General features: G+C 44.6%; 63 protein-coding genes, 1 other RNA gene, 1 pseudogene and 2 riboswitches (2 of these 67 cut by a window edge). Of the genes and pseudogenes, 15 read left to right on the top strand and 50 right to left on the bottom strand.

Translation table 11 applies throughout. The annotated features are described in order from the left end of the window. The 7 genes in view from GJB59_RS05395 to mnhG are tightly spaced (at most 7 nt apart) and all read left to right on the top strand, a layout consistent with a single transcriptional unit that may run on beyond the window. On the top strand, positions 1 to 1,435 hold the 3' portion of the coding sequence (locus tag GJB59_RS05395; RefSeq protein WP_142828962.1) for a Na+/H+ antiporter subunit A. 980 nt of this gene lie to the left of the window's left edge; the window shows 1,435 of its 2,415 coding nt (coding positions 981-2,415); its start codon lies beyond the left edge, outside the window; it ends in the stop codon at positions 1,433 to 1,435. Then, positions 1,422 to 1,844 (top strand): Na(+)/H(+) antiporter subunit B, encoded by a 423-nt coding sequence (locus tag GJB59_RS05390; protein ID WP_142828961.1) that lies wholly within the window; start codon positions 1,422 to 1,424, stop codon positions 1,842 to 1,844. Before GJB59_RS05395 ends, GJB59_RS05390 begins: the two co-directional genes overlap by 14 nt. Beyond that, positions 1,844 to 2,191, top strand: a complete 348-nt coding sequence (locus GJB59_RS05385; protein ID WP_142828960.1) for a Na(+)/H(+) antiporter subunit C — start codon at positions 1,844 to 1,846, stop codon at positions 2,189 to 2,191. The genes GJB59_RS05390 and GJB59_RS05385 overlap by 1 nt, the downstream gene beginning before the upstream one ends. After that, complete coding sequence (locus GJB59_RS05380; protein ID WP_142828959.1) at positions 2,184 to 3,665, top strand: Na+/H+ antiporter subunit D; 1,482 nt, start codon at positions 2,184 to 2,186, stop codon at positions 3,663 to 3,665. Before GJB59_RS05385 ends, GJB59_RS05380 begins: the two co-directional genes overlap by 8 nt. A gap of 7 nt (positions 3,666 to 3,672) precedes the next feature. Beyond that, positions 3,673 to 4,152, top strand: coding sequence for a Na+/H+ antiporter subunit E (locus GJB59_RS05375; protein WP_142828958.1), 480 nt, complete (start codon positions 3,673 to 3,675; stop codon positions 4,150 to 4,152). Beyond that, complete coding sequence (locus GJB59_RS05370) at positions 4,149 to 4,430, top strand: Na(+)/H(+) antiporter subunit F1 (protein ID WP_142828957.1); 282 nt, start codon at positions 4,149 to 4,151, stop codon at positions 4,428 to 4,430. The genes GJB59_RS05375 and GJB59_RS05370 overlap by 4 nt, the downstream gene beginning before the upstream one ends. After that, positions 4,378 to 4,797 carry a monovalent cation/H(+) antiporter subunit G gene (mnhG, locus tag GJB59_RS05365; RefSeq protein ID WP_328822961.1) on the top strand — a complete coding sequence of 140 codons (420 nt, stop codon included), beginning with the start codon at positions 4,378 to 4,380 and terminating at the stop codon, positions 4,795 to 4,797. Before GJB59_RS05370 ends, mnhG begins: the two co-directional genes overlap by 53 nt. A gap of 40 nt (positions 4,798 to 4,837) precedes the next feature. Here the strand turns inward: mnhG and GJB59_RS05360 are convergent, their stop codons facing one another. Beyond that, positions 4,838 to 6,331: a leucyl aminopeptidase gene (locus GJB59_RS05360; RefSeq protein WP_142828956.1), complete on the bottom strand. Its 1,494-nt coding sequence runs from the start codon at positions 6,329 to 6,331 to the stop codon at positions 4,838 to 4,840. Positions 6,332 to 6,480: 149 nt separating this feature from the next. Between GJB59_RS05360 and GJB59_RS05355 the strand changes: the two genes are divergently transcribed. After that, a complete protein-coding gene (locus GJB59_RS05355) occupies positions 6,481 to 6,957 on the top strand; it encodes a divergent PAP2 family protein (protein WP_142828955.1) in 477 nt (158 codons plus the stop codon). Between the two features lie 53 nt (positions 6,958 to 7,010). Here the strand turns inward: GJB59_RS05355 and GJB59_RS05350 are convergent, their stop codons facing one another. From GJB59_RS05350 to GJB59_RS05325, 6 genes and pseudogenes are all read right to left on the bottom strand, one after another. Then, complete coding sequence (locus tag GJB59_RS05350; RefSeq protein WP_142828954.1) at positions 7,011 to 7,340, bottom strand: YuiB family protein; 330 nt, start codon at positions 7,338 to 7,340, stop codon at positions 7,011 to 7,013. A 417-nt stretch (positions 7,341 to 7,757) separates the two neighbouring features. After that, positions 7,758 to 7,883: a YuiA family protein gene (locus GJB59_RS05345; protein WP_185960087.1), complete on the bottom strand. Its 126-nt coding sequence runs from the start codon at positions 7,881 to 7,883 to the stop codon at positions 7,758 to 7,760. A gap of 222 nt (positions 7,884 to 8,105) precedes the next feature. Beyond that, positions 8,106 to 8,595: pseudogene (locus GJB59_RS05340) on the bottom strand (NUDIX domain-containing protein). Positions 8,596 to 8,701: 106 nt separating this feature from the next. Further along, the gene (locus GJB59_RS05335) at positions 8,702 to 9,916 is read right to left on the bottom strand and encodes an NAD(P)/FAD-dependent oxidoreductase (protein WP_142828986.1); all 1,215 of its coding nucleotides are present in this window, start codon (positions 9,914 to 9,916) and stop codon (positions 8,702 to 8,704) included. Positions 9,917 to 10,092: 176 nt separating this feature from the next. Then, positions 10,093 to 10,455, bottom strand: a complete 363-nt coding sequence (locus tag GJB59_RS05330) for a HesB/IscA family protein (RefSeq protein WP_142828953.1) — start codon at positions 10,453 to 10,455, stop codon at positions 10,093 to 10,095. A 283-nt stretch (positions 10,456 to 10,738) separates the two neighbouring features. Next, the gene (locus GJB59_RS05325; RefSeq protein ID WP_142828952.1) at positions 10,739 to 10,975 is read right to left on the bottom strand and encodes a NifU family protein; all 237 of its coding nucleotides are present in this window, start codon (positions 10,973 to 10,975) and stop codon (positions 10,739 to 10,741) included. 82 nt (positions 10,976 to 11,057) lie between these two features. Here GJB59_RS05325 and GJB59_RS05320 point away from each other — a divergent pair, with 82 nt between their 5' ends. Then, positions 11,058 to 11,384, top strand: a complete 327-nt coding sequence (locus GJB59_RS05320) for a YuzD family protein (RefSeq protein WP_142828951.1) — start codon at positions 11,058 to 11,060, stop codon at positions 11,382 to 11,384. A 30-nt stretch (positions 11,385 to 11,414) separates the two neighbouring features. Here the strand turns inward: GJB59_RS05320 and GJB59_RS05315 are convergent, their stop codons facing one another. Further along, positions 11,415 to 12,482: an NAD(P)/FAD-dependent oxidoreductase gene (locus GJB59_RS05315; protein WP_142828950.1), complete on the bottom strand. Its 1,068-nt coding sequence runs from the start codon at positions 12,480 to 12,482 to the stop codon at positions 11,415 to 11,417. 152 nt (positions 12,483 to 12,634) lie between these two features. On the opposite strand from GJB59_RS05315, the gene GJB59_RS05310 reads away from it, so the two are divergent. Beyond that, a complete protein-coding gene (locus GJB59_RS05310) occupies positions 12,635 to 12,871 on the top strand; it encodes a YuzB family protein (protein WP_142828949.1) in 237 nt (78 codons plus the stop codon). A gap of 68 nt (positions 12,872 to 12,939) precedes the next feature. On the opposite strand, the gene GJB59_RS05305 is transcribed toward GJB59_RS05310, so the two are convergent. From GJB59_RS05305 to GJB59_RS05260, 10 genes are all read right to left on the bottom strand, one after another. After that, a complete protein-coding gene (locus GJB59_RS05305) occupies positions 12,940 to 13,713 on the bottom strand; it encodes a TIGR01457 family HAD-type hydrolase (protein WP_142828948.1) in 774 nt (257 codons plus the stop codon). Then, entirely contained in the window at positions 13,703 to 14,158 is a 456-nt protein-coding gene (locus GJB59_RS05300) for a DUF86 domain-containing protein (RefSeq protein ID WP_142828947.1), read from the bottom strand. The genes GJB59_RS05305 and GJB59_RS05300 overlap by 11 nt, the downstream gene beginning before the upstream one ends. Positions 14,159 to 14,240: 82 nt before the next feature. Further along, positions 14,241 to 14,567, bottom strand: a complete 327-nt coding sequence (locus GJB59_RS05295; RefSeq protein ID WP_236015428.1) for a YutD family protein — start codon at positions 14,565 to 14,567, stop codon at positions 14,241 to 14,243. Positions 14,568 to 14,582: 15 nt separating this feature from the next. Beyond that, complete coding sequence (gene lipA, locus GJB59_RS05290) at positions 14,583 to 15,506, bottom strand: lipoyl synthase (protein ID WP_142828945.1); 924 nt, start codon at positions 15,504 to 15,506, stop codon at positions 14,583 to 14,585. A 143-nt stretch (positions 15,507 to 15,649) separates the two neighbouring features. Beyond that, on the bottom strand, positions 15,650 to 15,781 hold the full coding sequence (locus GJB59_RS05285; RefSeq protein WP_142828944.1) for a methionine/alanine import family NSS transporter small subunit: 132 nt from the start codon (positions 15,779 to 15,781) through the stop codon (positions 15,650 to 15,652). A gap of 15 nt (positions 15,782 to 15,796) precedes the next feature. Continuing rightward, complete coding sequence (locus tag GJB59_RS05280) at positions 15,797 to 17,317, bottom strand: sodium-dependent transporter (RefSeq protein ID WP_142828943.1); 1,521 nt, start codon at positions 17,315 to 17,317, stop codon at positions 15,797 to 15,799. A 196-nt stretch (positions 17,318 to 17,513) separates the two neighbouring features. Continuing rightward, a complete protein-coding gene (locus GJB59_RS05275; RefSeq protein ID WP_142828942.1) occupies positions 17,514 to 19,088 on the bottom strand; it encodes a Na+/H+ antiporter NhaC family protein in 1,575 nt (524 codons plus the stop codon). Positions 19,089 to 19,196: 108 nt separating this feature from the next. Next, positions 19,197 to 19,377: riboswitch (Lysine riboswitch) on the bottom strand. Between the two features lie 71 nt (positions 19,378 to 19,448). Further along, a complete protein-coding gene (locus GJB59_RS05270) occupies positions 19,449 to 20,792 on the bottom strand; it encodes a bifunctional metallophosphatase/5'-nucleotidase (RefSeq protein ID WP_142828941.1) in 1,344 nt (447 codons plus the stop codon). Between the two features lie 12 nt (positions 20,793 to 20,804). Continuing rightward, positions 20,805 to 21,632 (bottom strand): sulfite exporter TauE/SafE family protein, encoded by an 828-nt coding sequence (locus tag GJB59_RS05265; RefSeq protein WP_142828940.1) that lies wholly within the window; start codon positions 21,630 to 21,632, stop codon positions 20,805 to 20,807. Then, positions 21,632 to 22,492 carry a DUF72 domain-containing protein gene (locus GJB59_RS05260; protein ID WP_142828939.1) on the bottom strand — a complete coding sequence of 287 codons (861 nt, stop codon included), beginning with the start codon at positions 22,490 to 22,492 and terminating at the stop codon, positions 21,632 to 21,634. Before GJB59_RS05260 ends, GJB59_RS05265 begins: the two co-directional genes overlap by 1 nt. A gap of 187 nt (positions 22,493 to 22,679) precedes the next feature. Here GJB59_RS05260 and GJB59_RS05255 point away from each other — a divergent pair, with 187 nt between their 5' ends. Then, positions 22,680 to 23,114 (top strand): DNA alkylation repair protein, encoded by a 435-nt coding sequence (locus GJB59_RS05255; protein ID WP_236015424.1) that lies wholly within the window; start codon positions 22,680 to 22,682, stop codon positions 23,112 to 23,114. Between the two features lie 67 nt (positions 23,115 to 23,181). Here the strand turns inward: GJB59_RS05255 and GJB59_RS05250 are convergent, their stop codons facing one another. From GJB59_RS05250 to GJB59_RS05160, 19 genes are all read right to left on the bottom strand, one after another. After that, positions 23,182 to 23,370: a hypothetical protein gene (locus tag GJB59_RS05250; RefSeq protein ID WP_142828938.1), complete on the bottom strand. Its 189-nt coding sequence runs from the start codon at positions 23,368 to 23,370 to the stop codon at positions 23,182 to 23,184. Between the two features lie 189 nt (positions 23,371 to 23,559). Then, positions 23,560 to 24,957 (bottom strand): Fe-S cluster assembly protein SufB, encoded by a 1,398-nt coding sequence (sufB, locus tag GJB59_RS05245; protein WP_142828937.1) that lies wholly within the window; start codon positions 24,955 to 24,957, stop codon positions 23,560 to 23,562. Positions 24,958 to 24,977: 20 nt separating this feature from the next. Beyond that, positions 24,978 to 25,418, bottom strand: coding sequence for a Fe-S cluster assembly sulfur transfer protein SufU (sufU, locus tag GJB59_RS05240; protein ID WP_142828936.1), 441 nt, complete (start codon positions 25,416 to 25,418; stop codon positions 24,978 to 24,980). Continuing rightward, positions 25,408 to 26,637, bottom strand: coding sequence for a cysteine desulfurase (locus GJB59_RS05235; RefSeq protein WP_142828935.1), 1,230 nt, complete (start codon positions 26,635 to 26,637; stop codon positions 25,408 to 25,410). Before GJB59_RS05235 ends, sufU begins: the two co-directional genes overlap by 11 nt. Then, positions 26,637 to 27,941, bottom strand: a complete 1,305-nt coding sequence (gene sufD, locus GJB59_RS05230; RefSeq protein WP_142828933.1) for a Fe-S cluster assembly protein SufD — start codon at positions 27,939 to 27,941, stop codon at positions 26,637 to 26,639. Before sufD ends, GJB59_RS05235 begins: the two co-directional genes overlap by 1 nt. An 18-nt stretch (positions 27,942 to 27,959) precedes the next feature. Continuing rightward, entirely contained in the window at positions 27,960 to 28,742 is a 783-nt protein-coding gene (sufC, locus tag GJB59_RS05225; protein WP_185960089.1) for a Fe-S cluster assembly ATPase SufC, read from the bottom strand. Between the two features lie 261 nt (positions 28,743 to 29,003). After that, on the bottom strand, positions 29,004 to 29,159 hold the full coding sequence (locus GJB59_RS05220; protein WP_185960086.1) for a YuzK family famiily protein: 156 nt from the start codon (positions 29,157 to 29,159) through the stop codon (positions 29,004 to 29,006). Between the two features lie 339 nt (positions 29,160 to 29,498). Then, the gene (locus GJB59_RS05215; RefSeq protein WP_142828929.1) at positions 29,499 to 30,023 is read right to left on the bottom strand and encodes a hypothetical protein; all 525 of its coding nucleotides are present in this window, start codon (positions 30,021 to 30,023) and stop codon (positions 29,499 to 29,501) included. Between the two features lie 99 nt (positions 30,024 to 30,122). Then, complete coding sequence (locus GJB59_RS05210; protein ID WP_142828927.1) at positions 30,123 to 31,295, bottom strand: dicarboxylate/amino acid:cation symporter; 1,173 nt, start codon at positions 31,293 to 31,295, stop codon at positions 30,123 to 30,125. 157 nt (positions 31,296 to 31,452) lie between these two features. Further along, positions 31,453 to 32,265: a MetQ/NlpA family ABC transporter substrate-binding protein gene (locus GJB59_RS05205; protein ID WP_142828925.1), complete on the bottom strand. Its 813-nt coding sequence runs from the start codon at positions 32,263 to 32,265 to the stop codon at positions 31,453 to 31,455. 48 nt (positions 32,266 to 32,313) lie between these two features. Continuing rightward, on the bottom strand, positions 32,314 to 32,982 hold the full coding sequence (locus tag GJB59_RS05200) for a methionine ABC transporter permease (RefSeq protein WP_142828923.1): 669 nt from the start codon (positions 32,980 to 32,982) through the stop codon (positions 32,314 to 32,316). Continuing rightward, positions 32,975 to 34,000 carry a methionine ABC transporter ATP-binding protein gene (locus GJB59_RS05195; RefSeq protein WP_142828921.1) on the bottom strand — a complete coding sequence of 342 codons (1,026 nt, stop codon included), beginning with the start codon at positions 33,998 to 34,000 and terminating at the stop codon, positions 32,975 to 32,977. The genes GJB59_RS05200 and GJB59_RS05195 overlap by 8 nt, the downstream gene beginning before the upstream one ends. A gap of 87 nt (positions 34,001 to 34,087) precedes the next feature. Beyond that, positions 34,088 to 34,192, bottom strand: a riboswitch (SAM riboswitch). Positions 34,193 to 34,225: 33 nt separating this feature from the next. Beyond that, positions 34,226 to 34,552, bottom strand: a complete 327-nt coding sequence (locus tag GJB59_RS05190) for a thioredoxin family protein (protein WP_142828919.1) — start codon at positions 34,550 to 34,552, stop codon at positions 34,226 to 34,228. Positions 34,553 to 34,557: 5 nt separating this feature from the next. After that, positions 34,558 to 34,896, bottom strand: coding sequence for a ribonuclease M5 (locus tag GJB59_RS05185; protein WP_142828917.1), 339 nt, complete (start codon positions 34,894 to 34,896; stop codon positions 34,558 to 34,560). A 249-nt stretch (positions 34,897 to 35,145) separates the two neighbouring features. Continuing rightward, positions 35,146 to 35,526, bottom strand: a complete 381-nt coding sequence (gene gcvH / locus GJB59_RS05180; RefSeq protein ID WP_142828915.1) for a glycine cleavage system protein GcvH — start codon at positions 35,524 to 35,526, stop codon at positions 35,146 to 35,148. Between the two features lie 79 nt (positions 35,527 to 35,605). Continuing rightward, complete coding sequence (locus GJB59_RS05175) at positions 35,606 to 35,959, bottom strand: arsenate reductase family protein (RefSeq protein WP_142828913.1); 354 nt, start codon at positions 35,957 to 35,959, stop codon at positions 35,606 to 35,608. 106 nt (positions 35,960 to 36,065) lie between these two features. Further along, the gene (locus tag GJB59_RS05170) at positions 36,066 to 37,847 is read right to left on the bottom strand and encodes an acyl-CoA dehydrogenase FadE (protein WP_142828911.1); all 1,782 of its coding nucleotides are present in this window, start codon (positions 37,845 to 37,847) and stop codon (positions 36,066 to 36,068) included. 366 nt (positions 37,848 to 38,213) lie between these two features. Then, complete coding sequence (locus tag GJB59_RS05165) at positions 38,214 to 39,389, bottom strand: acetyl-CoA C-acetyltransferase (RefSeq protein ID WP_142828909.1); 1,176 nt, start codon at positions 39,387 to 39,389, stop codon at positions 38,214 to 38,216. A gap of 28 nt (positions 39,390 to 39,417) precedes the next feature. Then, positions 39,418 to 41,802 (bottom strand): 3-hydroxyacyl-CoA dehydrogenase/enoyl-CoA hydratase family protein, encoded by a 2,385-nt coding sequence (locus GJB59_RS05160; RefSeq protein WP_142828907.1) that lies wholly within the window; start codon positions 41,800 to 41,802, stop codon positions 39,418 to 39,420. Positions 41,803 to 42,012: 210 nt separating this feature from the next. Here GJB59_RS05160 and GJB59_RS05155 point away from each other — a divergent pair, with 210 nt between their 5' ends. The 3 genes from GJB59_RS05155 to GJB59_RS05145 all read left to right on the top strand — a co-directional run bounded on the left by GJB59_RS05155 (position 42,013) and on the right by GJB59_RS05145 (position 43,493). Beyond that, positions 42,013 to 42,333, top strand: a complete 321-nt coding sequence (locus GJB59_RS05155) for a thioredoxin family protein (protein ID WP_142828905.1) — start codon at positions 42,013 to 42,015, stop codon at positions 42,331 to 42,333. A gap of 151 nt (positions 42,334 to 42,484) precedes the next feature. After that, on the top strand, positions 42,485 to 42,949 hold the full coding sequence (locus GJB59_RS05150) for an STAS domain-containing protein (RefSeq protein ID WP_142828903.1): 465 nt from the start codon (positions 42,485 to 42,487) through the stop codon (positions 42,947 to 42,949). 28 nt (positions 42,950 to 42,977) lie between these two features. Beyond that, complete coding sequence (locus GJB59_RS05145; protein ID WP_142828901.1) at positions 42,978 to 43,493, top strand: C39 family peptidase; 516 nt, start codon at positions 42,978 to 42,980, stop codon at positions 43,491 to 43,493. Here the strand turns inward: GJB59_RS05145 and GJB59_RS05140 are convergent. Together GJB59_RS05140 and GJB59_RS05135 are read right to left on the bottom strand one after the other, a co-directional pair. Then, on the bottom strand, positions 43,471 to 44,370 hold the full coding sequence (locus GJB59_RS05140) for a 5'-3' exonuclease (protein WP_142828899.1): 900 nt from the start codon (positions 44,368 to 44,370) through the stop codon (positions 43,471 to 43,473). The genes GJB59_RS05145 and GJB59_RS05140 overlap by 23 nt on opposite strands. Before the next feature lie 79 nt (positions 44,371 to 44,449). Next, positions 44,450 to 45,946, bottom strand: coding sequence for a glycine betaine uptake BCCT transporter (locus GJB59_RS05135; protein WP_142828897.1), 1,497 nt, complete (start codon positions 45,944 to 45,946; stop codon positions 44,450 to 44,452). A 599-nt stretch (positions 45,947 to 46,545) separates the two neighbouring features. On the opposite strand from GJB59_RS05135, the gene GJB59_RS05130 reads away from it, so the two are divergent. Further along, positions 46,546 to 47,010 carry a hypothetical protein gene (locus GJB59_RS05130; protein WP_142828895.1) on the top strand — a complete coding sequence of 155 codons (465 nt, stop codon included), beginning with the start codon at positions 46,546 to 46,548 and terminating at the stop codon, positions 47,008 to 47,010. Between the two features lie 46 nt (positions 47,011 to 47,056). On the opposite strand, the gene GJB59_RS05125 is transcribed toward GJB59_RS05130, so the two are convergent. The 11 genes from GJB59_RS05125 to eno all read right to left on the bottom strand — a co-directional run. Beyond that, entirely contained in the window at positions 47,057 to 47,824 is a 768-nt protein-coding gene (locus GJB59_RS05125) for a SurA N-terminal domain-containing protein (RefSeq protein ID WP_142828893.1), read from the bottom strand. A gap of 476 nt (positions 47,825 to 48,300) precedes the next feature. Continuing rightward, a complete protein-coding gene (locus tag GJB59_RS05120; RefSeq protein WP_142828891.1) occupies positions 48,301 to 48,777 on the bottom strand; it encodes a GNAT family N-acetyltransferase in 477 nt (158 codons plus the stop codon). Then, on the bottom strand, positions 48,749 to 49,270 hold the full coding sequence (locus tag GJB59_RS05115; RefSeq protein ID WP_142828889.1) for a GNAT family N-acetyltransferase: 522 nt from the start codon (positions 49,268 to 49,270) through the stop codon (positions 48,749 to 48,751). The genes GJB59_RS05120 and GJB59_RS05115 overlap by 29 nt, the downstream gene beginning before the upstream one ends. A gap of 152 nt (positions 49,271 to 49,422) precedes the next feature. After that, positions 49,423 to 49,599: a sporulation protein Cse60 gene (locus tag GJB59_RS05110; RefSeq protein ID WP_142828887.1), complete on the bottom strand. Its 177-nt coding sequence runs from the start codon at positions 49,597 to 49,599 to the stop codon at positions 49,423 to 49,425. Between the two features lie 586 nt (positions 49,600 to 50,185). Next, positions 50,186 to 50,335 (bottom strand): hypothetical protein, encoded by a 150-nt coding sequence (locus tag GJB59_RS05105; protein WP_185960085.1) that lies wholly within the window; start codon positions 50,333 to 50,335, stop codon positions 50,186 to 50,188. A 355-nt stretch (positions 50,336 to 50,690) separates the two neighbouring features. Continuing rightward, positions 50,691 to 51,044, bottom strand: a transfer-messenger RNA (tmRNA) gene (ssrA, locus tag GJB59_RS05100). 85 nt (positions 51,045 to 51,129) lie between these two features. Continuing rightward, positions 51,130 to 51,594, bottom strand: coding sequence for an SsrA-binding protein SmpB (gene smpB, locus GJB59_RS05095; protein WP_142828885.1), 465 nt, complete (start codon positions 51,592 to 51,594; stop codon positions 51,130 to 51,132). Positions 51,595 to 51,643: 49 nt separating this feature from the next. Continuing rightward, positions 51,644 to 53,968, bottom strand: a complete 2,325-nt coding sequence (gene rnr / locus GJB59_RS05090; RefSeq protein WP_142828883.1) for a ribonuclease R — start codon at positions 53,966 to 53,968, stop codon at positions 51,644 to 51,646. Between the two features lie 24 nt (positions 53,969 to 53,992). Next, complete coding sequence (locus GJB59_RS05085) at positions 53,993 to 54,739, bottom strand: alpha/beta hydrolase (RefSeq protein WP_142828881.1); 747 nt, start codon at positions 54,737 to 54,739, stop codon at positions 53,993 to 53,995. A gap of 71 nt (positions 54,740 to 54,810) precedes the next feature. Further along, a complete protein-coding gene (gene secG, locus GJB59_RS05080) occupies positions 54,811 to 55,038 on the bottom strand; it encodes a preprotein translocase subunit SecG (RefSeq protein WP_049694326.1) in 228 nt (75 codons plus the stop codon). Between the two features lie 493 nt (positions 55,039 to 55,531). Beyond that, positions 55,532 to 56,185, bottom strand: partial view of a phosphopyruvate hydratase gene (gene eno, locus GJB59_RS05075; protein WP_142828879.1) — the 3' portion only. The gene runs 642 nt beyond the window's last position; 654 of the gene's 1,296 nt are visible here — the last part of the coding sequence; the start codon falls outside the window, past its right edge; its stop codon occupies positions 55,532 to 55,534.

The following is a 56,185-nucleotide window of genomic DNA, read 5'->3' as shown; positions in this document are numbered from 1 at the left end:
TATTGCAGAAACCTCGTTTATGTATGCTGGATTCGCTGCGATTTTCCATTTGATCAACCATGCTGTATTTAAAGGGAGCCTGTTCATGATTGCCGGCATTGTCGACCATGAAACCGGCACACGTGACATCCGTAAACTTGGTGGGTTGATGAGCTTGATGCCAATCAGCTTCACCGTAGCAATGATCGGCGCCTTCTCTATGGCCGGTTTGCCACCATTCGGCGGATTCCTGAGCAAAGAGATGTTCCTGACGGCGATGCTTTCACTGACAGAATTCGACTTGTTCTCTATGGATGTCTGGGGCATCCTGTTCCCTGTCGTCGCCTGGCTCGGATCGGTTTTCACATTCATCTACAGTTTCTATTTTGTGTTCCATACGTTTGCCGGCAAGCACAAGCCGGAGCAACTGCCGAAGCCGGCCCACGAAGCGCCAATTGGCATGCTGATTTCACCGGTGTTTCTTGCCATTCTGGTTATCGTAATTTTCTTCATCCCAAATCGAGTTGGCGATTGGCTCGTAAAACCAGCGGTCATGGCTATTCAGCCTTTCCTATACAATTCACCATCAGAAGTGGATGTCCATGTATCCGCTTGGCACGGCTTTAATACCGAGCTCTTTATGACTCTTGGCATTTTCGCTGTCGGCGGATTGATGTTCTGGACCCTCCATAAGTGGCAAAAGAGCTACGATCGCTTCCCGGATGCCATCTCGTTAAACGCTCTTTATGACAACTTGATGTTCCTGAGCGATGATGGTGCGAACCGCTTTTCCATGCTGTACATGACTGGCTTTATCCGCTCTTACTTGGTATACATGTTCAGTTTCGTGATTTTCATCCTTCTCGGCACTCTGTACCTGACCGAGGCGTTTGCAATCGACTTTACCAACTTGGCACCAGTCGGCTTTTATGAAATTGTCATCCTGATCGCCTTGGTTGGTTCAACAATGACCATTCTTGTTTCAAAGTCGAGGCTTACAGCGATTATCGCTTTGGGGGCTGTCGGCTATTCTGTCGCCTTGTTCTTCGTTATTTTCCGGGCACCGGATTTGGCGTTGACCCAGTTGGTGATCGAGACCATATCTGTTGCATTGTTCCTGTTGGCGTTTTACCACTTGCCGCAGATCAGCCGGAAAGAAGAACGCATGCGCTTCCGTTTTGGCAATGCAGTGATTGCGGTGGGGGTCGGCATCACCATGACGCTAATTGCCCTGTCATCCCATTCACAGAAAGCTATGCCTTCCATTTCTGAGTTTTACAAAGAAACGGTCTATACTGAAGCAGGCGGCGGAAATATCGTCAACGTTATCTTGGTTGATTACCGTGGATTTGATACATTGTTCGAAATTGCAGTGCTGGGCATTGCCAGTATCGGCATCATCACCATGATCAAATTGCGCTTGTCCAAAAAGGAGGGTCAGCATGAGAACAAATGATGTCATGCTTCAAACGGCCACAAAAGTAGTGACCTTCATCATTTTGATGTTTGCTGTCCACATATTCTTTGCAGGGCATTACACTCCTGGCGGTGGATTTGTCGGCGGGCTATTGACTGCCAGTGCAATTGTTCTGTTAATGCTTTCATTTGATATTGAAACAGTCAATAAAATACTGCCGTTCAATTATGTGACGATGACAGCAATTGGATTATTGTTGGCAATTGCCACAGCTGCTGCATCCATCATCTTCGATGTCCCTTTTTTCACACATGCATATGATTACTTTGATTTACCGCTTTTCGGTGAAACTTCCCTGCATTCGGCTATGCTGTTCGATGCAGGCGTTTACCTGGTTGTTGTCGGTGTAACGATGACCATTATTCAAACGATTGGAGAGGATGAATAATGGAAATAATTATGTCCGTTGCCATTGGATTTCTCTTTATGGCAGCTGTTTACTTGATGCTTTCTAAAAGCCTGATACGCATCATTATCGGGACAGGGCTGCTGAGCCATGGCGCCCACCTTTTGCTTTTGACCATGGGCGGCCTTGGAGGCAATTCACCTCCCGTTGTAGCTGACGGGGTCAGTATCAGCGATTACGCAGATCCCCTGCCCCAGGCATTGATTTTGACTGCGATTGTAATTTCATTTGCCGTTACATCATTTTTCCTTGTGCTCGCGTACCGATCTTATCAGGAGCTCGGTACCGACAATATGGATTTGCTGAGAGGAACTGAAGATCATGAGTAATTTACTTCTATTTCCGATTATCATTCCGTTGTTTTTTGCTGTTATCCTGATGATTTTCCCGAAACGCTTGAAACTGCAACGCATTCTTGCCGCTATCGGAGCAGGAGTAACCTTAATTTCTGCAATCGTTCTGCTCGCAAAAGTTGATGCAGATGGCGTGCAGGCTGTAACACTTGGCAGCTGGCCAGCGCCTTTCGGCATTTCCATGGTCTCGGATCCGCTGTCGGCCCTGTTAGTTGTCACTTCTTCAATTATTACGTTGTTCGTCGTCTTCTACAGCTTTCCAACGATTGGCGTGAAGCGCGAACAGTCTTATTACTATCCGGCTGTGTTATTCCTGATGGTCGGCGTTAACGGTGCCTTTACGACTGGTGATATTTTCAACTTGTTCGTATTTGTCGAAGTGCTGCTGATGGCTTCGTATACCTTGATCGTCCATGGCGGAGAAAAGCCGCAACTTCGTGAATCAATCAAGTACCTGCTGGTGAACATCATTTCATCCGCTTTGTTTGTAGCAGCTGTCGCTTTTCTTTACTCGGTTACCGGAACGTTGAATATGGCCGATCTCGCAGTGAAGATTCCACAAATTGAAGAAACGGGCATCTTGACCGTCATTGCCGTGATGTTCCTGGTTGTCTTTGGTTTTAAAGCCGCAATCTTCCCTTTGTATTTCTGGCTGCCCGGCTCTTATTACTCACCGCCGATTCCGATATTGGCACTGTTCGGTGCATTGCTGACAAAAGTCGGGGTCTATGCGATCATGCGTACATACACATTGTTCTTTACGATGAATGTCGGCTTTACCCATGAATTGCTTGGAATTATAGCCATCCTGACTATTCTTGCCGGCTGCGTTGGCGCACTTGCTTATTTCGATGTCAAAAAAATTATCATTTATAACATTATTATTGCCGTCGGAGTTATTCTGTTCGGCATCGCCCAGTTGAACCAGCCGGGAGTTGATGGGTCCATTTTCTATCTGCTCCATGATATGCTGATCAAAGCTGCCCTGTTCTTCCTGGTTGGAATTGTTGCCGTATTGTTCGGCACAACCGACCTTCGGAAGATGGGTGGACTGATCAAGACTTATCCAGTTCTTGGATGGACTTACCTGGTTGCAGCATTTGGGCTGGCGGGAATTCCGCCGCTCAGCGGATTCCCAGGAAAACTGCTGATTGTCCAAGGTGGATTTGAAGGTCCGCAATTCTGGGGCAGTATTGTCATTCTCGCAACGAGCCTTATTGTGCTGCTGAGTGCGGTGCGCATTTTCATCTATGCCTTTTGGGGAGAACCGGTTGAAACCGTCCCATTGAAAGGATCAGTCTTTAATCAAATGTTCATACCGACAGTAATCCTTGTTGCCATTACCGTGGTATTCGGGGTCGGCGCGGAACTCTTCATGCCGTTCATTTCAGGCGCGGGTGAAGTGCTGCTGAATCCATCCATCTATATTGATGCGGTCCTAAAGGAGTAGCTGATACATGGCTTTACAAATCTTATTGAATTTCTTCCTGGCCGTTGTCTGGATGTTCATGACCGTTTCCTTCAGTCCCGCTGGATTCGCCATCGGCTTTATCATTGGCCTTGGCATTATTATCCTGATGCGCCGGTTCTTTTCATACCGGCTCTACACTTCAAGGGCATGGGCTATCATCTCGCTGTTCCTGCTGTTCCTTAAGGAACTCTTTCTGTCGAGCATCCAGGTGTTGCGGATTGTCATCAAACCGAACATGAACTTGAAACCGGCAATTTTCGAATTGGAAACCGAGCTCAAAGAGGATTGGGAAATTACTTTGCTGTCCGCTTTAATCACGCTAACGCCAGGAACACTGGTAGTCGGCATTTCAGACGATCAGAAAAGGCTCTATATCCATGCGCTCGACTTTGACGACATTGATGAAGCTGTCAGTTCAATAAAAGAAACATTTGAACGAGCCATTCTGGAGGTGAGCCGACCATGATGATGTTTTACTGGATTTCACTTATCGTTGTCAGCATAGGCTTCACAGGTCTCCTATTCCGGCTCGTTAAAGGCCCGACCATCGCCGACCGGGTAGTGGCACTGGATGCCATCGGGATATCCCTAGTCTCTATTGTCGCTTTGCTGTCTTTGATCACTGAAACGGAATACTTCCTGGAAATCATTCTACTGCTAAGTATCCTGTCCTTTATCGGAACCATTGCTTTTGCAAAATTCCTTGAGAGAGGAGAGATTTTCGATCGAAACAACAATCGTTAATATCCTGATTATCCTATTAATGAGCACAGGGGTCATTTTTAGCCTTGTTACCGCCTTGGGCCTTATCCGGCTGCCGGATGTCTATACGCGTACCCACGCTGCTTCTAAGAGCTCTACACTTGGTGTCCTATGTGTATTAACTGCGACCTTTATCCATTTCTGGCTGGTCGAAGGCATTTTCAACACTCAAATGATCATCGCCATTGCGTTCTTATTTATCACAGCACCTGTAGGTGGACACATGATTGGCCGGGCAGCTTACATGTCCGGCATCAAAGTCGCTGAAGAAACCGTGCGCGATGACATGGAGGGCGCTTTAAAAGAACGAAAGAAAAGATTGATGGACAATAAAACAACTGAACAATAAAAATAGCCTGCAGGCACATTGCCTGCAGGCTATTTTTATGTTATTGCTCGTCTGCCATCTTTTCAATCAGCATTGCCAAGGTTCTGACCATTGCGCCAGTGCCGCCTTTTGGTCCGAGATCATGAGGGCCTTCTGCGTCTGAAGTTCCGGCAATGTCCAAATGAATCCAAGGTGTGTCCCCTGCAAATTCCCCGACAAATCCACCGCCAAAAATCATATGGCCATCCCGTCCTGGTGAATTATTCAAGTCTGCGACATTACTTTTCCGGATCCTTTTTTTATCACTTTCTGTCAATGGCAAACGCCACACAAATTCGCCGCTTTCCATGGATGCTTCCAGGAAAGTTTCGAAAAACGCTTCGTCATTGGTCAATGCGCCGGTTTTGTCTTTGCCTAAAGCGACAATAACGCCTCCGGTCAACGTCGCCACATCTACAATACGGGTTGCGCCCAATTGCTTCGCGTAGCTGACGGAATCTGCCAATACGAGTCTGCCTTCCGCATCTGTATTAAGGATTTCGATGGTTTTACCGCTCATGGACGTAATGACATCATCCGGTTTAAAGGCATTGCCCGAAATCATATTGTCCGTTGCTGCAATAACTGCCAGCACATTTTTCTCCGGCTGCAATTCTCCGATGATTCTCATGGCACCCAGTACCGCGGCGGCACCGCCCATATCGCCTTTCATGCCCACAATGCCGTCTTTCGGCTTGATAGAGTAGCCGCCGGTGTCAAACGTTACCCCTTTGCCGACAAGCGCTAAGGGGTCTTCAAAGCCTTCTGTCGCCTTGTATTTCAAGACAATCACACGCGGTTCTTCGATAGAGCCCTGGTTGACTGCCAGAATAGCGCCCATTCCCAGCTCTTCAATTTCCGCTTTCCCTAAAATATCCGTTTCAAAGCCGTAAGTTTCACCGAGTTCCCGTGCATACTCGCCCATTGCACTGGCAGTCAGGATGTTCGCCGGCATATTGACCAGAGTTCGTGCTTCATTGACCGACTGTCCGAAAATAGAACCTACAATTGCCGCAGACTCCACATCTTCCAAAGCCTCTTCTGCCAAGAAGGTCAATGATTCCAAGTCGACCTGAGTTTCATTGGACGTGGTCTTGTAATCATCAAAGCTATAGCTGCCCATTGTGATGCCTTCAGCTGCCAAGAATGCAACATCTTCTGCTGTAATGCGTTCGTTCTCAAACGATTCCATATAAACAGCTGCATGCTTTATTTTTTTCTTCGCCAATTCTTTGCCAGCCAGCCCGAAGCAGGAGCGAAGATCTTCTTCGGTCAATTTTTTGCGGTCATTCAAGCCAACAAATAATACGCGCGGAATACTTCCAGACAGCGTTGGATAGGTGATTAAAGACTTTAGATCAAATGACAAGTCCTGCTTGATCCAGCTTTCCAATTTGCCATCAAAGCGCTCAGCGAATTCGCTCCACCCTTTGCTGTTTTCCGGATGTCGGCTTAAGCCGACAATGAGGATTTCGGCTCCGCAGTCCTGTGAATGCTGCTGTAATTTGATTTGCATAAAATTCCTCCTTTTTGTGTTCTCTTCAAGTGTAGCATGTAATCCGGATTCCGAGTAGTTCGTGTTACGAAGGAATTAACAGCCATCGTAATTTTTCCGTCTATGATATACTATGAGAACATATTTAGACAGAAAGGCTGTTGCTCCCTATGGAAATTTTCTCTAATCTCCCCCTTATGATCGCTTTGTTCGCCATCGTGTTTGCGCAGTTTGTTAAGATTCCCATTCAATATGCTGTAACGCGTGAACTTGACTGGAAGCTTTTTTCATCGACCGGCGGCATGCCGAGCTCCCATTCGGCTGCTGTCACATCATTAACTACTGCAGTAGCGTTTGAGCATGGCGTCTCCTCCACTATTTTTGCCGTGTCGACTATGTTTGCCGTCATCACCATGTACGATGCCACTGGCGTCCGCTTTCAAGCAGGACAGCAAGCCTTGACCATCAACAAAATGCGCCAGGATATCTACCTTTTCATGGACGAGACAAGAAAATGGCCGCAAAAAAAAGAAGAGGAAAAGATTCAGGAATTGAAGACATTGCTTGGCCACAAACCAAGTGAAGTCTTTATGGGTGCGCTAACAGGCATTGCGATTTCCTTCGTCTTTTATGGGATGCTCAGATAACTATAAAAAAGAAAAAATCGCCGATTCCGGATGACCGGATCGGCGATTTTTCATTAAAACATTTGGTATCCCATTTTGCGAAGGATTTTCATGACAAAACCTGATGTGATGGCGCCTGCCCAACCAGCAAGCAATACGGCAATATCACTGCCTGTCATAGAAGTGATGGTGTCTCCCAGCATTGAGAAAGATTCACCCGGATTCGTGAAATAATCGAAAAAGCCCACATCGTCCACGACCAGCAAGATGACGACCGGATACACAACAGCCATCAGCCACGTCATGCGAAGAAGCATATTCAAAAGAAAGCCGATTCCGAAAAACATAACATAAAAAAGCAGCATGGAAATAATCAATTGCACAATTGTAAATGAACTGTTCATGAACTCTAACCTCCGTTATTCCTTCCATCAGTTTACCCGAAAAAACAAAGGCTTTCAATCCAGCAGAACAGAGTTCATCGCTTTGTCACTTATGCTGGAAAAGCACCAACAATCCGACTCCAAGATTCTCTGCAAACAAAAAGGAAGCGAACGGCGGTGTTCCCCTCCGTTTGCTTCCTTTTGAATAAAATAAAAGAATCATCATTTAAAACCCGTTTATGGGGTATGTGTCTGAAGAGATCAATCCAGGGGATGACTCTAATCATTTCCACTCTTTTTCGCCAATTCCTTAACCATTAAACTATGTGGGTTGTGAACAGTGAGCTATGGCAGGTTGTCTGGAGTCTGTATGCGCACTTTCAACTGTGTATTAGGGGCTTCAGCTAAAAAAGTCCGTTTACTCAAAATACTGCCGTGTTATTTTTTGCCGGAACCTGAACAGCAGGAGCACGTTTCTGAACCGCCCAGCCGTAATTGGAAATAGCCTTGACCTGAGCAATATGGGCATTTATTGACGTTTTTTACTTTTTTAAAGATCGTCATCCGAAACACCTCCTTCTGTTCTTGTTTGTAATATTCTGATAATATAACACGCAAGGTTTTAAAGCGCAACTAAAAAGAATAAGTTAACGGCATCTATATATGTTGAACTAAAGAATCTAGCGTTTATCCAACGCTTCGGACGCTTTGGGCATAGCTCCCGCAAAAAGCCAGACAAAGATCATTAGTTCAACTTATATAATTTTCTCTTTTATAATTTGATCTCTACTTTTTAAAAAATAGTTTATAGTCCGAATAACCGAAAACTTCGCCCGGATCCACATCCTCGATCGGTTCGAATCCTTCCTCCAGTAAATAGGAAGCCATTTCACGCAGCATTACAGAAGCCTCTTTGTCATTTGACAACTCTGCTGGAGGCAGCCATTCCGCCTCGTACAGCTCAGACTGTTGTGCAATGATGGGCTGTTCTTCATTGTTCGCTGTTAACAGAAAAATTGCCATATTGTCGCTGATTTCCTCGCGAATAACGCCAGAGCGAAAACCGATCATTTCTATCAGCTCGCAATCGACTCCAGTTTCTTCTTTCACTTCCCTCAGCACAGCCTGATCGACAGTTTCATTTCCCAAATCCCGCGGGAAGCGACCATTTCCCATGCAAACCGCCATGCCTTTTTTTCACTACAAGCCATTGCCCTTTGGAATTCACCACAAGCCCGGCTGCACCGAGCCAAACATTCCCTCGTTTTGATGCCATAAAGTTTATCTCCTTTTGTAATGAGTCACAATTCTCCAATCGCTCATCTTAGAGTCTTTTCTCTACAAAAAAAGCTCCCCGCTAAGGGAGCTTTGGATCGTCCAGCTTACAGGACGTTGAATTTACCTTTTTTCAGTACCAACATTGGTCCACCAATCATGAACAATGCACGGTTATCGATCATTTTCTTCATGAATGACGCCCGTTTGCCTGTCACTTTTTTGCCGAATACAACGCCGATGGCATCGTCATCACCAAGTGAGCATACAGTTCCTTTAAGATCAGGAACAAACTCAACAGTTGTTTCACCGCTAATCAACGATTTCAAGTTCTTCGCTACGTTTTCACCCTGCTGCATAGCAATCTGTGCAGTTGGCGGATACGGACGGTTGGTTTCTTCGTTGATCATCAATGCACAGTCACCAATGATGAAAACATCATCGTATCCTGGCGCACGCAAATCTTTATCGACTTTAACGCGGGCACGCATGTTTTCGATTGGAGTCGCTTCAATCAAGCGGTTGCCGCGGACACCAGCAGCCCAAACAACTGTACCGGCTTTGATAAAGTCAAAATGATCATCGCCTTTTTTGATCTTAACGCCTTCAGGAGTTGCTTCTACAACCGGAGTGCCGATTGAGAATTCGATACCTTTGGACTCTAAATGGCTTACCGCATAGTTGACAAGCTCCGGATCGAAACCAGGCAATACCATAGGTGCAGCCTCTACACAGACAACGCGCACTTTTTCGCGTGGTACATCAAACTCTTTGCATAGCTCGGGTACACGGTTAGCCAGTTCCCCAAGAAATTCAATGCCAGTGAATCCAGCTCCGCCAACAATAATTGTCAAACGGCTATCGTCTTTTACAGGTTCTGCAGACCAAGTCGCAAATTGGAATTCGATATGTTCCCGGATATAACGGGCAGCTTTTACGTTAGCAATTGACAATGCGTATTTATCAAGGCCTTCAATGCCAAACGTTTCACCTTCAAAACCAAGTGCAATGACAATGTAATCATATGTAAATTCGCCATTGTCGGTTGAAACTTTTTTCCCTACTACATCAATTGCTTCTACAGTCGCCTGCACAAACTTAACTTTGACGCCGTCGATAACATCTTTGATATCGTAACGCACTTGCTCTGAAAGCAATGTGCCTGCAGCAGCCTCGTGAAGCCATGTGCTTTCGTAATGGTATTCGTTTTTATTGATCAATGTAATGTCCGCAGCATCTGTGCCAAGAACTTTTTGCAAGTTTACTACAGTAGTCAATCCACCGTAACCTGCTCCTAATACTAATATTGACGGTCTTTTCAACACAATCGCAACCACCTTCAAGTCATTTTTTAATCGAATATCGACAAAGCGGTCAAACCTTGGCGCACCGATAAACATCTACCTTCTATATTAGACCTAATACCACATGATTTCAACCGAGTAATGCGTTTAGCCGCATTTATCCACAACAAAAAAAGCCGGTTTGTGACCGACTGTTAACAATTTTCCGGCGTACCCGCTTTTTTTGCTGTACGGAATGAAGTTCCGCAGCCGCATGATGCGATGGCATTCGGATTTTCGATGGTAAATCCGCCACCCATAAGAGACTGTTTATAGTCAACAACTGTCCCTTGTAGAATCGGGGCATCTTCCTTGGCAATCAGAACCGGGATCCCGAATTGCTCATAAAGATCGTCCGCTTCGCCTTTGGCCTTTTCAAAACCCATGCCATATGTTAATCCGCTGCAGCCGCCGCCTTTAACAGCAACGCGCAAAAATGATCCTTCTTCTTCGTTATGGCGCATCATCTCTTTTACTTGAAATGAAGCAGCTTCTGTAATTTCAACAACTTCTGTCAATTAGATCACCTTCCTATAAGGATTATCATAGCAATTATTTCCACTATTATTCAAGCCGTCCACCTTCAAATACCCAGACAACTTTATCCCACTGCAAAATAGCTTCTTTATTTAGTTGAACTATTAATCTTTAACTGTTGACGTTTTGCAGAAATCTTTTGCGTTCTGCTCATCTTTTCTAATTGGAGAGGTGGACACATACGCTCTCTTTTGTTACTTTACTAGTTCAGTGCAGACGTTTATATTTTATACAGAAAAAGGGACCTAAAAAGGTCCCTTGGCATTAAAATACTTGTTCTACTTCTACGATGCCAGGAACTTCTTCCACTAACGCGCGTTCAATCCCTGCTTTTAATGTAATTGTCGAACTTGGGCAGCTTCCGCATGCACCGAGCAGACGAAGTTTTACGATCCCGTCTTCTACATCAACAAGTTCGCAGTCTCCCCCGTCACGCAAAAGGAATGGACGCAATTTATCTAAGACTTCCATTACTTGATCTTCAATCAAAGCTTCAGTCATTTATATCGACTCCTTTCATTATAATCATTATAATGTGATTAGAGAGAAAAAGCCACTAATGAATTTATAGGAGGACCAAATTATGCAGAAAGAATTATCCATTGAAGTCTACGGAACCGATGTAATCTGCGCAAGCTGCGTCAATGCTCCATCTTCCGTCGATACCTATGAATGGCTGGAAGCCGCCATCTCAAGGAAATACAAGGATCAGCCATTTTCAATTACCTATATCGATATTGAGAAACCTATGGCACTCGAGCACCAAAGGGAGTATGCACAGCGCATATTGGACGACGAATTCTTTTATCCGCTTGTTTTGATCGAAGGAGAAGTGGTCGGTGAAGGCTATGTCCAATTAAAGCCCGTGTACCGTGAACTTGAAAAACATGGATTTTCAGATTTGAAATAAAAAAAGCGCTCAATGATGAGCGCTTTTTTGTTATCCGTTATGCCATTTGTACATCCATAAGACGCCTGATTTCATTAAACGGGCGATGCGTCCTGTTACGGTACGATCTGCTAAATATGCGAAGCCCTGTTTTTTGCCGAGAGAGCCAAGGAAGCCTTTCAGCTTAATTTCCGGCATGGTTTCTGGCAATTCCTCGCCTTTCCATGTCGCTTTCAATACTTTGACAATCTGTTCTGCCTGTTCTTCCGCCAACTGTGCAGAAGGCGCCATCGGCAATGCCGCACAATCACCGACTACATAGACATGTTCGTCATTCGGCAGCTGGTGGTACTGGTTGATGACTACCCGTCCGCTGAGGTCGCTTTCGAGTCCCAGGTCGCGTACCGGCTTGACCGGCTGGATTCCCGCTGTCCACACAACAGCATCTACAGGAATCGTTTCTTCATGGTTGTGGAGCATCTTTGGTTCAACTTGCGTGATATTCGAATTGGATACCACATCAACGTTGTTGTTTTCAAACCATTTTCGGACAAAATTGCTCAAACGTTCTGGAAAATCACGCAAGATCCGGGGGCTGCGGTCAAACAGCTTGATATTCAAATCTTTCCGGCTTTCCCGCAGTTCACTGGCCAATTCAATCCCGCTGAGTCCCGCTCCGACTACACCCACGACCGCGCCTGCTGGCAAACCAAGCAATGCCTGGTATGTCGCGCGTGACTTGCCGATGGTTTGGATGCTGTAAGTGAATTCATCAGCCCCAGGCACACTGTGGTATTTGTCTTCGCAGCCTAAGCCAATAACAAGATCATCATAGGCAATGCGGTCGCCATTCTCCATAAAAATACATTTTTCCTGGAGCCCGATTTCCAGTATTTCACCGTTTACTACCTTCAAGCGCTCGTGTTCCGGGAATGGGACACGCACTTCATGATCTGACTCGGTGCCGGCAGCTAAGGCATAGAATTCCGTCTTCATGCTGTGGAAAGGGGTCCGGTCAATCAAAATTATTTCGGTATCCTGTGGAAGGTTGGCTGGCAATAAACGAAGCAAAATTCGCATGTTGCCGTAGCCGCCTCCAAGTAAGACTAATTTTCGCATAAAAATCTCCTTTAAATTTCGTCTGTCTCATCAATTTCTCACATATGAGTATAGCTGATTGTGATAACTTTCACAATGCTTTAGCCAGAAATCAATTAATTGACTCTGGCCGCGAAAAAAGGTAGGATTTCGTTGTAGTGAGGTGACTTAAAATGAAACCGATTGTTGAATTTTGTATCAGTAATATTGCCAATGGCGCACAAGATTCTTTTGAAAAACTCGAACGGGATCCCAATCTCGATGTTTTGGAATACGGCTGTTTAAGCTACTGCACAAAATGTTCCGAGTCTCTATATGCCCTGGTCAACGGGGAAATCGTCGAAGCAGAATCCACTGATGAATTGACAAAAAAAGTCTACAAATTCATAGAGGAAAACCCGTTATTTTAAGCCGTTGAAAACCGGCTTTTTTTTGTTTAATATTAATCGTAAAATGAAGATTCTCTGCTAAGCCTTGCTCATACTTCCAAAAACTTAAGATTTTCAATCGCTAAGCTCGGCGGCTGTTCTTTTTCCAGTACCGTCTCTATCCGGGTGACACCGGTGTTGACATGGATCGTATCGATTCCAAAGCGTATTCCTGCCTGGATATCGGTATCGTAATTATCCCCGATCATCACCATTTCGCTTTTTTCTAGACCCGATTCATATTGAATCGCTTCCAGCATATGGATTTCCGGTTTGCCGATATAAACTGGATCCACATCGGTCGAAGCCGCTACCAAGGCCGTAAAAGCGCCGTTTCCCGGCAAAAATCCTTTTTCTGAAGGAAAAGCCAGATCTTGATTGGTCGACAGGAAGACCGCCCCTTTTCGGATTTCCAGGCAAGCTGCGGCCAGTTTATCGTAAGTAATGTTGCGGTCGATTCCCATCAGCACAATGCCCGCATCTTCCTCTACCCGCTCGATCCCTTCCTGGCGCAAAGCCTGATCCAAACCGTCCGACCCAATCATGTAAACCGACCGTTCGGGATACCAGCGTTTGATGTATTTGGCAGCTGCAATGGCCGAAGACATGATGCGCTCTTTTTTTGCATCGATTCCGAAACCGGCCAGTTTGGCCTTTAATTGCTGCTGCGTCATGGATGCATTATTGGTGATGAAATATGGTTCAATTCCCTGCAGCTGGAGACGCTCTACAAAGCCCGCAGCCTCTTCAACCGGCTCTGTTCCACGGTAAATCGTTCCATCCAAATCCAGGCAATACGCTGCATATGTTTTGTTAGTTGTCATCGGTTGTCTCCGGAATAAATGCCGAAACCGGTCCCAGTTCGTGAATGAGGTAGTGTTCTACTTTTGGTCCGAACGCTTTCAAAGATTCCAGGTTGTTGTCGATTGCAGTTGTAATCGCCTGCTGATCCACTTTCATAAACTCACGAACCAGCATTTTCCGTAACGCAATTACTTGCTTTAATGGCTGATCCATCTCTTTTGTAATCACTTTTTCGTCCACTAGTATATCAATTATGTCGTCGTAGCTGCCGGGGTCCCGCATGATGAATCCGTCAATCATCGAGTTGCCGACATCAATGATCGACTCGATAATATTTGCACCTATACGCTCCAATGCCAACTGTTCGCCAAATGAAGTCCATTGCTGCTGGCCTTCATAATACTCCAATAAAGAATTCATGTACCCAATCGTTTCTGTAATGTTGCTGCGGTCAATAAAATACATAAAAATACCCTCCAATAGGCGTTTGAAAATCTTCGTTTTCTTTCTTTATCATATCATAATGCATGAAAAAACCCCCGGCGGATCAAATGTCCGCTTCGGGAGTCTGTTGTTCGGGTTCTTCAATCGGGGGAGCTGCTTTTCCAACTTTCTTTATAACAAAATAAGCACAGCCGAAATTGCAATACTCGTATAGATAGTCCTGCAGTGTGCTGATTTTGGTATCATACGTCGCCTTGTGGTTGGTGTCTTCAAAAAAGCCTTTTAACCGCAACTGCCCGTAGCCCCAGTCACCTAAAATATAATCGTATTTTGACAGGATTTCACTAAAACGGGCGGTAATCGCCTCTTCCTTAAATCCTTCGCGGTAATCGATTAATATGTCATAATTCCACTGATCCAATGTGATCAATTTTCTCACCATCCATTAGCTGTTAGTAGCAGCTGCTTGCACTTCTCCGAGGCGCTGACGCTCTTTGGCAGCTGCATTGACTTGCTCGTCCGCATGATAGCTGCTTCGGACCAGAGGGCCTGCCTGGCAATGCGAAAACCCTTTAGTCATCGCAATCTCCCAGAATTCCTTGAATTCTTTTGGCGAATAATATTTTTGTACATTCAAATGTTTTTTCGTAGGCTGGAGATATTGGCCGATTGTCATGATATCAACATCATTTGCGCGCAGATCATCCATGACTTCGATAATTTCCTCTTTTGTTTCGCCCAAGCCGATCATCAGCGATGATTTAGTCGGAATCTCGGGATGCAGTTCTTTTGAGCGCTTCAACAGTTCCAATGAGCGGTCATATTTAGCACGCGCTCTGACTCTTGGTGTCAAGCGGCGCACTGTCTCTATATTATGGTTCAAAATATCCGGTTTTGCATCCATCAGCCGTTCCAGATTTTCATATACTCCACCCATATCAGAAGGCAGGACCTCAATCGTCGTAAACGGATTGGCTCGCTTGATTGCCCGGATTGTTTCAGCAAATACAGCCGATCCTCCATCTTTCAAATCATCCCGTGCAACGGCAGTGATAACCGCATGCTTCAAGTTCATCATTTTCACAGAAGCTGCAACACGTTCCGGCTCCTGCAGATCTAATTCGTTCGGCAATCCCGTTTTCACTGCACAAAAACGGCAAGCTCTCGTACAGACAGCTCCAAGAATCATAAAGGTTGCGGTTCTTCGGGTACCCCAACACTCATGGATATTCGGACATCTCGCTTCTTCACAAACCGTATTCAGATTGTTTTCCCGCATCATTTTCTTTAAATCCGTATAGTTTTCATTGGTGTTCAGTTTAATCTTTAACCAATCGGGCTTTCTGAGATGTTCTTGTTTAGTTGACACGCACATCGTCCCCTATCTATCTGATTTATGTATGGAATCCAATTCTATTCCAAATGTATCACAAAGGCTTCTTCCTCACAAGTTCGCATCTCCCTTTAAAAGCATAGAAAAGCCCGGAAACTAAACGTTTCCGGGCTCGTAAATTATACGTTATTGGCAGCGTCTCTCGCTTTGTTCTTTTTGCTGCTGCTGACGGCATGTATGATGCTTGCAGCCAGGCCACCCCAAATGATGACCATACCGATAATCATGACGATAATTGAACTTACAGACATATGAAGCTCCCCCTTTTAGTTGCGTTCGTCATATTCTCCCTGTTCCTTATGCCATTTTCCAAGTGAGAACAGAATTCCGAAAATTATTGCCGCCCCAGCGACTGCCACACCGCCTGATAAGGTAAACATATCGGAATATCCTTCATAGTTGCCGGTCTCCGTCTCAAACTCTTGTAGAATATTCAGTTTCAATAAGCCGAACATCATGTAACCCAAAACGATTGGTGTGATAATGCCGAGACTGAATTTCCACCACGCACCCAAATGAATATCGGAGATTTCGTTCGCATGGCCTTTGAGCAGGTCCGCTTTGCGGAAGACCCAGACAACCAATAGAACTTCCACTAAACCGATTGCCGCAACACCGAATTGGTTGATGAAGTAATCTGCCAAATCCAGGAAGTACAAACCGCCTTGTGTGGCGAATAGGATTGAAATTAAAGCAGCCAGACCGCCGCCGAAGAGCACTGATTTATTGCGGGAAATTCCGAACTTCTCTGAGAAACCAGCAACATAAGTTTCAGTGATTGAAATCAATGAAGTTAATCCTGCCAATGTCAGCGACAAGAAGAACATTGCCCCGAAAAGGCCATTGAATCCCGGAAACTCGTTAATGATCTGCGGAAATACCACAAAAGCAAGTCCGACTCCGGCTGTAGCTACATCACTAACCGCGACACCTTGCTGAGCCGCCATAAATCCAAGTGCTGCAAATATTCCGATACCCGCCAATAACTCAAATGCCGAATTGGCAAAGCCTGTAATAAAGGCGTTGTTCGTGATATCCGATTTTTTTGGCAGATAACTTGAATACGTGATCATGATCGCAAATGCTACAGACAAACTGAAGAATATATGTCCATAGGCTGCAACCCATACCGATGGATCCATTATGGCATCAAAGTTCGGCTGGAAGAACGCTTCCAAACCTACCAATGCACCGTCTAATGTCACGGCACGAACAACAACTGCGAAGAAGATGATGACCAAAGTCGGGATGAAAATCCGATTGGCCATTTCAATTCCTTTTTTGACCCCTGCCAGCAGGATACCCAACGTGATGATCCATACTAACGCAAGTGGGATAAATACGCCCCATACAATCCCGCCAGTTTGTCCTGGTTGAACTGTCAGCTGCAAAAAGTCGTTGAATAGGAAGTCCTGTGTATCTGTACCCCATGCCTGATTGAAAGAAAATATAGTATAGCGCATTGCCCAGGCGATGATTACTGCATAGTACACAGATATGACAAAGGACACAAATACTGCCCACCAGCCAAGCCATTCCAATTTCTTGCCACCCATTCTGAAGAATGACAACGGTGCTGAACCACGGTACTTATGGCCAATTGTAAACTCCAAGATGAGAATCGGAATCCCTGCAGTCAATAATGCAAATAGATATGGTATGAAAAATGCACCCCCGCCATTTTCATACGCAACATATGGAAAACGCCAAATGTTACCCAGACCTACCGCAGAGCCGACAGCTGCCATAATAAAACCGGCACGTGTACCCCATTGCGAACGTTCCATCTCTCTTCCCCCTTTGTGTTATCCCATTTTATTTACATAAAAATAGGAATTTTGTTTGTTTTCAGATTATTAATTAATCTAAAAATAGTATACCGAGAGGCTTCCCTAAAGTAAAGATGAATTCATAATATATTTCAAAAAAACTATTGCGGCAAAAGTAAAAAGGCAGAGAATTAGCTTCTCTGCCTTCTTTCTGTTATGCATTTTGTTGTTTTTCAATAATAGTTGTACGTTGTGACCAGACGATAAAGAGCACAGCAAGCACCACTATGACTACGCCTAACGAGATCAATAATGAGCCAGTGTAACCTATGACAATATACCCTATCGCTGCAATGCCGGCAGCTGTCAATGCATATGGAATCTGCGTTAAGACATGGTCCATATGATTGCTCCCGGCTCCTGTAGAAGACAGGATTGTCGTATCAGAAATCGGTGAGCAATGATCCCCGAATACAGCTCCTGCCAAAACAGCTGATAAAGCAGGAAGCAGCAAGGATGGATCAGCTTCGATCATAATTGTTCCTGCAATCGGCAGCAGAATACCGAATGATCCCCATGAAGTTCCAGTTGAGAAAGCCATGATTCCAGCTAAAACAAACAAAAGAACCGGCAAAATGGCTGTCGGTACATTGCCTTCAGAAACGACATTTGCCAAATAAGCTCCTGTCTCCAGCAATCCGATCAATGACGTCAGTGACCAGGCAAATATCAGAATCAGTACTGCACCCATCATGGACTTGATGCCTGCCCAGATGCCTTTGCCAATCCAACCGACATTTGCAGTTTTGTTCTTTTTAATTTGCATCGCATAAAGGATGATTGACGTCAATGCACCCAAAATACCGCCTATGAGTAAGGAAGCTGGAACATCCGTATTCTCAAAAATCAACCAGATATCAAAGACTTGTCCGGCATTCTGGTAGCCTGTCCAAATCATCGCACCTACTGTCCCGACGATCAACAGCAGAATCGGAAGCAATAAATCTCTAACATGGCCATAAGAATGAGATGGGAAATCTTCCTTCATTTCACCGGGGATTGTTTTATCCGGATCGAAAAGCTGCCCCTTGGAAATTGCCAATACTTCGTGTTTTTTCATTTCGCCAAAGTCGACATCGCGGACTGCGACAAAAAAGACAATGGCCAGTGAAGCGACGACGTAGAAGTTCATCGGTGCCATCCAAAGAAAGGCTTCCAGCGCGGAATATTCCACAAAGGTCTGACCAGCTAAGATGGTAGCGATAATGCCGATGATGGCTGCACCCCAGCTTGAGACTGGAGAAACCACACAGACAGGTGCAGCAGTCGAATCGATAAAGTAAGCAAGTTTAGCCCGTGAAATCTTGTAGCGGTCCGTAATTGGACGCGCCACTTGCCCCACTGCCAACGCATTAAAATAATCATCGATGAAAATGACAATGCCTAAAGCCACTGTCAGAACTTTAGCTCCTCTGCGTGACTTGATGCGCGTCGAAGCCCATTCAGCGAAAGCATGGCTGCCACCCGACAAGCTGACGAAAGCTGTAATGATGCCCAGCAACAAAAGAAAAAGAATGATAAAGACATTGTAGGCGTTAAAGCCTCCGTCCCAAAAGATAATTGCAAAAGATGCCACAAGCTCCTGCAAGGCTTCGAGTGGTGCAAACCACGTCAGGATGACAGCCGCTGCAACAATACCGGTACCCAATGACAACAATACACGGCGCGTTAACAGCACCATGACGATTGCGATAATCGGCGGCAAAATTGAGAAAATCGTGTTTTCCATAAAAACTCCTCCTTATATTTGATGGGTCAAAAATGAGAAAAAAAGGCTGACCTCTCCAGTTGGATAAAGTCAGCCTTCTACAATTCGTCTGTGCGTTAAAACGTCAAACAACCCTGTAGCTCTCCATTCAAGCCTCAGCCTGAATGACAGTGACATTCTTTTTCAGAATGACCCCAACCCATTTCCTGTGACCCAGAAAACGGATTTCGGCAAAACTTCCTTTCAGATGCGTTCAACGCGGTCAAACTCGCGCATCCTACTGATCAGTCCTGCAGCCTCTACCCACCATTATTTATTTCATTGTTAGCATAGCCCAAAATCCAAACAAAATCAAATGCCTATTTACTCTGAACATTCCTTCTATTTCAAGGCTTTGCTGTGAAAATATTGGCTGAATACATCCCGTAAAAACTCCGGCATAAAGTAAGTTTTGGCAGCCCGTTTCAAGCTCGGGAAAAAATAGCCGAACGTCAGCATATCCAGTGTAATCAACCGGTAAGTTTGATCATGCACCGCCAATTGTCCATTGATATAAAACCGGTGGTCGATGATCTCCATGTTAAAATGAAGCATTTTCCCGAACACAACACCCCGGAACCCCATGCCTTTTAATTCAAGCTGCGGCCATTCGGAGTTCAAGGACTGCAAGTAAATCTCTTTCAACTCTGCTCCGCTTAATTCAACGAGGCAGGGGTTGATCGGGTGAGGCAGCATCTTGTGAAAATCATAGCGAGTCAAGTCGCCTTTCGGCATATCTTCCATGAAAATCCCGGCATTGAACAAGGCACAGTCAGCTTCTGAAAATTCAAGCATTGCGCGTCCAAACAAAGTTCCAAGCTCCGAATCTTTAAACCATTCCGCTTTCAAAGTTTTCGTGCTGTGAAACACCAGTTCTCCCAACTGCTTTTTCCCCTGCTCCACCAAAAATTCATCAAATCCATCTTCCGTTTCTTGAAGACGGGAAGTCTCGATAAGCCGTGCCGAAGATTTTTCAAAGCTGCTCTCCACTGCAATATGCCCAATATAAAACCCAAACTTGCCGGCAGCTCCCAACAGCGTATCCCCTTGCCACTTTCCTTCGTGGAATATGTGGTGGGTGTGGGCTCCCAAAATAATATTGATGTTCGGACAAAGATCCACCAATAGCTCGTCTTCTTTGATGCCCAGATGCGACAGACACACGATCAGGTCTGTCTCACCCCTTATTTCTTCTACTGCTTGGATAATCGACTCTTTTGCATCCGTTACCTGCCACCCCAGTTTCCGGTAAAACGGAGTAAATTCTGCTGTCGCTCCCACCAGTCCAATGCGCACTCCATTTTTTGCCTGGATTATATGATGAGGCTTAGCCCAAATTGGCCGATTGCCTTCCAAGTCGAATAAATTCGATACCACCACTTCAAAATCAGCTTGGACATACAAGTCATTCAATTCTTCTTTTGACAGTGTAATCCCTTCATTATTGCCGATTGTCACAGCGTCGTATTCCGCTTCGTTCAACAACTGGACATTGCCTTTTCCGGCTGTGCCTTCTGTAAAGGGATGCGAACGGTCTGCATGGTCGCCGACATCCAAAATCAGGCAGATATCGCCTTCTTCTTCATGCCATCTTTTGCGCTCAGCTAAAAAAGACTTGATGCGCGGCCAGTTCGCGAAATGGCTATGCAAATCATTGGTATGATATATATGAATAGTTTGGTTCATGATAACACCTCTTTAAGAACTGAATATTCCTTCGTAAATTGATCGCATCCCCAAAACCAGGAGTACAATCCGCAAAATTACCACTAGCATTTCCGAATCGAGGCGTTTGTTTAAGTTGGCGCCGATCTTTGCACCGATGTAAGCACCCGGAACTACTGCAATCGTATAAATCCATGGCACATGACCCAGTGAAATATGAGTAACCGAGTTGACAAGTGCCGACAAAAAAACCATGAACATCGAAGTGCCGACCGCCACGTGAGGCGGAAATAAAAATAACAGGATCATAGCTGGCACAATAATCGATCCGCCGCCTATGCCAAAAAGCCCCGAAGCAAAACCCACAAAAAATGTCAGCAGCAAAGCGAAACAAATGGGATAGCCGTAAATATATTGTTTTCCCTGTGCATCCGTAAATGTCGTTTTGCGTCCGTTATTGACAAACCAAAAGACAGCTTTTAGATGATCACGCATCATCAACAGCAAGGACAGCAAAACGAGAAGAATGCCGAAATACAGATTGAAAGTGGGCAAGTCGAGGGTTTTATTGACGAAAGCGCCGATGACCGTTCCTGGTGCACTGCCCGCAAAGAAAATGAGTCCACTTTTATAATCCACTGTCCGAACTTTCATATAGGCCAAAGTAGAAGACAGTCCTGTGAAAATCATCATTACAACAGACAAGCCGACAATTTTTTGTGGGGATAGTTCAGGAAAAAAAGCGAAGCTGGTGCCAAGAAACAACAAGGCCGGCACCAATATAACTCCCCCGCCCAGCCCTATCAAAGCGCCAACAACGCCGGAAACTACTCCGACAAGCGCCATGATCAAGAAAACCATTAAAATCCTCCTTCAAACAAATCCATCTGTTTTGGAGAAAGTCCATCAAACGATAATCCGTTCATTTTTTGAAACTCTTTGGCATTTCCTGCTGCATGGCCGCCTGAATTATTATTAAAGATAACATAGACATTCTCTGTAGTGTCGGCCAATGCCTCGACTGCGCGGCTGATTTCCTCAATCTCTTCTTTGTTGTAATCATAAAGATAGCGAACTTCCCGCCAGTTCTGTCCGTGTCCCGGGTTCAACCAGCCATGGACGTTGCGCCCGTGAATCCGCAGCAGCACTTTATCTTTTCTTGAAGAAATTGGAACCATGGGAATTGAGCCGTCGCCAGCCTGCGGTTCGTCACAAACGGAATGGATCAGATTGTTGTCCCGCAGGAAATCCAATGTTTTTTCGCTCATCCCATTGGCATACCAGGACTGATGGCGAAACTCTATCGCTAAATCGAATTCTGTCAGGCGCCCGGTAATTTCCCTAAGTTGGTCGACATTATCCTTCTGGCAGTCAAACCATGGCGGAAACTGCAGCAGTACCATTGCAAGCTTGCCTTCTTCTTTCAACGGACGGACAGATTTGCAGAATGCTTCAAACATATCATCACGCGACTCAAATGGATTTTCTCCACGCTGATGGCCAGTCATCCCTTGATAGGCTTTTACCACAAACTGAAAATTTTCGGGTGTTTCGGCAATCCACTTCCGGATATTCCGTTCAGGCTGAACCGCGTAAAACGAGGAATCCAGCTCGACAATCGGAAAATGAGCGCCATAATCAATCAACTTCTCTGTCTTTTTTGAGCCTGGGCTATAGACATCCGGATGGTCTCCCCAACCCGTCAATCCTACATAAATCATCATCCCGCCTCCAATTATCGTTATTATTTTATGATAGCATAGAAAAAATAGAACGTCTTTTTTAAAGAGAAATCCTTTAAAGCAACTGATATTTTATAGATGAAATATTTTTAAAGGGACACTGCTTCTCCGTCTGGCCTTTTTGGACTGAGCTACACTTTTATAAAAACGTAAGGAGATGCAATGATTGGGGGAGAAATGGGATCATAAAGGAGTCGCCGAGAAATTCGAGGCGAACCGCAATGATGACTTGGCTATTCCAATGATCGCTTATATGCACAACCAGTTTGACTTTCTGGGCTTTAAACCCCCTTTGCGGAAAGCGTTTCTGAGGGAGCAATTTCTGAAGTACCAACAGCCAGACCCAGAGGAAATATCAGAGGAGGTATGGAAACTGTATAACTTGATGGAACGGGAATACCAATATGCGGCAATTGCTTTGTTGGAAAAAATGAAAAAGCAGTTAACCATAGAGGACTTGCCTTTTCTCCAAGAACTCATTGAAAGCAAGTCCTGGTGGGACAACGTTGATTCTAACGCTCCCCGAACACTTGGCCATGTCATTGGACCGGACGGCGGGTATGGCTGCCATACGACAGGCGCTGAAAAGTATCAAAAATAGCCTTTAGCATACGATATGTATGCTAAAGGCTATTTCACTTACACTCTTGAATTTTTATTTCAACAGTTTAAAATATTCCGCCAAGCCCTTTGCCGCCGCCAATGACGGATTTCGCTGATTCCATCAATTCTTTCTTTTCAGTTGCGTCAATTTCTCCATCCTCGTGGGCTTGTTTGGCTTGTTCCATAACTTCTTTGGCTTGCCCTAAGTCTGCGTTGCTGAGCTTTTCTTTTAAAGCATCGAATTTTTGACTCATTTCCGGCATACCTCCTTGAATTTTATGTTCCTAATTCCTTTACCCTTTTCATGAATAATAAAACTGCATGGATCTCCAAATGATCTTAACTGAAAAACTGTAGCGGCTCATGTTTCCGAATTAAGCAAAATTCACAAAAACAGCCCTTGGCATGAGAATATACACGCCAAGGGCTGTTTCCTGATTTTATTACCCGATAGAGCCTTCCATTTCGAACTTGATCAAACGGTTCATTTCCACCGCATATTCCATTGGAAGTTCTTTCGTGAATGGCTCGATAAAGCCCATTACGATCATTTCTGTTGCTTCCTGTTCTGAAACGCCGCGGCTCATCAAGTAGAACAATTGCTCTTCAGATACTTTTGAAACTTTCGCTTCGTGTTCCAAAGAAACGTTATCGTTTAAGATTTCGTTGTATGGAATTGTATCTGAAGTTGATTGATTGTCCATGATCAGCGTGTCACATTCGATGTTTGAACGTGCGCCATCCGCTTTGCGTCCAAAATGAACCATCCCGCGGTATGAAACTTTACCGCCTTGCTTCGAAATGGATTTCGAAACAATGGATGAAGATGTGTTTGGAGCCAAGTGAATCATTTTCGCTCCTGCATCCTGGTGTTGGCCTTTGCCGGCAATTGCGATTGACAGGGTCATACCGCGAGCGCCTTCACCTTTCAAGTAAACAGCTGGGTATTTCATTGTCACTTTTGAACCAATGTTGCCATCGATCCATTCCATTGTGCCGTTAGCATCAACAAATGCACGCTTCGTCACAAGGTTAAAGACATTATTTGCCCAGTTTTGAATTGTTGTGTAGCGGCAATAAGCATCTTTTTTCACGATGATTTCCACCACAGCTGAGTGAAGTGAATTCGTCGTGTAAACAGGAGCTGTACAGCCTTCTACATAGTGGACGCTTGCGCCTTCATCAACAATGATGAGAGTACGCTCAAACTGGCCCATGTTCTCTGAGTTGATGCGGAAGTAAGCCTGAAGCGGAGATTCCACTTTGATGCCTTTAGGCACATAGATGAATGATCCACCAGACCAAACCGCTGTGTTCAACGCAGCGAACTTATTATCAGCTGCCGGAATAACCGACTGCCAATATTCCTTGAAAAGGTCTTCGTTTTCACGAAGGGCAGCACCCGTATCTTTAAAGACAATTCCCATGTCTTCCAATTCGACTTTCATGTTGTGGTAAACCACTTCAGATTCGTATTGAGCCGATACGCCAGCCAAATACTTTTGCTCTGCTTCTGGAATCCCCAATTTGTCGAATGTGCGTTTGATTTCTTCAGGAACTTCATCCCATGAAGTTTGGCTCGCTTCCGATGGTTTTACGTAATACGTAATTTCATCAAAGTTTAACGAACTTAAATCGCCGCCCCATTGTGGCATCGGCATTGAATAAAACAATTTCAATGCTTTCAGACGGGAATTCAACATCCATTCCGGTTCTTCTTTAATTTTCGAGATTTCTCTTACAATTCCTTCAGTCAGGCCACGTTTTGATCTGAATACTGAAACATCCTTGTCGTGGAACCCATATTTATAATCACCGATTTCTGGCATTTGTTTCGCCATCGTCGTTCCTCCGTTCTCTATTACGATTTTTCTTCGTTTTGCACGCCTTTTTCCATGGCTTTCCATGCTAAAGTCGCACATTTGATACGGGCTGGAAACTGAGAGACGCCTTGTAATGCTTCAATATCGCCAAGGTCGATCGAATCATCGTACTCCTTGCCGAGCATCATATCTGAAAAGATGCCGGAAAGTTTTAATGCCGTATCAATTTCCTGTCCCTTGACAGCTTGCGTCATCATAGATGCGGAAGCCATTGAAATCGAACATCCTTCACCGTCAAACTTCGCATCTTTGACAATGCCGTCCTCGACCTGCAAAGTCAAGTGGATGCGGTCTCCGCAGGTCGGGTTGTTCATCTCAATATTGACGCTGTTATCTTCAATCGTCCCTTTGTTGCGGGGCGTTTTATAATGATCCATAATAACACGGCGGTATAATTGGTCTAAGTTATTAGAAGACATCGTTGAAATACTCCTTTGCCGAACGCAGACCTTCTACCAAGCGGTCAACATCTGACTCGCCATTGTATAAGTAGAAGCTCGCGCGTGCTGTAGCTGTAACTTCCAGCCATTTCATCAAAGGCTGAGCGCAGTGATGGCCGGCACGCACCGCAATGCCGCTCATATCAAGAACGGTTGCGACATCGTGCGGATGAACATCGTTCAAGTTGAACGTGACAATTCCAGCCCGCTGCTGCGGGTCAGCCGGACCGTAAATTTCCAGTCCTTCAATGCTGCTCATTTTTTCCATCGCATAAGCAGCCATTTGATGTTCGTGCTTTTCAATTTCATTTAAACCGATTTCGTTCAGGAAATCTATAGCTGCACCCAATCCCACGGCGCCTGCAATAATCGGTGTACCGCCTTCGAATTTCCAAGGCAGCTCTTTCCAGGTTGAATCGTATAATCCGACAAAGTCGATCATCTCTCCGCCAAACTCTACCGGTTCCATATTGTTCAATAATTCCTTTTTTCCATAAAGTACGCCGATCCCAGTAGGACCACACATTTTGTGTCCGGAAAAGGCGAAGAAATCACAGTTAAGCTGCTGAACATCTATTTTCAGGTGGGGCGCTGCCTGTGCACCGTCCACCACCATAACCGCTCCATTTTCATGGGCGATCTGTGCAACTTCCTTTACCGGGTTCATCGTGCCAAGAACGTTTGAGACATAGACCATTGAAACGATTTTTGTCCGTTCCGTTACTGCCGCTCGAACTTGCTCCAAAGAAATCGTTCCATCTTCTTCCAGTTCCACATATTTCAAAATGGCGCCGCGTTCTTTCGCTAATTGCTGCCATGGAATAATATTGGAATGGTGTTCCATATAGGTAATGACAATTTCGTCTCCTTCATCCACATTGGCTCTGCCATAGCTTTGCGCAACGAGGTTGATAGCAGTTGTTGTTCCCCGCAGGAAGATCGTTTCTTCGGTTGAATTGGCGTTAATGAATTTCCGGACTTTCTCACGTGCGCCTTCGTATTTTTCAGTTGCACGGTTGCCGAGCGTATGAACGCCACGGTGCACATTGGAATTGTCCAACTTATAATAATTCGATAACGCTTCAATTACCTGAACTGGTTTTTGTGAAGTTGCAGCGCTGTCCAGATAAACAAGCGGATGACCGTTTATTTCTTGGTTGAGAATCGGAAAATAGCTTTTTACTTCTTGGTTGATCATTAGCGGACTTTCCTTTCGATAACCTCCGTCAATTGCTTTTTAACGCCTTCGATTGGCAATACACGAACGACCGGTGCCAAGAAACCGTGAATAACAAGACGTTCAGCTTCCTGTTTTGTGATGCCGCGGCTCATCAAATAGTACAATTGAAGCGGATCTACGCGTCCGACTGAAGCAGCATGTCCCGCTGTTACATCATCTTCGTCGATCAAAAGAATCGGGTTGGCGTCTCCGCGGGCTTTTTCACTTAGCATTAAAACACGTGATTCCTGAACAGCGTTTGATCTTGTTGCACCGTGTTCGATTTTGCCGATGCCGTTAAAGATGGCTGAGGCTGAATCTTTCATCACACCGTGTTTCAAGATAAACCCTTCGGAATCTTTGCCCCAATGAACAACTTGAGTCGTAAAGTTTTGTTTTTGCGACCCGCGTCCTACTACAACGCTTTTCGTATCGCCATAAGAATTATCGCCGATCAGATTTGTCGTGTTTTCGGAAATCGTGTCGCTATCGTTCATCATACCCAATGCCCATTCAATACGCGCATCACGAGCTGCTCTACCGCGACGGTTTACATACGTAATAAAGCCTTCTGCCAATGTATCTACTGCGCCATACGTAATTTGTGCATTGTCTTCAGCAAATACCTCGGAAACAATATTAGCCAATCCATTTGCATGTGGGACAGTTGAGAAATAGTTTTCGACATAAGTCACTTTACTGCTCGTATCCGCAACCACGATTACATGGTTGAACAACGAAGCTTCAGCGTCATCATGATAAAAAACCACTTGCACAGGTTCTTCCACTACAACATTTTTTGGAACATAAAGGAATGCGCCGCCGTTCATCAACGCCGCATTCAACGCTGTCAATTTATGCTCATCTGTTTTTACGCCGTTTGTCATAAAGTATTTTTTGACCAAATCGCCGTGTTCACGAAGAGCAGTGAAAATATCCGTCAAAATAACGCCTTGAGCTGCAAGTTCCTCGGAAACGCGTGAAAATGCAGGAGTGTTATTGTGCTGGATATAAAGGTTTTTTTGCTCTAAATCCACGATGGACTTAATGTCTTCAGTCAAATCTTCAATAGAATCGAAGACTGAACTTTGTACTGTGTGCACTGGAAATTCAGTAAAATTCCAGCTAAGAATTTTGGTTTTGTCTGGTTTTGGCAGCGGCAAAGTTTGCGCTTCACCAAACGAACGAAGACGAAGCTCAGTAAACCATGAAGGTTCACCATTCATTTCTGAAAAAGAGCGCACGTCCTGCTCGGTCATTTTTGAATTTGTTTCAACCGTCATGCTAGTCTCTCCCTTCAATTATGCTTGTCCTACAGTCTCGTCCTCAATGCCAAGTTCCACTTTGATCCAGTCATAGCCTTCAGATTCAAGTTTGTGGGAAAGTTCTTCTCCACCTGATTTTACAACGCGTCCCTGCATCATGACATGTACATGGTCCGGCGTAATATAGTTCAGCAAACGCTGGTAATGAGTAATGATCAGGCAACCGAAGTTTTCGCTTCTCATTTGGTTGATGCCTTCTGAAACAACTTTCAATGCATCGATATCCAATCCGGAGTCAATTTCATCCAGGATGGCGATTTTCGGTTGGATCATCATCAACTGAAGGATTTCGTTGCGTTTCTTTTCTCCGCCTGAAAAACCTTCGTTCAAGTAACGCTGTGCCATTTCTTGCTCCATATCAAGCACTTCCATCTTTTTATCCAATTCGCGGATGAATTTCATCAAAGAAATTTCATCGCCTTCTTCGCGGCGTGCATTCATCGCAGAACGCATAAAGTCAGCATTGGTTACGCCAGAAATTTCGCTTGGGTATTGCATACCAAGGAAAAGGCCAGCACGTGCGCGTTCGTCAACTTCCATTTCCAGAACGTCTTCGCCGTCCAAAGTAATAGAGCCTTGCGTGACTTCATATTTAGGATGGCCCATGATAGCTGAAGCCAAAGTAGATTTTCCAGTACCGTTAGGCCCCATGATTGCATGTATTTCACCTGTATTAATTGTTAAGTCTACACCCTTTAAAATCTCTTTGTCTTCGATTTTAACGTGTAAATCTTTAATGACCAAAGTTGACATGTAAATACCTCCATAAAGTTGATGTTGAATGGCAAACCATTCTTAATTAGTATCATTCTAATCTTAACCCATATCCATCCTACTGGCAAATCATTAAACTGTCTTTAAAGCTGCAGCAAATCATTTTAGAATACTGCATTTCTCAGTTGTTTCCAAAAGTGCGGCATGATAACTGTCATGGTTTTATATTTTCAATAAATGATCTCTAATTGAGAAACTGTATCAATAAAAAACCAGCATCCGAGGATGCTGGTTTGCTTTTATATGTTAGTCTCGATGAATCTGCCGTTCGATTTGGCTGGCTACTTTTTGGCCTAGCTGATAATCCTGTTCACGGCGCTGTTCGACTTCAAGTATTTTGTCAGGGTCATTTTGATACTCGTCAATCCCGAAACCATGTGCGTTTCTGAATGCTTGTTCCATTTTCTCCGTCTTTTCAATTCCGTTCGATTCGATATTGAACCATTCCTTTCAATCTTTGGGTTTTGAAGTTTACATCACTATTATACCCCACGTAATATCAAATAAACATACAAATTGTCTAATTAGTCTGAAAATAGAACTATCGACTTATGCTTCTGCTTGACATGCTTAAACCTGTATTTGCTGCAGATATTGGCCTGCTGTCTTTTTTTTCAAACCAGCTCCGCCATTGCTGCTTTTCTAAATTGCTCCTTTTGAACCTAGTGTAAGCTTATCTATCGGTTCAATCCCTATAAAATTACAAACCCCTGACAATTGCTTGTCAGGGGTTCGCTTTATTTATTGTGATACTTCATTGTAAATACTTGATTCAGCCAAATCTTGCTCTACAAGCAACTCGTTCAACATTGTATCTGCTTCTCCGAATTTTTCGATAGCTGCTTCAAATGATGCATCTTTCGTCAATTCTTCAACTTTCATTTCATAGGATTCCTGCATTGCAGCAAATGCTGATTCGATCGTTTCCTGCTGTTCTTCCAATGCTCCTGGAATTTCTATGGAATCAATAGCGCCTGCTGCTTCTTCAGCAGAAGCAATTGCTGCATCTTTCATCGCCTGCAGTTCATCGCCTTCTGGCAATGTATCTTCGGCCTGGTTCATCTCAAATGCATTCAAGTCACCATCAACTGCATTGATCGTATTTGGAATAGACATATAAAACTTCATCAATTCCTGTTTAACTTCTTTGCTGTCATCCGAACCTTCAGAACCTGCTGTTGCTTCCGCTGGCTCCGCTGCTTCTTCTTCTCCGCAGGCAGTCAATAAAAATGCCGCTGATAAACCAATCGCCCATAATTTCTTCATGATGTTTCCCCCTATTGTGTAATATCTTCGCTATAATAGCACAGAAATTACCAATAGAATAGACCTTTTGAAATAGCCATAATTGGTCGAATCATCCAATTATTCCAAACTTTTTCGGCCATTGGTGAAACGGTCGACAATATGCGCTAAAGCACCATCTCCGGTTACGTTTGCGGCAGTACCAAAACTGTCCTGTGCCATATAAAGAGCAATCATCAAGGCAACCATCGTGGCATCAAATCCAAGCATGACTTCCAGCAACCCGATAGCTGCCATAACGGCGCCGCCCGGAACTCCTGGTGCTGCAATCATCGTCACACCCAACATTAAGATGAAGGGGAAGAAACTGCCGAATGTCGGTACTCCGCCTGTCAGCAACATAACACCAATGGCACATGAGACTAGCGTAATCGTGCTGCCGGATAAATGGATTGTTGCAAACAATGGAACTGTGAAGTCTGCTACCCGCTCATTGGCCCCGGATTTGCGCGCTTGGCGCAATGTGACCGGGATAGTTGCTGCAGAAGATTGAGTCCCAAGTGCAGTGAAATAAGCCGGCATCATAGTTTTCAGGATTGCCAAAGGATTTGTCCCTTTCAAAGCCCCAGCTGCTGAGTATTGCAGCAACAGCATGGTCCAGTGAAGAATGATGATGATCACAAATACGATAGCAAATAATGATAAAATCTCAAACACTGCTCCGCCATAAGCCATATTGGCAAAAATACCAAAGATGTGGAATGGCAGAAGAGGAATGATGACGTAGGAAATTGTTTTTTCGATAATCGCCTGGAACTCATCAAAGAATGAAGCCATCGTTTTGCTCCCTGTCGATGCCATCCCAATACCCAGCAAGAAAGCCAAGATCAGTGCAGACATTACGCCAAGAACAGGCGGCATATCTAGCGCGATAAAAGTCGCTGCCAAAGCATTTTCCGGATCTTCCATACTGCTTAAAGAGCCTTCAGTCATGACATTAGGCAGTACCGCCATTGCAACGAAGAAAGCTAACGTCCCTGCGGCAATTGTAGAAGCATAAGCGACTCCAGTTGCCATTCCTAACAGCTTGCCAGATCCTTTTCCTAATTTTGCAATTCCCGGAGCAATAAATCCGAGAATGATCAGTGGTACGACGAAGTTTAAGAAATTACCGAAGAGCGATGTAAACGTCGCAAACACCCGCACCAAACCTTCTGGTGCAATCAATCCAATTAGCACCCCTAAAATAATTGCCACAATAATACGCGGCAGCAAACCAAAATTGAATTTCATGAACATGTCCCCCTCATATGTACAAATGCTTGTTTTATATTATTCAAAAGTAGCACAGACCTTCTTAGAATGTAAGGTATATAAGAAAACACGCAATATTTTTATTATTTGAACAAAATAAAAAAGCATCCACGGGGGATGCTTTTATCATATTGGATTATTCAACTGGTACGACAGAGCCGCCCCATTCTTCCAGGATAAAGTCTTTGATTTCCTGAGATTTCAACACTTCTACTAATGCAGTGATGTTTTCGTTTTCTTCATCACCTGCACGCACAGTAATAATATTTACATATGGCGAATCAGAAGATTCTATTGCAATTGAATCTTCTAGAGGGCTGATGCCAGCATCAATTGCATAGTTGGAGTTGATCAAGACTGCATCTCCTTCACCCGATTCATACAGTTGAACAAGTAAAGCTGCTTCATAGTCTGGCTCAAGCTGTAAATTTTTCGGATTTTCAACAATATCACTCACTTCAGCCGATGTTTTATCCACACCTTCTGCCAATGTGATTAAGCCTTCTACCTCAAGCAGCGATAAAATACGACCCTGCTCCGATACCGAGTTGCTCATCAAAATGGTTGCATCTTGTGGTAGTTCATCAAGAGAAGCATATTTTTGTGAATAAACACCGATTGGTTCAATATGAATCCCTCCAGCATTTTCAAACTCATAACCATTATCAGCTATTTGAGTCTCTAAGTAAGGCACCGTTTGGAAATAGTTGGCATCAATTTCACCAGACTCTAAATCTTTATTTGGCAGGATATAATCCTGATACGTTTCGATTTCTAAGTCAATTCCTTGTTCTTCAAGCATAGGCTTCACTTTTTCTAAAATTTCAGCGTGAGGCACGTTAGAAGCTCCTACGCGTAATGTTGCAGATTCTTCTTCGCTCGCTCCACCGTTTCCGCATCCTGCTAATACTAATGCTGTTAACGCTGTTCCTACTACAAATTTCTTCATCTTAATCTCTCCCTTTAATGTGTTATTTATAGAACGGAAAATCCGTTTTTACCGTTTGTCAGCTTTAATTGTGACTAAATCACCAATATATTGAATGATAAAGACAATAATTAAAATTAAGATTGTTGCCATCAATGTGACGTCTTCACGACTTCGTTGGAAGCCATCTAGGAAAGCAAGTGTACCAAGACCACCTGCGCCGATAATTCCTGCCATGGCTGTATAGCCAACTAATGCGATAGCCGTAACTGTAATACCAGAGATTAACGCGGGTTTCGATTCTGGTAATAATACTTTCCAAATAATTGTGCCAGTTGTCGCGCCCATTGACCGAGCTGCTTCAATGACGCCTTTATCGATTTCTTTTAACGCGATCAAGACCATTCGCGCATAAAATGGAGCTGAACCAATTATCAATGCCGGTAAAGCTGCATTAGGTCCACGAATTGTTCCCATAAGTAATAATGTTAATGGGATTAATAGAATGATTAAAATGATAAATGGAATCGAGCGGAATACGTTGACGAATGCGCCAGTTAACCAATTGACCACTTTGTTTGCCCATAATTGCTTAGGCGCTGTCAAAAACAACAGAATCCCAAGTGCTAACCCAATAATAAATGTAAATAAAGTCGATATCGTCGTCATGTAAAGTGTTTCAAGAGTGGCTTCCCACATGCTGTCCCAGTCTACGTTTGGGAATAATGATTCAATCATTGTCCATCACCTCCGCTTGGACATCTTCTAAACGAAGGAATGCCAATGCTTCTTCAATTTCTGCTGCTGAGCCTTTTAACTGCAAAATCAGCGTGCCGTAAGCTCCTCGCTGCGTGTGCGAGATGTTGCCTTGGACAATGTTAACTTCGACAGAATGGCTGCGTATCAATTTTGTCAGGATTGGCTGCTCGGTTTGATCGCCGACAAAAACCAATTTCACCAGTTCACCTGTCGGATACAATTCCCGCAGATGTTTGATTGTTTCCTGTGAATCGCCGGAATCGGTCACTTGTGCTACAAAACGCTTAGTGATTTCTTCTTTCGGTGATTGGAAAACATTCAGGACGTCGCCGAGTTCAACAACCCGGCCGCCTTCCATGACTGCCACACGGTGGCAAATTTTTCGGATGACATGCATTTCATGCGTAATCAAAACAATTGTCAAGCCTAGACGCTTGTTGATATCCACCAGCAAATCCAGGATGGCATCGGTAGTTTCCGGGTCGAGTGCAGAAGTTGCTTCGTCACATAACAGGACTTCCGGATCATTTGCCAATGCACGGGCAATGCCGACGCGCTGTTTTTGCCCCCCTGAAAGTTCCGAAGGATAAGCATTTTCACGGCCAGTCAAGCCGACCAGCTCGATCAGCTCCTGCACCCGTTTGCCACGCTGTGCTTTTGACACTCCTGCAATCTCCAATGGAAACTCAATATTTTCTTTTACTGTACGGGACCACAGCAAGTTGAAATGCTGGAAGATCATGCTGACTTTTTGGCGGGCCTTGCGCAATTCTCCGCCTTTTATCGCTGTAATGGTCTGTCCGTTAATTTCCACTGTCCCTGAAGTCGGTTTTTCCAATCCATTCAATAAACGGATCAAAGTACTTTTACCAGCTCCACTGTATCCGATGATGCCGAATATCTCACCGTCGGAAATGGATAAATCGACTTCGTCAACAGCCGTAAGAACTGCCTTACCCGTATCAAACTTTTTCGTCACTTTTTTTAACTCAATCATTCTTTGAACACCCCTACATTCTAAAAAATAAAAACCCTTCCGCGCAGAACTGAGCAGAAGGGCAAACGTATATATACGGAAACCAATCTCTCATCTTCCAAAGCTTTCGCTTCGTGTGATTTGGCACCATTTCATTTTCATGACGGTTGCCGGGCTTCATAGGGCACTTCCCTCCACCACTCTTAATAAGAGTTCGATATGAAATTATTTAATCAGAATCTCAATTTACCACGATGGGCTATATTCGTCAACAGATTTCAACTTGCTATATAAATTTGGGACCGATTGGAAAGCGTAAACTTTTTCCTTGATTTTGCCATCTTCTGTAATCAGCAGGCACGGCACACTTTCCACTTGGTATAAGCCTGCGATTTCCTGGACATAATTTAAGTTTGCTTTGCCCATCTGCAAGTCAGGCAGCAATTCTTCTACCACGTTCAACATCTTCGAAGCCACTTGGCAGGTTCCGCACATGGGCGTGTATAGATAAAATGCCGTGATGTGTTTTGTATTCTTTTCTTTGATCCAGTCTTTATGCGTCCATTCCTTCATCTTCTTCATCCCTCTATCAATAGCTTATTGACCTGGACATTCGCTGCGATGAGCACATCCATCAAGATACGGAGCGGCGTTGCAGCAACTTCCTTATAGCTCCGGTTGACATAAAAATGGCGGGCTTCGGGAAATTCACGTTTGACCAGCTTCCGCAACTTTTCTCCTGAAGGGTCTGCATCCACTAATATGATGATATCCTGGCCTTCGTATGGCAACAGTAATTCTTCCAGTCTCGATGCACTTACTGTACCATTTGTGCAAAGAATCGTCACGGGTTCTGCAATGAGCGGTGCAATCCTCGACTTATCGCTGATTCCCTCGACCACGATCACCTTTCCCATAAACACTCACCCCATCGGCTATAGAATAAGAAAAGTCCTGTTATTCAACTATACTAATTTTGGCTGAACTTTCAAGAAAAGCAGCTTGATACGGAATATCTGGCCACCCTTTTTTTAATGCACCGGCAGCTTAGTTTGTCATTTTAAAAATAACAATGATTTCAGCTTTCGTCTATTTTCTCATCTTATTGGAAGCATCAAAAGAAACATGGACAAAAAAAAGCGCCAAAACATCGGCGCTTTCCAGGATTACTCATTAATCATTTCTTTGTATTGGTCTGCAGTCATCAATTCGTTGACTTCTTCTTCTGAAGGGGCTTCGATAACCACCATCCAAGCCTGTTCGTAAGGTGACTCATTGACGAATTCCGGGCTGTCTTCAAGCTCAGAGTTGACCTCGACCACTTTGCCGCTGATGGGTGCATATAATTCCGAAACCGTTTTAACGGATTCAACACTGCCGAAGGGCTGGTCTTTTTTCAATTCGTCGCCAACTTGCGGAAGCTCGACAAAAACGATATCTCCCAATTCAGCCTGTGCAAAATGGGTGATTCCGATACGTGCATTGCCGTCTTCGATTTTGACCCATTCATGTTCTTTTGAATAACGAAGTTCTGCTGGTGTGCTCATCTTGACCCCTCCAAATTATGTAGTCTATTCAATTTCAGTTTGACATAAACAGCTGTGAAACACAAGATGGCGCGGAGTACTACAACCAGCTGTTTTGATAGTCTTCTTCCTTAAACCCAAGCGTCACCCGTTTGCCATCCCAGGCGAGCGGCCGTTTGATCAGCATGCCGTCTGAAGCCAGGAGCTCTAGTTGCTGCTGTTCGTTCATGTCCGACAGCTTGTCTTTCAGGCTCAGCGAACGATAAACCAAACCGCTCGTGTTGAAAAATTTTTTCAATTCCAATCCGCTTGCCTGATAGATCTCAGTCAACTGTTCTTTTGTAGGTGGATTTTCTGCAATGTGGACTTCACTATATTCCACATTATTCTGTTCCAGCCAGCTTTTCGCTTTTCGGCAAGTTGTACATTTCGGATATGCATAATATGTAATCAATTTGGAACCTCCTTTTTTTCAAGCTTACCAAAAAGAGAGAGATCGGTCGACGAATAAAAAAAGGGCAAACCCAAAGAGCTCGGGTTTGCCTGTTTTTCAGCATCTATTAAACGACGTATTTCTCGACGTCAATCAGCTTGACAGCCGCTTCGCGTTTTTTCGCAATGACGTTATAAGGCGTTGAACGAGTCAATTTGCGCAATGCTGAAAGCATCATGCGCTGGTTATCGCCTTCGATGGCAGCAATCAATGTTTCTTTCGCATCCTTTTCGATCTGATCAAATGCTTCCTGGCAGTAGATCTGTGTGTACAGCAGTTTCTGCTTGGCTTTTTCTTCACCTGATGCAGCAATCGCCTTTTCTGTACGCAGAACTACTGATTCCATTGCAAAGACGTTGCTGACGATGTCTGCGATGTTAACAAGCACTTCCTGCTCCGCTTCCAATTTCGTACCGTAAGTCTGAGCCGCAAGCCCGGCTGCCAGCAATGCAATTTTCTTCGCATTTTTCACCAAGTATTTTTCCTGAGCCAATGCTTCTGTGCCCACTTCTTCCGGCATCATCATCAACAGCTCTTCTTGAAGCTGCTGCGCATGCTGCAACAATGGCAGTTCGCCTTTCATCGCTTTGCGCAATAGAGTTCCCGGAACAAGCAAACGGTTGATTTCATTTGTTCCTTCAAAAATACGGTTGATGCGTGAATCGCGGTAAATGCGCTCAATTTCGTATTCCTGCATAAAGCCGTAGCCCCCGTGCAATTGGACGCCTTCGTCCACAATATAATCCAATGTTTCCGTACCGAAGAATTTATTAAGTGAACATTCCACTGCGAATTCAGCAATCGAGTCGGCAACCAACTTGCCGTCTGCATGCTGCTCATCCGTAAATCCGCTCATGCGGTCTTCGAACAATCCAACTGTGCGGTAAACCGAACTTTCAACGGCATATAATTTAGAAGCCATTGTCGCCAATTTCTCGCGCGTCAAATTGAATGAAGAAATCGGCGTCTTGAACTGCTGGCGCTGATTTGTATAAGGAATCGTCAATTCCATGGCGCGCTTGGAAGCACCAATTGTGCCGACTCCCAATTTGTAGCGGCCGATGTTCAGGATGTTAAACGCAATAATATGGCCGCGTCCTGCTTCGCCCAACAGGTTTTCCACAGGAACTTCAGCGTCCTGCAAGACCAATGTCCGTGTAGAAGAAGATTTAATGCCCATTTTCTTTTCTTCCGGCCCAACAGATACGCCAGGGAATTCGCGTTCTACGATAAAGGCCGAGAATTTGTCACCGTCAATTTTTGCATAAACCACGAAGACATCCGCAAATCCGGCATTAGTGATCCATTGTTTCTCGCCGTTCAAGACGTAATGCGTTCCTGCTTCGTTCAGTTTGGCTACTGTTTTCGCACCAAGTGCATCCGATCCTGAGCTCGGCTCAGTCAATGCGTATGCTGCAATCATTTCGCCTGTCGCCAAGCGCGGCAAATAGCTTTGTTTTTGTTCTTCATTGCCGAAAAGAACGATCGGCAATGAACCGATGCCAACGTGTGCGCCGTGAGTGATCGAGAAGCCGCCTGCTTTGGACATTTTTTCAGCAATCAGCGCAGAAGCGATCTTATCCAACCCTAAACCGCCGTATTGTTCCGGAACGTCTGCACCCAAAAGGCCAAGTTCTCCAGCTGTTTTCAACAAACGGACTGAATGCTCGAACTCGTGGTTTTCCAGGTTTTCAACGACTGGCATTACTTCCGTGTTGACGTAATCCTCCGTCGTCTTGGCGATCATTTTTTGCTCTTCCGTAAAATCTTCCGGTGTGAACACACGTGACAGATCTGCGTCTTCGATTAAGAAGCTACCGCCTTTGATCAATGTTTTTGATTGTTCCATTTTGTATTCCTCCTATTTTGTAATTGCTTATATGAATATGCTTTAAGTTGCGCAAAAGAATTATCATTTTTAATCCGCTTCGGTCGCTTTGGGCATGGCTCCCGCAAAAAGCCAGGTAAAGTACACCTGTCTTCTTGCTTCGCCTAGCCCCTGGACGCGCCGGCGCTAGTAGTCACATCTCTAAATAAAATCCTCTAATTCTTCACTCTCTAATAGAGTACAGTTTGAAACTAAGAAGATTGAGCGGAAGGCGGTGACTCCTGGGGGATCGCGCTAGCTGCATGACCCGCATCCTGCGGGCCCGAAAGCGTCCTCCTGAAGCGATTTCTTCAGACCTACTCTACTCTTTAGTTCTGAAATCTATTTCTACAGCATTTCAAAGACGCCTGCTGCGCCCATTCCTCCACCGATGCACATGGTGACGACGCCGAACTGTTTACCTTGGCGTTTCAATTCGCTCATCATGCGAATTGTCAGGATTGAGCCGGTCGCGCCCAGCGGATGGCCAAGTGCAATGGCTCCTCCGTTGAAGTTGACTTTGTCGATATCCAAACCAAGCGTCCGGATGACACCAAGCGACTGCGAAGCGAACGCTTCGTTCAATTCCCAGACGTCAATGTCGTCGATTGTCAATCCAGCCAATTTCAAAGCTTTTGGAATCGCGACAACAGGACCGATTCCCATGACTTCCGGCGGTACGCCGCCTGTTGCGAATGAACGGAATTTAGCGATTGGCTTTAAGCCCAGTGCTTCTGCTTTTTCACGGTCCATGACCAGCAAGGCACCGGCACCGTCAGACGTTTGCGAAGAGTTTCCAGCGGTAACTGTTCCGCGTGCCGAGAAGGCAGAGCGCAATTTGTTCAAGGTTTGAATGCTGGTGCCGTGGCGTACGCCTTCATCCATTTCGAACATAAAGGATTTCTCCTGGTATTTATTGTTTTCATCTACATATCGTTTTGTCACTTCGACCGGAACTACTTCTTCATTGAAGTGGCCGGCTGCAATGGCCGCTGCAGCTTTTTCATGCGAGCGGACTGAAAATGCATCCTGATCTTCACGGCTGATGCCATATTGAGTCGCCACTTGTTCTGCCGTATGGCCCATGCTCATATAGTATTGAGGTGCTGTTTCAGCTAATTTTGCATTGGGGCGGATGACGTTGCCCATCATCGGCACCATGCTCATCGACTCCACACCGCCTGCAATGATAGCTTCCGCTGAACCGACCATGATGCGTTCTGCTGCATAGGCGATCGATTGAAGTCCTGAAGAACAGAAGCGGTTGACGGTGACGGCTGATACCGTATCCGGCAATCCTGCAAGTGCTCCGATATTGCGGGCGATATTCATGCCCTGCTCTGCTTCCGGCATGGCGCAGCCCATGATCAAATCATCAATTGGCCCATCGTATCCGCCTGCCCGCTGTAGCGCTTCTCTAACAACCAATGCCCCGAAATCATCCGGACGTACAGTCGCTAAAGAGCCTTTTGCCGCTTTTCCGACCGGTGTTCGAGCACTGGCCACGATTACTGCTTCACGCATGTAAATTTCCTCCTTTTATGATCAACGATTAATTGCGTAATGGTTTTCCTTTGACCAGCATATGCTGCATGCGCTGCTGGGTTTTCGGTTCAGCCACTAGGCTTAAAAATGCCTGGCGTTCGAGGTCAAGCAAGTACTGCTCATCCACTTTCGTACCGTATGGAACTTTTCCGCCTGACAGGACAAACGCCAGTTTTTTGGCGATTTTCAAGTCGTATTCACTGATATAGCCAGAAATGAACATGCCTTCTGCCCCCAGTAACAGGGTCGCGTAGCCAGGTTCGCCAGTGACTGGCACTTTTTCACGCAATGGCGCTTGGTAGCCATTTTCATAGAGCGACAGAGCCGCTTGCTTTGCATCATAAATCAAGTGATCGCTATTAACGCTGATGCCATCTACGAAGTTCAGGAAGTTGGTTTCACGTGCTTCTTCTGCTGAAGTCGAGACTTTGGCCATCGCAATCGATTCGAAGACTTTGCTGGCAATGTTCTGATAGTCCACGGTCACGCCATGCGGCAAGCCTTTCAACTGCTTCATATAAAGCTCTTTGTTTCCGCCGCCGCCAGGAATCAGCCCGACACCCGCTTCCACTAATCCCATGTAGGTTTCCATTGAAGCTTGGATGTGCGCAGCCGGCAATGCCACTTCTGCCCCGCCTCCAAGCGACATGCCAAACGGCGCAGCTACAACTGGTTTGTTGCTGTATTTGATCTTCATCATGGCATTTTGGAAGGTTTTGATTGTGAAATCAAGTTCGAAAATATTGTCGTCTTGTGCTTCCATCAGGATCATGCCGAGGTTGGCACCCACGCAGAAGTTTTTGCCTTGGTTTCCGATGACAAGCCCTTTGAAGTTTTTCTCTACTTCGTCCACTGCAAAATTGATCATTTGCATGATGTCCAAGCCGATGGCATTTGAGCGGGAATGGAATTCCAGCAAGGCAATTCCGTCGCCAAGATCAATCAGGCTTGCACCTGAATTCGATTTGATGACGCCATGCTTTTTCTTGTAGCGCTTCAAGTCGATGACTTTTTCATTGACCGGTACGGGCTGGTAGCTCGTGCCGTCAAAGAAATGAAGGTCACCATTTTCTTCTTTATAGAAGGTTTCGTTTCCGCTGTCGAGCAAAGCCTGCACGAATGCAGGAACCGGATGTCCCTCCTGCTTCATTTTCTCTACTGACTTTTTGACGCCGATTGCGTCCCACGTTTCAAAAGGCCCTTGTTCCCAGCCAAAGCCCCATTTCATGGCATTGTCGATTGCCACGATGTCGTCTGCAATTTCTCCAGTCAGTTCGGCCGAATAGCGCAATGTCGGAGCGAATATGCTCCAAAGCAGCTCCCCCGTCCGGTCTTCTGCATAGACAAGCGTTTTCATTTTAGCTGCCAGGCCTTTTTGCTGCTTGGCCATTTCCTGTGAAGGCGTTTTCAATTTACCGGCTGCGCGGTACTCCAAGGTTTCTGGATCCAGCTCTAAAATCTCTTTATCTTTTTTCAAGAAGAATCCTTGTCCTGATTTTGCTCCGAGCCAACCATTTTGAACCATCTTGGCCATGAATTCCGGGGCTCTAAACACTTGTTGTTCTTCACCTGAAGTTTGGTCATAGACATTTTTGGCTACGTGCATAAACGTATCGAGCCCGACCACATCTAAAGTGCGGAAAGTTGCTGATTTCGGACGGCCGATCAATGGTCCTGTTACCGAGTCCACTTCGCCGATTGAATAGCCGCGCGCCATCATTTCACGCAAGGTCACCAATAAACCATATGTGCCGATCCGGTTAGCGATAAAGTTTGGCGTATCTTTGGCGATTACTACGCCTTTGCCTAAACGGTCTTCGCCGAAGATTGTCATAAACTCTACCACTTCCGGGGCAGTAGTATTCGCAGGAATCACTTCAAGCAGTTTCAGGTAGCGCGGCGGATTGAAAAAGTGGGTTCCCAGGAAATGCTTGCTGAAATCGTCTGAGCGCCCTTCCACCATCGCGTTGATGCTGATGCCTGATGTATTGGAAGAAATGATGGTGCCGTCTCTTCTGACGCCATCGATTTTTTCGTATAAGGATTTTTTTACGTCAAGGTTCTCCACAATAACTTCAATGATCCAATCAACGTCTTTTAACTTTTCCAGATCGTCTTCCAGATTCCCTGGTGTGATCAGCTGAAGATTCTTTTTCGCGGTTAGTGGAGCCGGCTTCTGCTTGAGCAGTTTCTGGATAGAACCGGCTGCAATCCGATTGCGCACTGCTTTGTCTTCAAGAGTTGCGCCTTTTGCCTGTTCTTCCTTAGTCAATTCACGCGGGACAATATCAAGCAATAGTACAGGTATTCCAATATTTGCAAGGTGCGCTGCAATTCCCGAACCCATAACACCTGAACCGAGTACAGCCGCTTTTCTAATTTGGTAAGCCACTAGCAAACCCTCCTTGAATTTTTGAATGAATACTCATTCATTTTTTAATTAAAAAAAATAGAACGTTCTCTATGTCCTTAGTGTAAGTTATATTTTCTTTTTTCGCAATATTTAATCGTTAAAAATTCCCTTAAATTTTCAAGAACAAATTCTTTGCGATTTAGCCAAAGCACGGTAAACTGAAAGAGAACCTATAAGGAGGCAATACAAATGAAATCAATCGTTACAAACGAACAATTCACTGAAGTTATAAATGGTACACAACCGGTAATCGTGAAATTCCAAGCTGGCTGGTGCCCAGATTGCACGCGCATGGATATGTTCATCGACCCGATCATCGAAGAATTCAACCAATATCAATGGGTTGATGTCAACCGCGATGAGCTGCCAGACCTTGCTGAAAAATATGACGTTATGGGCATACCGAGCCTGCTGATCTTTAAAGACGGCGAAAAAACAGCTCATCTTCACAGTGCCAACGCTAAATCACCCGAATCAGTAACTGAGTTTTTGAACGACCAAAACGAGTAGGCCCCTGCCTGCTCCTTTTTTTCGCTCCAATTAAATTGAGTTGTTGCGGGATGGCCAATGATACTAGGCTGCCCGGCTCATCTATCCGAAGGGATAGCTCGGTCTACTCAATTTGCACTTGCCTATTACTAACTACTCCGGAGGTATATAAATGGATTCACAGCAAGAAATTAAAGAGTTAAAAGAGCAAGTGGTATATTACGAAAAACTGATTAAGAATATGTCAGCCCCTATCATCCCATCAATTGTTCCGAGAACCATTCTAGTTCCGATCGCCGGTTTCATTTTTCAGGACCGCTTTGATATGATCCGCAGCAAGGTTTTAAAGTATGCGGAAAAGCACCGGGATACGGAACGTGTTGTTTTCGACTTTACAGGTGTGACGGCGGACGATATCGCCGAATTTGACTACAACGGGTTGGCCAGTGAACTAAGCCAATTAAATTCAGCTTTGAGCTTGATGGGACTGCGAGCAATTTATGCAGGCTTTAACCCCCTCTTTGTTCGTGAAATCGTCCATGCCGGAATTCAGGTGGAGCTGGAAGTGTATACGACTTTCCGAATTGCTTTGCAGCAACTGCTTACTGAAAATGATCAATTGCTGTCCAAACGTTAAGGCTGTTTAGATTCAGGAGGTGGCTGCAGTGAAGAAACTGATTGCTTTTCAAGGACTGTCCCAGCACGATGAGGCTATCCTCAAAAAATACCGCTCTTCTGCCTGTGGACCTGTTACTGCGGCGTCCATTCTCCAGTTTCACGAAGGGCTGGAAATCGGCACCAATGAGCTGTACCGGCTTCTTGGCGCGACCCCCATCGGCTTATTTACCTGGAGGCTGCTAAGGAACTTTCACAAAATTGCTGGACCACGCTATGAAGCAGTAAAAGTTCGGAACATCGAAGAAGTGAAGGAAGAATTATTAGCGGGTCGGCCGCTTGCCATGAAGTTCGACCGGTATTTCACCCTTCAATGGTTTACAAAACCGGCTTATAGCTACCACTGGGTGCCCCTGATCGGCTTTAAACAGGAAGGTGGCGAACTGCTCCTCTATATTCACGACAACGGACAAAAAAACCGCCCCAGCAAAATGCGGACGGTTTCTTATTTGGAAAATCGTAAAGTGCTGACCTTTGTAAAGATTATGCCCAAGGATCGGCAGTGATGCCAACGTCTTTCTCCAGTTGTTTGGCAAGCAGCAGCAATTGCTGGTCACGGCACAATTGAATATGATCTTGGGTGTAGGAAGAAACCGCTAGTTTCTCCAAGGGCACCTCCAACTGGATGTCACATTTGATGACAGCCAGTTTTTTTGATAGCAGCAGCATTTCTTTATGCTCGTCAATTTTCTTTTTCTGCGCGGGTTTTAACTCATCTGTGGCGTCGAGGACACCGTCAGTTGAACCGTAATTTTGAATGAGCTGAAGCGCAGTCTTCGGTCCGATCCCTTTGACTCCCGGATAGCCATCGCTCGGATCGCCCATGAACGCTTTGACATCCGCGAATTGTGCAGGCTGTATGCCATATTCTTCGACGAACCGCGCTTCTGTGTAAACATCGTAAACATGAAATCCTTTTTTCATAAATGCAATATTGACCGAAGGCGTCAGCAGCTGAAGCATATCCTTATCACCGGTAATAATCGTGAAATCCACCTGGTCCTGCCATTGCTTGGTGAAAGAGCCGATAAAATCATCCGCTTCAATTCCAGCTTCGCCGTAATTTTTCCAGCCAAGCTGCTCGGAAACCAATTGGGCCAGATCAAACTGGTGCATCATGTCTTCCGGAGGGGCCGGACGGTTAGCTTTATAGCCGTCGAACAGATCTGTTCTGAACGTCCGTGCTCCCATATCCCAGCAAACTGCCATGTGAGTCGGCTTCATCATTGTTTTAGCGGCCAGTACGTGTCTGGCAAATCCCTGTACGCCATTTGTTGCCAAACCTTCAGTCGTCCGGAAATATTGTCCGACAGCCGATGTTGCGAAAAATGACCGGAACAGCAGCGCCATTCCATCCACTAATAATACGTGCGGTTTTTCCATACTCCAAATCCTCCATCCTGTTATTGCCTGACATCCATTATACCGCTTTTCCAATGAAAAAACCGCCGAAGCGGCGGTTTTAACGTTTGCGTTTTATGGCTTTGTATTCAATATTCAATGCTTTGTAGAAGGATGCCATCATCAGCAGCATGATGATCGAGAACGGGAATGCCGCAATGATCAGCACGGTCTGCAATGTATCAAGCCCGCCAGTTGACAATAAGATAACAGCGATTGCCGATTGGGCAATCCCCCATGTCAATTTCACTGAATTTTGCGGATGCAACGAACCGCCTGTTGTCTGCATTCCAAGAACAAATGTCGCAGAATCGGCAGAAGTGACGAAGAACGTTGTAATCAGGAAAATCGCAATGACTGACAGCAGAACACCCAGAGGCAATTCAGCAAAAACCGCGAACAATGTCTCTTCAGTCAACAATCCTGTCAGATCCACACCACTGTTTTGTACATCGATCGCCGTTGTACCAAAAGCAGCGAACCAAAGAAAGCTGATAAAGGTCGGAATCATCAAAACGCCTAATAGGAACTGGCGAATTGTCCGTCCTCTGGATACGCGTGCAATGAAAATACCAACGAATGGTGCCCAAGATATCCACCAAGCCCAATAGAAGATGGTCCATCCATCGATCCAGGCGCGGTTTTCACCATCAATAGGACCTGCACGGAAACTCATCTCAACCAGGTTCTGGAAGTACGTGCCGATTGTATCGGTGAACATGTTCATAATCAATAGGGTTGGTCCAAGGATAATAACCGCCAGAAGCAAGACCACTGCCAGCACCATGTTGGTGTTGGACAGATACTTGATCCCTTTGCTCAAACCAGACCATGCCGAAATCATGAACAGAACCGTTACAATGGCGATGATGATCAATTGAACGATGAAATTGTCTCCCGGTATGCCGTCAAATAAGAAAGCCAGGCCTCCATTAATTTGAATAGCACCAAAGCCCAGAGTAGTTGCGACACCAACAACTGTTGCAAAAACAGCAATAGCGTCAACAAGTGTCCCCCATGGCCCCTTCATCTTGTCACCGAACAAAGGTTTCAAGGTTGCGGAAACCAATCCGGGTTCCCCTTTTCGGAACTGGGAATAAGCAAGTGCCAACGCCACTACGGCGTAAATAGCCCATGCGTGAATTCCCCAGTGGAAAAAGCTGAAACGCATTGATTCACGCATTGCTTCTGCGCTTCCAGGTTCTGCAGTTGCCGGGTCAATCGCAAAATGCGACAACGGTTCTGCTGCTCCCCAGAACACAAGACCGATTCCCATTCCTGCTGAAAACAGCATGGCAATCCATGTCCCAAATGAAAACTCGGGCTTGTCTGTGTCTTTGCCTAATTTAATTTGCCCCATCGGACTGATAAGGAAAAATAGACAGAATAAAACCATGATGGAAACTATCAATAAATAATACCATCCAAACGAAGTTGTCAGGAATGATTCTATATTCCCGGTAACTTCTGCAAAATTATCGGGTGCAAATGCGCCATAGCCAATGGCCAATAATACGAGTGCAAGAGCAATCCAAAAAACATTGGTTACTTTCTTCATATAGTACCCCTCCTTTTTCTTTTTTGTTCCGCTTCAACGCCCAGCAAGACCCCCACTTTTTATAGCGGGAGCCCCCTGACCGTTAAAGACCGAATTGATCAACTAAAAACCAGCGGCGAATGAAGAACCCCACTGAACTGAAGTTTCTCTTTATCACAAGTGTAAAGGATACGGAAGATTTCCTGTCCTGTCAAACCTGCTGTCCCTAAAAAGCCTTGGGAAAATCCAAAAATAATTTTACTGAAAATTCGACATACTGATGCCCTTTTTGTACGGATCAACCAAATCGTTTTCATTTAGAAAACATTTCTTTGCGATAAGACCGCTGCAGGCAGGTGCTTCGCAGGCATACGGCTTAATTTCCAAGGGCAGCCGTTTTTTCGCAAAGCAGCATGAAACCACTGTTTAAGCTGAACAAGTCCGGCCTTCGGAACTTTTAAAATTAAATTTTATTTATCTGTCAGTAACGGAAGAAATCAAAGACAATTGCATAGAACTGTTATATGCCCAAATATTAGGGTAGCTTAAAAATATACAGGAAATCCAAAACTTACTCTCGGGCTTTTCATTTACCCCATCAAACTTGTGAGGAGGCTGCCATGACATTGACTCACCGACGCGAAAAAACGATCCTGCTGATAAAGGCATTATCTTACTTTTCTTTGTTCATCTTGTTGTACTATATGATTTACAATTTAAAAATTTTTCCGGGAGTTCTTGATTACAGTGAAACGGAAACACGATTTGCCCTGCAGATTGGTCATTTAAACCAGGAAAACTATCGGTTCAGCAAGGAGCTATGGGATACGGGCGATTACTTGCGGTTTGCCTTGTTGAAAAACGAAATAGATTTCATCCACAACATTCTGCTGGTCATCGTATTTGCCGTTCCTGTCTGGCTGTTTTTGTTTTTTGAACGGCATCGCGTTTCCTTTTTCGCGATCAGCCATCACTTTAAAACGGTGGTTTTTGCAGCACTTCCTCTCGCCGCTTTGCTTTGCCTGATCTATATTTACATTATGAAGGTTGAGGAAGTAACAGAAAAAATCTATCAGATAGTATAAATTAGACAGAAAAAAACCAGATCCACGGGGATCTGGTTTTTTCTATTTATAGATTGATTGTAACATCTGCATCTTCACGAAGCTCCGCGACCAAGGTTTGGACAGCTTCTCCCTCTTTTTGCACTCTAAGCTGTTCTTCAAGCTCAGGTTTTACTTCTTCGAACGCTGGAAGAGCTTCACCTCCGGCCTCTTCTTGCTGAGCCTGTGCTTCATCATAAAATGTCTGAAGTTCTTCATCTGTTGGATTGATTTCGCCGGTCTCGCTTGCAACCAGTTGATCTACTTTAACTTGTGCTTCCACCTGCTCCATCACCTCATCTTCAGAGACACCCTGCTCTTCAAGTGCAGCTAAAAACTCCTCTGATGATTCAAGTCCGTTTTGCTGGGACAGTTCTTCTAAAGTTGTATTGATCTGTTCTTCTGACGCAGTAATCTCCTGGTTTTCAGTTTCTTGAACAAGCAATTCCTGGGCGACTAAACTTTCCGCCACCTGCTCTTTTAACTGAGCCTGGTCAACTTCCTGTCCAGACATTTGTGCCTGCATAGCCATCTGCTGGAATTGTCCCGTATAAGCCGATTCAAATTCTGCTTTCTCGATGGCTTCGCCATTTACTTCGGCAACTACATCAGGAATGCCTTCCAAATCAGGCTCCGGCATTTCCGGCTGTTCTGCAGTCTCGCCTTCCTCATCTGTTGCAACTTCCTCTTGCGGCGTCTCTTCACCAGTTGTTTCTTCTGCAGTATCATCTCCACAAGCAGCTAGTGCTAACATGGATCCTCCAAGTGCTATTGTCAAAAACCATTTTTTAATCATGAGTAGTCTCCCTTCAAACATAATGTCCGTTATTGTAGCATACTCAATCCAACTGTAATACCAAAAACCATTGACGGACATCGGGAATGGACAAAAACACTTGATTTCTTCGCTGTATATCAGCGTTTCGGCCATTTAAAGTTGCTAAAAATCACTTTGGCATCATTTTGCTGTTTTAAGTAAATACTATTGCATACAAAGAAAATCTGGGATTTCTTGAATAATAGCTCAGAAAAAATTATGCACTTTGCAGCGTTCACATTAGACTGCCGATTCCCCACTGTGATCCATTTAATAACAGTTCCAGCAAGCAGCCTTTGAACGAATGGATCAGCATATAGTGCACAGCTCCACTGTCAATGCTTAGGGAAACTTATCGCATTCTGAAAACAAGTTTTGCTTTTCCACACTTCCGGCACATGGTGGATTTCCCCCTTTATTCTTATCCATTGCTCTTAATACCTTTCAACACCCAGCTAATATTTTTTCACCATAGTAACAAACTCGGCAGCAGCATTACTGAATCGCTTGTCTAAGGTGAAACCCAGTTTTTCATACAGACGAATGGCCCTTTTGTTGAATGCAGCAACAGTCAGCCGAATTGGCAGCTGCTGATGAGTTTCTTCTATTATAGAATGGAGGATAAATCGACCAAATTCCTCACCATCCCCTTTGCCGACTAGTGCTGGATTCATACCCAGTCCCACATCAATACACTGCTCTTTATAAACTTCATAGCGGTTTGCAGACGGCACTTGGGCACTTTCTCCGGTACAGAAAAAACCGACAGTTTCTTCCTTTTCGTTCAAAACTGTGAAATATGCTTTATTGAGTAACTCTGCCAATTCCGAGTCACAGATCTCATTGTTATAGAAATCATAGGGAGGTTCGTATTGCCAACTCAAGATTTCTTGCGCTGTCTCTTTATTCATTTCCGCCTTTAGCAGCTTCATGTGCTACGCTCCTTGTCCTTATTTCCATTAACCAGCCCGTTCCGCCTTTCACTTTTTTCACTTTAACAAATCCGCATTTTTCATAGCACCGGATGGCTCTTGCATTGGAAACGTCGGGATCTAAAACGATGATATCTGCTCCAGTCTGTTGATATAAATTCGTGAGAAATTTGGTAATCATAAGCGTACCTAAACCTTGATTATGGTATTGTGCAGCACCAATAAACTGATCAATGCCGTACACATGCAGGGTGTCTTGGTACCCAAACTCTTTTTGTACTTCTCTAGTTATTCGATAGTATTGAATAAAACCTATAGGTTCTTTTTCCAGTTCTACTATGTATGGATAGATCGGAACATCCCCGGTTATTCGCGGCCCGTATTTGCGCTGAACTTGTTCCAGTGTAAAGGGAGCGTTAATATCCCCAAAGAATTCCAAAACTGCTGGTGTGCTTAACCACTCAGCCATGACTTTGTAGTCGTTGTGGGACATTTTTTATTGTTTATGAAACCAATTATAGTTGTACTCAGCCAACTCCATTTGTGGTTTCAGCTTTGGCATTTTGGCATTATTCTCCCTCCCTCTTTTATATTTTAAAACTTCAAATGATTGATTTTTAAACATGATCATAGAAGGTACGAGAATTAAAATACATTGTCTTTTGTAGAAACAGTTGGTTTGTATATCACCATCGCACTAAAGTAAAAAATAGGCGCAGTAAATTTTATGTCGATAATTTCCAGAGTAGTGTCTTCAAGAAATTCATTTATTTTCCGGTCTATACTTTTTTCGCTATATCCATAGAAAGTTTTAACTCTCATTTGAAACATCTCCTTTAAGTTTTTTTCATACTAAATATACGGTTGAAACTCTTTCAAGTTTCATTGTTTTCGAAAGGCTGTGCCAGTTTAAAGTTCTCAGCACCTGCACTTCCGAGAGCTAGTAGCTTTGTTTGCTCAATCCAGAGCGGCTGCAAAGAAAATCACTATATAATAAGAGAACAAAAAAAACGCCAAAACCCGTAAAGGTTTTGACGTTTTTATCTCACTATGGAGACGGCGGGAGTCGGACCCGCGCCCAGAAACTCCGCTACTTAATCGTCTACGCGTGTAGCTTGCTTAGAAAAGTTTAATGCCTCAATCAATGGGACTTACAGCCGCAAAGGTTTTAGGCATTTCCATACTTATTTATTTGACGGTTTTACTTACCAGGTAATATAGCCTATTAACGGCCTTAGTCCAAAGCTCTTTTAATTTTTTGTATATATCAATTGATTTCAAAATAAAAAAAGAACCATCAGTTTCCAGACAAATTCAAGCGTCAATAACACCTCGTCCTCGATTGGAAAAAGTCTTTCGAATAAGAAAAGCATAGGGAGATGTTAGTCTTCCTATGTTCTCATTCATACTATTTATCTGTTTGTTCTTGCTTCTTTTTCAAATACTCATTACGTATTTTTTCAAGTTGTTGCTTTTTATCAAATTTGGCAGGCTTGTGCTTTTCATGATACTTTGTCACAGCTGCCTGTCCTTTGCTATCCAATCCGAATTTCCCCATTTTTCCCACCTACTTTTCTTGTCTCTAAAGAGAATCTATCTAGCAAATATAACATACCTTATTTTACTGAAGTAAACCTTATTGGATTCTTGCTAACCTTACATATAAAGAGGAAATAGTAATGTCGGTTCTTTCATTTTTATTCTTCTTTGTAAAAATATCAATTTCTTCTGACGGAATGGAAAAAATATCGTGTTTTTATCCATAAAAAAACCTCCTAATTCAAATAAATTAGAAGGTCATTTGAAACAAATTCGTAAGGACGTTTATTAGGGAGTTTTCACCTTAATTTAACTCCCCATTAATATCCCTAACTTCTTAAAACTTAATACCACTGCATTTAGCAGCAATCTCACTATGGAGACGGCGGGAGTCGAACCCGCGTCCAGAAACTCCGCTACTTGAGCGTCTACGCGTGTAGCTTATTCATTAGGGTTTCATGCACCATTCTGCCAATAAGCAGGCGTCCTGGGCACTAATCTGTGAATCTCTCCCGTTTGCCTCAGATGGCAGCAAACGTTGTATCCCACTAAAGTTGAGCTTTACCCAGCCACATGGGCGATGGATAGATAAAGCAGATCCGAGCTTACGCTGCGAATGCTAGGTTTTGGTTTGTTTTGCCAGTTGTTATAAATACGTTGATGACGGAGCCGATCCTCCGACGCGCGACCCAAGCCCAGATCATCCCTGTCGAATCCGTAACGTCCCCTTATTAAAAAGAGACACGGAAGATGAATAAACAGCTTCATGTGCTATATCCCTATTATAAGACAACATTGGTCAGACTTCAAGCTCTAGCGGTTGTATTCTTTTATGGCACGGTCAATTTGCCGTTTCGCATCTTTTTTCTTCAAGTCTTCCCGTTTGTCGTAGTTCTTCTTCCCTTTGCCGACACCGAGCAGAATTTTGGCAAAGCCGTCTTTCAAATACATTTTCAGCGGAATGATTGCAGAGCCCTGCACTTTTGAATGAGCCTCTAAATCCGTGATCTGTTTTTTGTGCAGCAGCAGTTTCCGCGACCGTGTCGGATCGTGGTTAAACTGATTGCCCTGATCATAAGGGCTGATGTGCATATTGGAAATCCAGGCTTCGCCGTTGCGGATCCGTACAAACGATTCCTTCAACTGGACCTTGCCGTTTCGTGCCGATTTTATTTCTGTCCCCTGCAAGACAATTCCTGCTTCGATCGTTTCTTCAATGAAAAAATCGAAACCGGCTTTCTTGTTTTGGGCAATTACTTTGCCTTCTCCTTTGGCCATGCGGTTTCACCTCAACTAGATTCAAAAAAGCGGCCCTCGAGCCGCGATTTTATTTTTTCTTGCTGCGCCCTTGTTTTGCTGCGCCTTCATAAAACTTTTTCTTCTGGTTTTTCCCCTTGCGTGTCGGTCCGCCGCCATCCGGCTTTCTGCCATCGCGTCCAGGTTTTCCGCCGCCGTCTTTTTTCCCGGCGCGGATCACTTTCGGCTGCTCTCTTCTTGACTGGCGCGTGTTTTGCACCATGCCGACGATTTCAAAATCAATCGATGATTCTTCAGGCTTGACGCCAATAACTTTGATTTCAATTTCGTCACCAATACGGAACTGGCGTTTGCTGCGCTCCCCGATCATCATCATGCTGCGATCGTCAAAACGGTAGTAATCATCTGTCATATTGGAAACATGAACCAAACCTTCAATCGTGTTTGCCAGTTCAATAAACAAACCAAAGTTCGTTACAGAAGAAATAATACCGGCAAACTGCTCTCCGATTTTATCAGCCATGAACTGTGATTTCTTCAAAGCATCTGTATCGCGTTCCGCTTCGACTGCACGGCGTTCGCGTTCTGATGTATGTGTAGCAATATCATCCATATTGGCATCCCAATAGGCAATTGTTTTTTGCGACAAATCCTTTTCGATCAAGTACGTACGGATCAAACGATGCACAATCAAATCCGGATAACGGCGGATTGGCGAAGTGAAATGCGTATAAAACTCGGTCGATAAGCCAAAATGCCCTAAGCTGTCAGACGAGTATTTCGCCTGCTGCATGGAACGAAGCATCATTGTAGAAATTACCGGCTCTTCCGGAGTCCCTGCAATGGATTCAACAATTTCCTGCAAAGCTTTGGGATGAACCTGTGTGCCAGAACCTTTTACGACAATCCCAAAATTCGTCACGAACTCGAAAAAACGCTGCAGTTTTTCCGGCTTCGGATCTTCGTGAATCCGGTAAATCGCGGGCACTTCCATGCGGTGGAAATGTTCAGCTACTGTTTCATTGGCAGCCAGCATAAACTCTTCGATCAGGCGCTCAGAAACAGTGCGTTCACGGACAACTACGTCTGTCGGGTAGCCGTTTTCATCGACCAGCACTTTGGATTCTTTAAAATCAAAATCGATGGCTCCGCGACGCATCCGCTTCGTACGAAGAACTTCAGCCAGCTCTTTCATCAATTCGAACATTGGCACCAATTCGCTGTATTTCTCTTTCAGCTCCTGGTTGTCCTGCTCCAAAATTTCATAAACATCCGTATACGTCATACGTGCTGACGTGTTGATCACGCTCTGGAAAATGTCATGAGAAACCACTTCACCCTGGTCGTTGAAAATCATCTCACAAGACAAAGTCAGACGGTCGACCTGTGGGTTTAATGAACAAATTCCGTTTGACAGGCGATGAGGAATCATCGGAATAACGCGGTCAGTTAAATAGATGCTCGTAGCGCGGTCATAGGCTTCACGGTCAATTGCAGACCCTTCTGTCACATAATGGCTGACATCAGCGATATGCACCCCTAATTTATACGTACCATCTTCGTATTTTACAACTTGGACAGCATCATCCAAATCTTTTGCATCGGCGCCATCGATGGTGACAATCTGTTCATTGCGCAAGTCACGGCGATCCGTCAGGTCTGCTGGATCAATTTGATCCGGCACATTGTTTGCCTGTTCCAGCACATCAGGCGGAAATTCGGTTTCAATTCCGTATTTGTGGATGATGGAAAGAATATCGACGCCCGGATCGTTTTTATGGCCAAGGATTTGTGTCACCATACCTGTTGCAGATTTTCTGCCTTCCGGCCATCCTGTAATCTCTACAACCACTTTATGGCCGTCTACTGCCCCTAAAGTATCGTCTTTAGCGATAAAGATATCCATATTCATTTTCTTATCATCTGTAACAACAAATCCGAAACCTTTATTTTCCTGGAACGTTCCGACAGCTTTAGTCGTACCGCGTTCGATAATCCGGATGATCGCGCCTTCGCGACGGTCTCCAGAAGATCCTTCAGAAACGCGGATCATCACTTTATCGCCGTTTACTGCGCCATTTGTTTCAGTAGGCGGAATAAAGACATCATCCAAACCGGCTTCTTCAGGTGCAACAAAGCCGAATCCTTTCGGATGCCCGATGAATTTTCCGCGCATTAAATTCATCCGCTCCGGTACGCCGTAGCGATTCGATCTTGAGCGGACAAGCGTCCCTGATTCTTCCAGACGCACTAAAGTTTTTACCAATTCTTTAAACTCATCGGCATCTTCAAAACCGAATTGTTCTTCTATTTCCTGTACAGTCAGCGGCTTGTATGCTTCTTCACGCATGAAGACCAGTAAGCGCTGTTCTAATGAACCTTCGTTATTTCCCAAATCGAACTCCTCCTTTATGACCGTTCACACACTCCAATCAAGTGATTCAAGAAATGCGAAAATGTCTTCGTGCAATTGCTTTTTCTCTTTATCAAGCGTAATGACATGACCAGAGTTTTCGTACCATTTAATGTGTTTATCGGTCGATTCGGCATTTTCGTAAATAACATTGGCCGAATCCGTATTGATGACATTATCCAGTCTGCCTTGAACCACAAACAAAGGCGCATAGACATGGTCCACTTGTTTTTTGACATCTGCAATCAAGGCCCGCAGATCGGCCAGCGATTCCATTGGCAGTTCCTGGAAAGCCTTCATTTCTTTTTCGATAAGCTCATCGTCTTTTCCTTCATAATTCTTATATTCCCGTGCATATTTCAACACACCTTCATACATAAGATCGGTGGTTTTCATATACATCGGCGCACACATGGTGACAATCCCCTTGATAGGTTTTGTATACCCTAATTTCAGGCTGAATACGCCGCCAAGCGACAGACCCGCTACTGCAATCTCAGTATAGCCTTCTTCAAGCAATGTCTCATATGCCTGTTCTACGTCTTTCCACCAGTCCACAGGACCCGTGCCAACCAGTTCTTCAGGCGCCACACCATGCCCCGCGTAATGCGGTGCAATGCTGGTGTATCCTTTGGTTTCCAAAAAGCGGCCCAGCATCCGGACATCCGCCGAGTTTCCTGTAAATCCATGCAGCAAGAGAACTGCCCGCTTGCCTGCTTTGAAGAAAAATGGTTTTGGCTGCGAAACCCGCATGAAAATCCCTCCATTCCAATACTAAAAGAAAACGCCCAACCATGTATGGTCAGGCGATTTAATCATCTACATTAAACTTTCGTTACGGCAACAGCCAGAATAAAGAATAAGGCAGCAAGTACGATCGTTACGCGGTGAAGGACCAAGTCCAAACCACGAGCTTTTTGCTTGCCGAAAAGTTGCTCTGCTCCACCGGAGATGGCTCCTGAAAGACCTGCACTTTTTCCAGATTGCAATAAAACGACTACGATTAATGCGAGCGATACGATGACGAGTAATGTCATTAACAACGTATGCATAAATTCCACCTCCTGAAAAGAACGTTCACAACAAATCTAAGTTTACCAAAAATTGTGACCGGTGACAATAGCAATAGAAAATAGAGGCATTTGCCTCTATTTCTTTCGCTAATGCATGTACTTTTCTAACGTTCAAAAACTAGTAGCAGATCTGAAGAAATCGCTCCAGGCGGACGCTTTCCGCGGGCGGTCCGTGAGCCTCCTCAGGCTTTCGCCTTGCGGGGTCTCACCTGGACACGCTATCCCGCAGGAGTCGCCGCCTTGCATTCTTTCTTCAAAGCATCACCTAACAACTCGTAGCAAACTAAAAAGAATCACAGTTACAGATAGGATATGTAGCAAATCGGCGGAGACTCCCGCGGAATAGCGAAGTGCCGAAATCCACTCGGGCATCCAGCCCGAGTTAGTTCGGCGCAAGCCCGCAGGAAAGCGGAGCTTATTTGCGAAATATCCACTGCAACTTATATGATTTAAAAAGCACTTAACTCATGTTTTATTTTTTCAAGTTATAGAAAGTTTTTAGACCTAAGTATTGGCCTGTTTCAAACAGCTGATCTTCGATGCGCAGCAACTGGTTGTATTTCGCAACGCGGTCAGTACGTGATGGAGCACCTGTTTTGATTTGTCCAGCATTTGTTGCAACAGCGATGTCTGCAATGGTTACATCTTCTGACTCGCCTGAACGGTGGCTGATCACTGCTGTGTAGCCGGCACGTTTCGCCATTTCAATCGCATCGAAAGTTTCTGTCAATGTACCGATTTGGTTTACTTTGATCAGGATCGAGTTGCTGATGCCTTCTTCGATTCCTTGCGCCAATTTCTTCGTGTTGGTAACGAAAAGATCGTCTCCGACTAATTGAACGCGGTCACCGATTCGTTCTGTCAATAATTTATGTCCAGCCCAGTCGTTTTCATCCAATCCGTCTTCGATTGAAATGATCGGGTATTTGTTGCAAAGCTCTTCGTACCAGTCAACCATTTCGGCAGAAGTTTTCACCGTGTTATCGCCTGGCAAGTTGTAAACGCCTTTTTCTTTGTCATAGATTTCAGAAGAAGCAACGTCCATCGCCAATAATACGTCTGTTCCAGCTTTGTAGCCAGCTTTTTCAATAGCTTCCAGAATAGTAGTCAACGCTTCTTCGTTCGA

This window comes from Planococcus soli (genome assembly GCF_016881065.1).
Taxonomy (GTDB): Bacteria; Bacillota; Bacilli; order Bacillales_A; family Planococcaceae; genus Planococcus; species Planococcus soli.
The sequence above is the reverse complement of the archived record's forward strand: the minus strand, read 5'-3'. Positions and strand labels throughout refer to the sequence as shown.

Excerpts from the sequence above, each read along its gene's own strand:
- GJB59_RS05185 (WP_142828917.1), bottom strand. The coding sequence starts at position 34,896 with ATGGGAAAGGTGATCGTGGTCGAGGGAATCAGCGATAAGTCGAGGATT.
- sufU (WP_142828936.1), bottom strand. The coding sequence starts at position 25,418 with ATGTCTTCTAATAACTTAGACCAATTATACCGCCGTGTTATTATGGAT.
- GJB59_RS05315 (WP_142828950.1), bottom strand. The coding sequence starts at position 12,482 with ATGCGAAAATTAGTCTTACTTGGAGGCGGCTACGGCAACATGCGAATT.
- GJB59_RS05320 (WP_142828951.1), top strand. The coding sequence starts at position 11,058 with ATGCAGAAAGAATTATCCATTGAAGTCTACGGAACCGATGTAATCTGC.
- GJB59_RS05260 (WP_142828939.1), bottom strand. The coding sequence starts at position 22,492 with ATGATTTATGTAGGATTGACGGGTTGGGGAGACCATCCGGATGTCTAT.
- GJB59_RS05195 (WP_142828921.1), bottom strand. The coding sequence starts at position 34,000 with ATGATTGAGTTAAAAAAAGTGACGAAAAAGTTTGATACGGGTAAGGCA.
- GJB59_RS05210 (WP_142828927.1), bottom strand. The coding sequence starts at position 31,295 with ATGAAATTCAATTTTGGTTTGCTGCCGCGTATTATTGTGGCAATTATT.
- GJB59_RS05270 (WP_142828941.1), bottom strand. The coding sequence starts at position 20,792 with ATGAACCAAACTATTCATATATATCATACCAATGATTTGCATAGCCAT.
- GJB59_RS05200 (WP_142828923.1), bottom strand. The coding sequence starts at position 32,982 with ATGATTGAATCATTATTCCCAAACGTAGACTGGGACAGCATGTGGGAA.
- GJB59_RS05350 (WP_142828954.1), bottom strand. The coding sequence starts at position 7,340 with ATGAACAGTTCATTTACAATTGTGCAATTGATTATTTCCATGCTGCTT.
- GJB59_RS05390 (WP_142828961.1), top strand. The coding sequence starts at position 1,422 with ATGAGAACAAATGATGTCATGCTTCAAACGGCCACAAAAGTAGTGACC.
- GJB59_RS05250 (WP_142828938.1), bottom strand. The coding sequence starts at position 23,370 with ATGAGTCAAAAATTCGATGCTTTAAAAGAAAAGCTCAGCAACGCAGAC.
- GJB59_RS05380 (WP_142828959.1), top strand. The coding sequence starts at position 2,184 with ATGAGTAATTTACTTCTATTTCCGATTATCATTCCGTTGTTTTTTGCT.
- GJB59_RS05150 (WP_142828903.1), top strand. The coding sequence starts at position 42,485 with ATGGATTCACAGCAAGAAATTAAAGAGTTAAAAGAGCAAGTGGTATAT.
- GJB59_RS05275 (WP_142828942.1), bottom strand. The coding sequence starts at position 19,088 with ATGGAAAACACGATTTTCTCAATTTTGCCGCCGATTATCGCAATCGTC.
- gcvH (WP_142828915.1), bottom strand. The coding sequence starts at position 35,526 with ATGAGCACACCAGCAGAACTTCGTTATTCAAAAGAACATGAATGGGTC.
- GJB59_RS05370 (WP_142828957.1), top strand. The coding sequence starts at position 4,149 with ATGATGATGTTTTACTGGATTTCACTTATCGTTGTCAGCATAGGCTTC.
- GJB59_RS05135 (WP_142828897.1), bottom strand. The coding sequence starts at position 45,946 with ATGAAGAAAGTAACCAATGTTTTTTGGATTGCTCTTGCACTCGTATTA.
- GJB59_RS05265 (WP_142828940.1), bottom strand. The coding sequence starts at position 21,632 with ATGGTTTTCTTGATCATGGCGCTTGTCGGAGTAGTTTCCGGCGTTGTT.
- GJB59_RS05220 (WP_185960086.1), bottom strand. The coding sequence starts at position 29,159 with ATGGAACAAGCATTCAGAAACGCACATGGTTTCGGGATTGACGAGTAT.
- GJB59_RS05325 (WP_142828952.1), bottom strand. The coding sequence starts at position 10,975 with ATGACTGAAGCTTTGATTGAAGATCAAGTAATGGAAGTCTTAGATAAA.
- sufD (WP_142828933.1), bottom strand. The coding sequence starts at position 27,941 with ATGACGGTTGAAACAAATTCAAAAATGACCGAGCAGGACGTGCGCTCT.
- sufB (WP_142828937.1), bottom strand. The coding sequence starts at position 24,957 with ATGGCGAAACAAATGCCAGAAATCGGTGATTATAAATATGGGTTCCAC.
- GJB59_RS05305 (WP_142828948.1), bottom strand. The coding sequence starts at position 13,713 with ATGACAACTAACAAAACATATGCAGCGTATTGCCTGGATTTGGATGGA.
- GJB59_RS05130 (WP_142828895.1), top strand. The coding sequence starts at position 46,546 with ATGACATTGACTCACCGACGCGAAAAAACGATCCTGCTGATAAAGGCA.
- GJB59_RS05165 (WP_142828909.1), bottom strand. The coding sequence starts at position 39,389 with ATGCGTGAAGCAGTAATCGTGGCCAGTGCTCGAACACCGGTCGGAAAA.
- GJB59_RS05140 (WP_142828899.1), bottom strand. The coding sequence starts at position 44,370 with ATGGAAAAACCGCACGTATTATTAGTGGATGGAATGGCGCTGCTGTTC.
- GJB59_RS05235 (WP_142828935.1), bottom strand. The coding sequence starts at position 26,637 with ATGATCAACCAAGAAGTAAAAAGCTATTTTCCGATTCTCAACCAAGAA.
- GJB59_RS05215 (WP_142828929.1), bottom strand. The coding sequence starts at position 30,023 with ATGAAGAAATTATGGGCGATTGGTTTATCAGCGGCATTTTTATTGACT.
- GJB59_RS05285 (WP_142828944.1), bottom strand. The coding sequence starts at position 15,781 with ATGTCTGTAAGTTCAATTATCGTCATGATTATCGGTATGGTCATCATT.
- GJB59_RS05125 (WP_142828893.1), bottom strand. The coding sequence starts at position 47,824 with ATGATTAAAAAATGGTTTTTGACAATAGCACTTGGAGGATCCATGTTA.
- smpB (WP_142828885.1), bottom strand. The coding sequence starts at position 51,594 with ATGGCCAAAGGAGAAGGCAAAGTAATTGCCCAAAACAAGAAAGCCGGT.
- GJB59_RS05155 (WP_142828905.1), top strand. The coding sequence starts at position 42,013 with ATGAAATCAATCGTTACAAACGAACAATTCACTGAAGTTATAAATGGT.
- GJB59_RS05360 (WP_142828956.1), bottom strand. The coding sequence starts at position 6,331 with ATGCAAATCAAATTACAGCAGCATTCACAGGACTGCGGAGCCGAAATC.
- GJB59_RS05120 (WP_142828891.1), bottom strand. The coding sequence starts at position 48,777 with ATGAAGCTGCTAAAGGCGGAAATGAATAAAGAGACAGCGCAAGAAATC.
- GJB59_RS05205 (WP_142828925.1), bottom strand. The coding sequence starts at position 32,265 with ATGAAGAAATTTGTAGTAGGAACAGCGTTAACAGCATTAGTATTAGCA.
- GJB59_RS05110 (WP_142828887.1), bottom strand. The coding sequence starts at position 49,599 with ATGAGAGTTAAAACTTTCTATGGATATAGCGAAAAAAGTATAGACCGG.
- GJB59_RS05280 (WP_142828943.1), bottom strand. The coding sequence starts at position 17,317 with ATGGAACGTTCGCAATGGGGTACACGTGCCGGTTTTATTATGGCAGCT.
- GJB59_RS05300 (WP_142828947.1), bottom strand. The coding sequence starts at position 14,158 with ATGTATTTTATTGACCGCAGCAACATTACAGAAACGATTGGGTACATG.
- GJB59_RS05115 (WP_142828889.1), bottom strand. The coding sequence starts at position 49,270 with ATGTCCCACAACGACTACAAAGTCATGGCTGAGTGGTTAAGCACACCA.
- secG (WP_049694326.1), bottom strand. The coding sequence starts at position 55,038 with ATGCATACGTTGTTAATGACATTACTCGTCATCGTATCGCTCGCATTA.
- GJB59_RS05190 (WP_142828919.1), bottom strand. The coding sequence starts at position 34,552 with ATGAAGGAATGGACGCATAAAGACTGGATCAAAGAAAAGAATACAAAA.
- GJB59_RS05355 (WP_142828955.1), top strand. The coding sequence starts at position 6,481 with ATGGAAATTTTCTCTAATCTCCCCCTTATGATCGCTTTGTTCGCCATC.
- GJB59_RS05385 (WP_142828960.1), top strand. The coding sequence starts at position 1,844 with ATGGAAATAATTATGTCCGTTGCCATTGGATTTCTCTTTATGGCAGCT.
- GJB59_RS05345 (WP_185960087.1), bottom strand. The coding sequence starts at position 7,883 with ATGACGATCTTTAAAAAAGTAAAAAACGTCAATAAATGCCCATATTGC.
- GJB59_RS05310 (WP_142828949.1), top strand. The coding sequence starts at position 12,635 with ATGAAACCGATTGTTGAATTTTGTATCAGTAATATTGCCAATGGCGCA.
- GJB59_RS05375 (WP_142828958.1), top strand. The coding sequence starts at position 3,673 with ATGGCTTTACAAATCTTATTGAATTTCTTCCTGGCCGTTGTCTGGATG.
- GJB59_RS05105 (WP_185960085.1), bottom strand. The coding sequence starts at position 50,335 with ATGGGGAAATTCGGATTGGATAGCAAAGGACAGGCAGCTGTGACAAAG.
- GJB59_RS05170 (WP_142828911.1), bottom strand. The coding sequence starts at position 37,847 with ATGGAACAATCAAAAACATTGATCAAAGGCGGTAGCTTCTTAATCGAA.
- GJB59_RS05085 (WP_142828881.1), bottom strand. The coding sequence starts at position 54,739 with ATGCGGGTTTCGCAGCCAAAACCATTTTTCTTCAAAGCAGGCAAGCGG.